This is a genomic window from Rickettsia sp. MAE-05 (genome assembly GCF_057319745.1).
This window is the reverse complement of record NZ_JBLTIO010000001.1, coordinates 345191-399706: the sequence shown is the minus strand read 5'-3', so window position 1 is coordinate 399706 and position 54516 is coordinate 345191. Positions and strand designations below refer to the sequence as shown.

Genomic DNA, 54516 nt, shown 5'->3' with positions numbered 1-54516 from the left:
AGGAGATATGTCGGGAGACGTATTCGGTAACGGTATGTTAAGATCAGATTCTATTAAGTTAGTTGCTGCCTTTAATCATAAACATATATTTATTGATCCAACTCCTGATCCTTTATCAAGTTTTAATGAGCGTTTGCGTTTATTTAATTTAAAGGGTTCTAATTGGTCCGATTATGATTCTAAGCTTATTTCTAAAGGAGGAAAAGTATTTGAACGTAGTAGTAAATTAATAAAATTATCACCGGAAATTAAAAAATTACTTGATATAAATGATAATGAATTATCACCGGAAGAATTAATTAAAGCTATTTTAAAAGCAGATGTTGATTTATTGTGGAATGGCGGAATAGGCACTTATATCAAAGCTAAAACGGAAAATAATTTAGAAATCGGTGATAAAACAAATGATAACCTTAGATGTAACGGTGAAGAAATTAGAGCAAAAGTTATAGCAGAAGGTGGTAATGTCGGTGTATCACAGAGAGGTAGAGTTGAATATGCTAAAAAAGGCGGACGCATAAATGCCGACTTTATTGATAATTCAGCAGGAGTTGATTGTTCCGATCATGAGGTAAATATCAAGATTGCTTTAAGCAGTGCGGTAATCTCAGGAAAAATTACTTTAGAAGAACGTAATAAACTTCTAAATGATATGACAAAGCAAGTTGAAGAATTAGTATTGCTTGATAATTATAAGCAAACCGAAGCAATAACAATTATGCAACTATCTCCTACTTTAACCGTTAATATACTTAGTCAATTTATAGATATTTTAGAAGAAGAAAAAGTATTAGAACGGGAAAATGAATTCTTGCCTAGTGCGGAAGAATTGAATAGAAGAGCTATCAGCGGTGAAGTACTAACTCGTCCTGAGCTTTGCGTGTTGCTATCATATAGTAAAAGATCAGCTTACCACGAGCTACTTAATTCTACTTTTTCGCATGATAAATATTTTGATGAATATCTTATAGATTATTTTCCTGAAATGATGCAAAAAAAGTTTCGTAATGAAATTTTATCTCATCCTCTTAAACATGAGATTATTAAAACTGTTACCATAAATAAAATAATTAATCAACTTGGAGGACCGCTTATTAGTATTGTAAAGCGTGAGATTGGGGCCCCTCTTTGTGATATAATAAGGTCATATACCATTATTTGTGAAATTTTTGATCTTGATGATATATGGGAAACGATAAGTAAGCTACCTACTAATATTGATTACAATGTAAAAATCGATATGTTTACCGAAATAACGAAATTAATGCGTCGGGGTATTTCGTGGTTTATTAAAAATTTAAAGCATCCTATTAATATTAGTGAAACTATAGAAGAGTTTAGAGTTCCTGCACAAAACTTAAGAAAAACGGTAGGTACTTTATTAGTCGGAGAAACTAAAATAAGATTTGAAGAAAAATTAAATTATTATACAACTAGCGGGGTAGAGGAATCATTTGCTGCTACTATCGCTACATTTGACAATTTAATTTCAGTATTTGATATTATATATGTAACAAAACAGACTTCAGGAAATAATAAAGAGGTAGCAAAAGCTTATTTTGCTATAAGCGATATGTTTAGTCTTGATTGGTTACGTAAAGCTTGTGATAAGCAATTGAACGATTCATTTTGGCGACGCCTAGGTATTCAATCGCTAAAAGATGATTTATATGACAAACAACGTAGATTATTAATAAAAATAATTAATAAATCTAAAACAACTATTGATTTAGATTTATGGATTGATAATAATAATAATTTAGTTAGAAATTTTCTTGATTTTATTAAAGAAATTAAATCTCAAGAAACTATAGACTTAAATATAATTATTTTAGCAAATAAGAAATTTGAAATATTCTTACAAAAACTTGAGTAAATTATGTCGTCAATGCTTAAGCAAATTAGGTTAGATTCGGGTAAAACTTTAAATCAGGTATCTAGTGATTTAAAAATTAGAAAAAAATATTTAGTAGCTTTAGAAGAGGGTGATTTTGATATTTTACCGGGAGAAGTATACGTAAAAGGTTACTTAAAATTATACTTGGATTATCTTAATGTAAAAGATCGAAATGCAGAGCAGATAGAAGCTACTAAACAGAACGAAACCGAAAACTTATTAAGTAATAAAAGAGCTACGGCATTGATAAATTATAAACGTAAAAAACAATTAGTACTTATATCTATTATAATGTTATCGATTATTATTGTAAGTCATCCATTCATAATTAATGCTTAGAAGAAAATGGATAATGAAATATTAAAGAGATTAATGGAAGAAGTTGAGCATAAACTTGACGAGTTATTGCAAGCACAAACGAATAATCAAAATGAAGTTAAAAAATTACAAAACGAAAATAAAGAATTAAAAGATAATTATATAAAAATGCTAGATCAAATTAACATTTATATTAATGAACTTGAAGAAATAAAAAAACAGCAAAAATAATTATGTCAATTGTTACGGTAACATTAAATAACAAGAGCTTTCAATTATATTGTAATAATGGAGATGAGGAAGAATTACTATCTTTAGCGAATAAATTGAATGATAAAATAGCGGAAATTAAACTTGGTAGTCCCACAGCCTCTTTTGAGCTATTATTAGTTATGGCATCTCTTAATGCTCAAGCTGAAATAGCTAATCTAACAGAAAAACTTAATAAAAACGGCTTTCAAAAAAATCATCCCGACGAAGAAAAATTCGCAGAAACCTTAACTACTATAGCAGGTTACCTAGAAAACCTTGCACGTAAAATGGGAAAGTGATATATTAGCTCTTGGCTGCTTGGTTCGTGAGCTTAATATTAACCTAGGACTACCACTAACTTTTAGGACATCGTCCCTGTCTAATACTAATTCAGTTTAGATATATGAAGTCCACCTTTATATAAAGGTCTTTGAAGGATTTTAAGTAACGACCAAAGCGGTCATGTATACTCGTTTAATTTAAAAAATTGGCTACGTTGTCTTTTGCTGATAATCCTCACGTACTAGTATGTACGCTGCGGTTATCAGCTTCAAGACGCCTTGCTCTTTTCCAAATTAAACTTCGTCTACCTACTTTTCGTTTACTCACAGTATACCTTTAAAATGAAACAAACAAAATCAAGCAATAAAGTTCTTGGTGCTTTTTTAGGCACTATCATTGAATATTACGACTATAGTTTATATGGTTTTTCAGCGGCAATTATCGCCGATAAATTCTTTTCAGCCGGTACTGATCCGTTAACAAAGCTTGTAAATGTTTTTGCCGTTTATGCGGCGGCATATTTATCAAAACCTATGGGTGCTTATATTTTTGGACGTATAGGGGATATATACGGTCGAAAAAAAGCCTTAAGTTTTACGATTATCGGTATTGTAATACCTACCTTAATAATAGGTTTATTGCCTGATTATTCTTCGATAGGAGTTTGGAGTACGATAATTTTAGTTTTATGTCGCTTTATGCAAGGTATTTTTATTGGAGGGGAATATGACGGTGCAGCGATTTATGTTATTGAACATTTAGGAGCAAAATACCGATTTACTGCCTCGGCAATAACTAGATGTACAGGAGTAATGGGTTTATTATGCGGGATTGGTGCAACTAATTTCTTCAATTCTCATATTTTTCCGGAGTGGGGTTGGCGTATTCCGTTTTTACTAAGTTTACCATTTGCATTAATAACTCTTTATTATCGCCGGAAATTTGATGAAACACCGGAATTTAAAGAAGCACATAATAGACAAGGTTCTATTGAAAAGCTTAGCTCTATAATTAAAAAGCAATGGAAAAATATTGCACGGTTAATATTTTTAGCCGGAGGTTTTGGAGCAACATATCAAATTGCGATCATCTTTATGAAGCAATATTTACCGATTGTATTACCTTCAGTCGGTATTATTATGAGTTCTTTTTCAGTCTTAATAGTAATATGTTTTGCTGTTTGCATGCCGATTGCCGGCTTTATTGCCGACCGCTTAGGAGTTAATTCGGTATTAAAAATCGCATTTATATGTACCATTACAGCAAGTGTATTTTTTGTGATAGCAGTAAAATATCAAATGGCTAATTTAGGGCTTGCAGCTAGTTTAATGCTCGCTGCATCGGTTGCTCCTTTTAATGCTCTTGCTCATAGTATAGTTATTAAGTCTTTTGTAGTTAAAGAACGCTATCGTGTTATAAGTTTAGGACATAATATCGGCTCAATGTTAATGTCCGGTACTGCTAATTATATTTGTGCAAAGGTAATAAAATCATTTGATTTCAATCTATTCCCGATTTTATATCTTTGTATGTTTGCCATACTTGCTTATTCTATGACGATGTTGTTTAGTAAAAATAATGAAGAGTAATATAAAATGAAAGACAATATAATTGATGAGATGCATAAGATTTTTACCAAAAATCAAATTGATAAAAATATTTCTATAGTAGATGATTTTATTGCCGGAAGACGTCAGGAATATTTAATTGAAGAAGAAAGAAAATACATACCTGATATAATTACTACCGATGTTTTATAGATTCTAAACCATTTTCATCAAATAGGAAAAATTCACCTATTTCAGGGATAATAAACTTATTTTCATCAATATTATGTTTTTTTCCGATCTCTTTAAAAAGTGTATCGTTATAACCCGAATCACCTATAAAACAAATATCTCCCATCTTAGTTTTAATGATAAAAGTTCCCCATAATGCTTTATTTTTATCAAATATTCCTCTAGCCGACCAATGTTGGGCTGGTTCTAGATAAATATTTTGTTCTTTATATGATTCTCCCCATCCCAAGGTAATAATTTCTGCATCGCTAATATGTTTTTTGATTATTACGTCATTCATTAGCGGTGTAATAATCTTGGGCTTATCTCGTACCCATAAATCTTTAATTGTTCTTATATCTAAATGGTCATAATGATTATGACTTACTACTATAATATCAATTTTAGGTAAATCGGTAAAATTAATGCCGGGTTTTACTACTCTCTTTGGTCCTGCAAAAGTAAAAGGACTAACCCGCTCCGACCATACCGGATCAGTTAAGATATTTAAACCGTCTATTTGAATTAAAAAGGTTACATGTCCTACATAAGTTACCCTTATATTCTCATTATCAGTTATTTTTTGTGGTGGAATATCAGTGGAAGTAAGAGGAAGCAGCGTTGGTCATTTTGGTCGTTTTGAAGTTATTTTCCATTTTAGAATATCAAGTAAGGTTTTAGGTTTTATATTAGGATCAATATTGAAAAACATATTTTTATTTAGATAGATCTTCCTTTCGGTTTATTAGAGTTTTTAACTTGTTCAGCAAAAGATTTTGTTTCTTTAGTTGTCGGTTTATGTATAAATCCTCTAGTTTTTTCTCCTATCAGCATGGCTTCTTGAAGTATGTCTTTTGGTAGTTTAGCTATAGATGCGGATATTTCCGGAGTTTGTTTTATTTCTACCGTTATCTTTTTTTCTTTATTTATATCTCTGCCTATTACTTCATCTAGCGGAACATTTTTATAATCGGCAAGAGCAACAATTGCTCCCATATCAGGCATTTTTGTACGACCATCTAGGAAATTTTTCCACGCTGTTTCATGGGTACCTGTTTTTTCACTTAACTTATACGGGGTTATATTGTCTGTTTCTAATATATTCAGTACAAATTTTTTAAAATTATTTCTAATTTCTTCTGGACCATCTGTATTTGTCTCTGATATATCGTTAATCCGATTAAATCTTTCTTTTGACCTTATATCTTCGCTCATTATTTTTTCCTGTAAAATTTACTCCTAAAAATTGAGAGTTAAAATAATTTTTTAAATGATAAGAATTTATGATTTTTAAGAGGCTATCTACGAAATTATTTTAATTGATAATTAAAGAGATTTTATAGCAAAAAAGAATTTAACTAGCTTTAAAATAACTTTATAGATAGCCTATTAGACTTATTTATTAATATATAACTAATAAATAGTAAATAGAAGATAATTATAATGAAAATAATAAATTTAAGCTATTTAATTAAGTATTTAGGTCTTATATATGAAATTTAAATTAATCTATTTTAACTTTTTTTGTCACAAATTATAAAATTTTCTGAAATAGAAGCCATGCCTTTTCAAAATCTTATAATTTTAATATAAAATAACTTAAGATATAAATTAAATTTCAGATGCAAAATCTAAGATATTTTAAAAAGATTATATAAATTAAAAATTGTTTTTTCTGCATCTTGATCATTTATTAATAAGGTAATTTTAACTTCTGATAATTGTATCATGTTAACATTTATATTATCTTTCGTTAACTTTGATAATATCATTTCAAGTACTTTACAATCATTTTTAATCCCATAACCAATAAGAGAGATTGTAGCAATTTCGGCATCAAAAGTAAAATTTTGTATCTGCTTATCATTTTTTAAATTAGTAAGTAAAGCTTGTAAATTATTTTTATCAGTTAAATTTGTAATAAAACTATATTCTTCATTATTTTTTATCTCTTGCATAAATTCAATATGATTATTATTTTGTGTAATCATATTTGCAACTTGCAAAAAACTTAAAAAAATGCTCTTTACAGATATTTTTAATAAATTTTTATTAGAAGTAATGCTGTTAATAATTCCATTCTCCATATTTTTATCCTTTGAAGTAATTAACGTACCTTCTGTATTCGGTGAAAATGTTGAAAGAACACGCATATCTATGTTATACCGCATTACTAGCTCTACGGCTCTAGGGTGTAGTACTTTTGCTCCGCTTGATGCTAGTTCTAACATTTCTAAAAAATCTATTTCTTTTATATTCTTAGCATTTGGAATAATTCTTGGATCAGCAGTAAATATTCCCTCTACATCGGTATAAATATCACATCTATCGGCTTTCATAGCTGCAGCGATTAAGGCGGCAGTAGTATCGGATCCTCCTCTGCCCAAAGTGGTTAACCTATTGGATTTGTTAGTTCCTTGAAAACCGGCTATTATAGGGACGGTATTTAACTGTAAATATTTTTCTAGTAAATCTGTAGTAATTGATTCTACTAAAGCTTTACTATGATTATTATCGGTGAGAATCGGTAATTGCCAAGCTAGAAATGATTGTGCCTTTATGTCTTCTTCTTGAAGAGCGAGTGCTAGTAATGAAGCAGTGACTATTTCGCCGCTAGAAAGTGCTACATCATATTCTGCAAATTGAGAAATGTTGTTAAGGCTTGATACTTCATTACACAATGTGACAAGTTGATTAGTAACACCTGCCATAGCCGAAACTACTACAATTACTTGGTTATTTTTAGCTATTTCGGCTTTTATGATAGGAACGATTTTTTTTATTCTATCAATATTTGCAACGGAAGTACCACCAAACTTTTGAATTATTAAGGCCATAACTAAAGGAAGCCTAATATAATATTATATAATTAATTTTCTGCTTGTTGTCTCGCTTGGCATTACGTTGATACCTGAACCGTCATTGCGAGGAAATTGTATAGCAATTGACGAAGCAATCCAGTCAAAAACTCTGATTTATAGAATTTTTTTAATTATTTTCTGGATTGCCGCACAGTCTACGACTGCTCGCAATGACAAAATCTATACTTATTGAGCAATGCCTACAAAAAAATACTTAAGCACTTGCAATTTCTTTAACATTAACGATTTTATGATTTCGCTTAGTTAAAAATTCTACTCTACCTTCTATCAAAGCGAATATTGTATGATCTTTGCCAAGCCCTACATTCGTTCCAGGATGAATTTTTGTGCCGCGTTGTCTGACTATAATATTACCGGGTATTACATATTGTCCATCGGCCTTTTTAACTCCCAGCCTTCGACCGGCCGAGTCTCTTCCGTTCCTAGAACTACCACCGGCTTTTTTGGTTGCCATTTTATAATTCCTTTTAAGTTATTATTATTGTTTGGTAATATCTAATATTTTTAATTCCGTCAGTTCTTGACGATGACCGGCTTTACGACGATAATTTTTTCTACGCTTTTTCTTAAAGACTATAATTTTATTATCTTTAAGTTGGTTAGTAATTTCAGCCGTAACGACAGCCCCTTTAACTATTGGAGTACCAATAAAAGAAGGCTTTGAGTATTCGCCAATCATTAAAATTTGATCAAACTGAATTTTAGAGCCAAGTTCTCCATCAATTTTTTCGACTTTAATAATACTATTTCTGTCTACTTTATATTGTTTTCCACCTGCTTTTATAACTGCGAACATGAAAACTATCTCTTTAAAAATTTATAAATATTTGTCGTATCATATTATTATATTAGAAATTAGTCAATAGACTTGTTGCAAAATTAACTTCTAGAGGTAATTTGTGCGTCAATCCGGTACTCGCATCCTCACGTACGCTTTTGTACGCTGCGGTGCTGCGTTCCGTGTTTCCTTCAAATTCCTCTCTATAAGTTTAATTTTGCAACAAGTCTAAGATAATCTTATGTTACATCTATTAACACAAATATAATTGCGTATTGAGTTACCGCAGCAAATATTGCGGCTAGCAAATCATCAAGCATAACGCCGATACTGCCCTTAATATTTTTGTCAAACCAATTAATAGGCCAGGGTTTTACTATATCAAAAAATCGGAATAGACAAAAAGGTAATATGAAAAGTAATATAATATTTATTGTTAGCGGACTAAAATATTTAATTAAATGCGATTCGTTAGCAAATAAAGCAGAAAAAAATACTAAAACGATAGTTAGCATTTGCCCTACTACTTCATCAATTACCACTTCTTTGGGGTCTTCTGAATTTGTATAATTTAAATATATTTTAGTAAAATAAGTGCCGAGTATTAAGAGTATCAAACATAGGCTAAAACTTATAATAAATATACTGATAAGTTGAGCTTCACCGAGAGTAAGACTTGAGAAAGGAATGATTATTTTGTTATTAACAATAAAATATATTAAGAAGTAAGTTAGAGGGAAAGCGGCAATTGATCCAAAAGTGCCTGGACAGTATTTTATTTTCCCGATATAAAAAAAAGTAGCAAAAAATTCTGAAAATTGTTTTTTAGTAAACATTTCTTTAATTATTTTATCCTAGATTAGAGCTATAATATCTTATATAATAAAATTTTAACTTATACAGCAAAAATATCATGGGAATGAGCTTTAGCCATTTATTAATAGTTTTATTAATTATTTTTGTATTATTCGGTGCCGGTAAATTACCTCAAGTTATGTCCGATTTAGCCAAAGGTCTTAAAGCTTTTAAAGACGGCATGAAAGACGACGGTAGTGATAATGATAAAAATAAATAATTGATTCGAGGTAACTCTCCTGCGGATACCCGAGTCGTCATTGCGAGCGACTGTAGGGAGCGTGGCAATCTCAGGACATTTGACGAGATTGCCGCGTCGCTTCGCTCCTCGCAATGACGATTCCGCCACACAACAATGCCCTAATTCCCTGAAACAGTAGAATATACACCATTCTCTTTCCTGATAATGTCATACCGTCTCTGTGCTACTCCATCGATGAAATGAATATTACCGGATAAACCTATATAAGGTTGTCTACTGTTCATTCTATTTAAAAACCTTTCAGATGCAAATTCATTGCCTATATAGTTTGCAGTCATACGTCCTAAATCATAAGAAAGAAGATGCATGAAGCCCATATGGTTAACACCTAAGTCTTTTGCTCTATCCGGAACGTTGCTATTGAGTAAATTTAAAGAACCGGTAAAGCTAATATCGATATTTTCAGGGTAATCGATATCAATACGATTATCACCGATTAAAATAGCTTTTTTATCTAAATTATATTTACGAATGCTATCGGCAAGTATGTTTAAATTTTTTGGATCATCTGATAGATAAATAACCGGTTTTGTTGTATCGTTACGCTCATTTATAATATCGGTATTGTCCGAAATATTTCTTGCGGCTTTTGCTATAGATTCAGGATTATCCTCATAGAATTCGGTGCGTGATAATGTTGCGTTTTTCTGAATTAATATATTTTGCATTACTTGGCTAATAGTTTGGGAATGCTTCCCTTTAGGTAACAATGCCATAAAATCTTTATGGTCGTTACTTGCGTAATAATTGATGATGCGTATCAGTTGTTTTAAAGGTGCATGACCGAATACAAATAATTTATCTTCTGCAAGAGCCGGGTTATTTGACATAGTTATAATAATAATATCATTAGCTTTTGCTTTTTCGGCTATTAGAGAGGTAAAGTTAGAATATAGAGGACCTAAAATAATCTTAGTTTTACGTGCTACTATTTTATCCATAGCGGCTAAAACGTTTTTTTCATCTGAACCGTCGTAAGAAGTAACATGTATGTAAGATTTAATCCCGTCGTTAAGTCCCATTTTAATTAAATCTTTATATTGTTTCCCGACAATACTATCAGGACCCTGATTTGGCATTAAAATTGCAATCTCAATTTCTTTTTGTTCTTTTTTAGGAAAACTTATAGGTTCTTCTTTAGGAGTTTGACAGGACGTTAAATATATCAAGCAAAAAAATGATAGAACGATTCGTAGTTTATGTTTTATACTAGCCATAATATTACTTAAAATTTAAAAATTATGATTTTGAAGTCAGGATTATATATTGTTTCAACACCGATCGGTAATTTTGAAGATATAACGCTTCGTGCTATATCGACTTTAAAAAATTCGGATATTATCTTATGCGAGGATACTAGAATATCACAAAAATTGCTAGCAAAACATGACATTCATACAAAATTACAAATTTATAATGATCATAGTGACGAGAAAGATAGAGAAAATATTATAAGTTTAATAAAATCTGGCAATATAATAAGCTTAATTTCCGATGCAGGAACTCCTTTAATTTCCGATCCTGGCTATAAGTTAGTTAGAGATTTACGCAATCTTAATTGTCATATAGACGTAGTACCAGGGGTATCTGCACCGATTACTGCTCTAACTTTATCGGCTCTTCCTACTGATCGATTTTTATTTCACGGGTTTTTACCTAAAACTATAGAAAGTAAGAAAAAGATTTTTTCTGAGCTAGTAAATCTTAAGGCTACATTGATTTTTTTTGAAACCGCTCCTCGTTTGATAAACACCTTATCGATAGCTAAGGAAATATTAGGAAATCGAGAAATATGTGTAGCTCGTGAGTTAACTAAACTGTATCAGGAAATAAAAACAGGGGATATAGATGAAATAATAAAGTTCTATCAAAATAATATTTTAAAAGGTGAGATAGTATTGTTGATTTCAGGAAATATACAAGAACAAAACCAACAAAAAAATTTAGAAAAATTTATAGAACTTTGCTTAAGTAAAAACTTAAGTAGCAAAACCGCTACCGAACTTGCTTATGATAAATTCAAGGATGTTTATAGTAAGAAAGAAATATATAGATTAGTGAATAATCAAAAAACTTAATAGGCTTCTTCTGAAACTCTACTTCTAGGGTTAATTTGTACGTCGATCCGGTACTCGAATCCTCACGTATGTTTATATACGCTGCGGTTCGAGGTGAAGTGTCTCCTTCAAATTCCTCCCTAAACCCTCGTTTCCGAAGAAGCCTAATATAAATTTACAGTAGAATATTTACCGGAATATGGTAAAATAAAGAAAAAATAACATTCAATAATATAATATGTATAAAGTTAATCCGAGAGTCGATTTAGCCTTTAAAAAAATCTTTGGAGTAGAAGAGAATAAGGATTTGTTGATCTCGCTTATTAATTCGATAGTAAGCAAAGAAGATCAGGTTGCAGAAGTAACTCTGCTTAATCCATATAACCCGAAGAATTTTTGGACAGATAAGCTGTCTATCCTTGATATTAAAGCCAAGAGTGAAAGCGGTAAAATATTTAATATTGAAATACAAGTGACGGATGAAGCTGATTACGACAAAAGAGCTTTGTATTATTGGGCAAAGATGTATACGCAGCAGCTAAGAGAAGGGGCCGGCTACTCAGAATTAAGCAAAGCAATAGGTATAAATATACTTAATTTTATAAGTATTACGAATACTGATAATTATCATAATGCCTTTCAGTTAACCGAAAAAAATAGCGGTTTAATATATTTTAAAGATACAGAGTTACATACTATAGAGCTTAATAAATTTGCTAAGAACCCTAAAGAAGAGTTATCGGATGTCGTTAAAAAAGTTAAAAACGCTTTAGATATATGGCTAGCATTTTTAACACGTAATGATTTATTAAATAAAGATAATTTACCAAAAGAGCTAGATAATAAGGAGCTAAAAAAAGCATTAACAATACTTGAAGTAATAAATTTAAGTGATGCCGAAAGAGAAGAATATGAGAATCGTAGAGAATGGCTTAGAATCGAAATGAGTGCTTTTAAAAGGGCTGAAGAAAGAGGTATAGAAAAAAGAAATATTGAAATAGCAAAAAACTTGTTACTTAAAAATATAGATATAAATATAATAGCAGATTCTACAGGGCTAACTACAGAGAAAATAGAGAAGCTAAAAGTAGAAATCGATAAGGCAGGAAAGTAAAAAGTCGTCTGTGATATAGCAGACGACCTATTATAAAAACAGTAATTTAGTTAGTTGAACTGTGAGGACAGCCGCAACCTTTTTTAGGTTTATTGTTTTCTGCTGAATTTTCAAGTTTTTTACCTGCCGCTTGCATATCTTGACCCGCACCTTGCATTGTATTACAAGCACTTGTTAAGAAAGCTATAGCTACTAATATAGAAGTTATAAGTGCTGAACGCATAAATTTACCTTTATAAAATTGAGCCTAGATATTAGAAAGTAAGCAAGAAATTGTCAACTTGAAAATGTATTAATATAATACTCACAATACTCTTTAATAGGGCAGATGTCGCAATCGGGTTTTCTAGCTTTGCAAATATATCTACCGTGCAGAATTAGCCAGTGATGGGCGTGAGTTAACCATTTCTCATTAATAATTTGCAGTAGCTCTTTTTCTACTATTTCAGGAGTACTGCCTTTAGCAAGTCCAATCCTTTTGGCTACTCTAAAGACATGTGTATCAACCGCCATTGTCGGCATACCAAATAAGCAGTTTAGTACAACATTAGCAGTTTTTCTGCCGACACCGGGCAGTTTAATTAATTCCTTAAAATCATTCGGCACTGAAGCTTGATAATTACTTATCAATATTTTACATAATGCGATAATATTTTTTGCTTTGCTGTTAAATAGTCCGATAGATTTTATATATTTTTTAAGCCCGTCTTCGCCGAGTTCTAAAATTTTTTCCGGTGTATCATAAGTTTCAAATAAAGATTCAGTCGCTAAATTTACCGATATATCGGTGGCTTGAGCAGATAATATTACCGCTACTAATAAGGTAAAATCATTCTTATATATTAATTCGGTTTTCGGATTTGGATTATTCTTGCTAAAAATCTCAAAAATTTTATTAACTATTTGTGCTTGCATGATGTATTATGAAGAGTATATTTTAGAGAATAATATTTATATCAGGTTTTGAATGACGGAAAATAAAAATTTTGAATTTATAGAAAATGAAATAAAAAATAATAAAGTAGTGCTGTTCATGAAAGGTACTAAGGAAGCTCCAATGTGCGGTTTTTCTGCTAAAGTAGTAGCTATTTTGAATAAATTAGGTGTAGAGTTTCGTGATATTAATGTATTTGTTAATCCGGAATTTCGTGAAGATTTAAAAAAATTTAGCGATTGGCCAACATTCCCACAATTATACATTAAAGGGGAATTAGTCGGCGGTTGTGATATTGCAACGGAGTTGTATCAAAGCGGGGAGCTTGAGAAGATGTTAAAGAGTTGAGATGTCACTATATGTCATTCCCGCAAAAGCGGGAATCCAGCATAAAGCGAGATAAATCGAGCTTTTCAAATAAAGCTTTTAAGTACTGGATTCCTGCCTACGCAGGAATGACATAAATGAGCCATCCGCTCGTTCGCAATGACGAAAAAATAACAATTTTATAAAAAACCATGAACAAATATTTAGAATATCCTGAAGTAGAAAGTAAAGAGCAGCCGCCGAAGAAGCTAGTAGTATTACTGCACGGTCTTGGGTCAGACGGTCACGATTTAATAGGATTAGTCCCTTATATCAAAAATGATTTGCCCGATTGTCATTTTATTTCACCGCACGGCATTGAGGCTTACGATATGATGCCTTACGGTAGACAATGGTTTAGTTTGCAAGATCGCAGTCCACATATCATAGCAAAGCTAATTGCGAATAATATTTCTAAGATTGAAGACATAATAAAGCAAAAGCAGGAAGAGCTAAATCTTACCAATAAAGATACGATTATTATCGGTTTTTCTCAAGGTACAATGATTGGGTTATATTTAACATTAATTCAAAAAGAACCGTTTTTTTGTACTATAGGTTTTTCGGGTGCATTAATTCCACCTATGGAAGTTAATAATAAACTCACCCCTATATGCTTGATTCATGGGGAATTAGATGAGGTGGTTGGTGTTAGTGAGATGTATAATGCTTCAAATTACTTATCTAAGCTGCATATAGAACATAGTGGGCATAAATTAACTTCTCTTGCTCATTCAATAGACGGACGGGGGCTTGAGATTGCGATTAGTTTTATAAATAGCGTTGTTGCATGAATTGGCTTCCCGTCATTGCGAGGAAAAACTGTAAGTTTTGACGAAGCAATCTCAGGAATTTGTTATTATTTCATGAGATTGCCGCGTCGCTCCGCTCCTCGCAATGACGATTAGATATCCACACAACAAAACCAAAACCATATGAGGATGAATGAATATTTTTAATAATCACTTACACGAAACGGATAAAGAAATTGATGAAATAATCAAGCATGAAAAGCTGCGTCAAAGTAGTGTAATCGAGCTTATTGCATCGGAGAATTTTGTAAGTCCTGCAGTGCTTGAAGCTCAAGGATCAATTCTGACTAATAAATATGCTGAAGGATATTCCGGCAAACGTTTTTATAACGGCTGCGAGGAAGTCGATAAAGCTGAGAATTTAGCTATAGAGCGAGTAAAAAAATTATTTAATTGCAAATACGCAAATGTTCAACCTCATTCAGGCTCACAAGCAAACCAAGCCGTGTATCTTGCTTTATTACAGCCGGGCGATACAATTCTTGGTATGTCCTTAGATAGCGGTGGGCATCTAACGCATGGTGCAGCCCCGAATATGTCCGGTAAATGGTTTAACGCTGTTTCATATAGTGTAGATAAAGAAACTTATTTAATTGATTATGATGAGATTGAGCACTTAGCAGTTTTACATAAACCAAAATTACTTATAGCCGGTTTTTCTGCTTATCCTCGTAATATTGATTTTGCAAGATTTAGAGAAATAGCGGATAAAGTAGGAGCTTACTTTATGGCAGATATTGCTCATATTGCAGGACTTGTTGCCACAGGCGAGCATCAAAGCCCTATTCCTTATGCTCATGTTGTTACCTCTACCACTCACAAAACGCTCCGAGGACCGCGAGGCGGTTTAATTTTATCTAACGACGAAGAGATAGGCAAAAAGATAAATTCTGCATTATTTCCAGGACTACAAGGTGGTCCGTTAATGCATATAATCGCCGCAAAAGCAGTAGCTTTTTTAGAAAATTTGCAGCCTGAATATAAAAGCTATATTAAGCAGGTAATAAGTAATGCTAAAGCTTTAGCAAGTAGCTTGCAAGAAAGAGGATATGATATATTAACAGGCGGTACCGATAATCATATTGTTTTAGTGGATTTGCGTAAAGACGGGATTACCGGAAAGCTCGCTGCTAATTCTTTGGATAGAGCAGGGATTACATGTAATAAGAATGCTATCCCGTTTGATGAAACTTCACCTTTCATCACTTCAGGTATTCGCCTTGGTACTCCCGCATGCACTACTAGAGGCTTTAAAGAAAAGGATTTTATATTAGTCGGTCATATGGTAGCAGATATTTTAGACGGCTTAAAAAATAATGAAGATAATAGTAAAGCTGAACAAAAAGTATTAAATGAAGTAACAAAACTAATTAAATTATTTCCGTTTTATACTCGGTGAATTTCAAAAATTGGCGTTGTCGTTCTACAAGAGCTTCGATACTCACGTATTATTATACGCACACCTCGCCTTGTGAACTCCTAGCTCTTTTTGAAATTGACCTTCGTATATCAACTATTCATTTCACAGGAGTATATGAATAATTTAAATAAAAGACCTGAGTGGATAAAAGTAAAAGCTCCTAATTCTGCGGAATATTATAGTACAAAAGATTTAATAAAGAATCTGAGATTAAATACTGTGTGCGAGGAAGCTGCTTGTCCTAATATCGGTGAGTGTTGGTCGAAAAAACATGCAACCGTGATGATTTTAGGTTCGGTTTGTACTAGAGCCTGTAGGTTTTGTAACGTCAAAACGGGTAGACCGGATTTACTTGACCCGCATGAGCCGCAAAGGCTTGCTGAGGCGGTACAAAAGCTAAATCTTAAGCATGTAGTAATTACTTCCGTCGATCGTGATGATCTTGATGATGGAGGAGCTACGCATTTTGCGGAGTGTATTAGCGAAATTAGAAAATCATCGCCAAATACTACTATTGAGATTCTAACTCCTGATTTTTTAAGAAAAGAAGGAGCAGCTGAAATAATAGCTAATTCAAAGCCTGACGTCTTTAACCATAATGTTGAAACAGTACCATCTTTATACAAAACGGTTAGACCAGGGGCTAGATATTATAATTCTTTAAGCTTACTTCATAATATTAAAAAATTATCTCCTGAAATTTTTACAAAATCCGGTATGATGGTAGGTCTTGGAGAAGAAATAAGTGAAGTAGTGCAGGTTATGGATGATTTAAGAGAGGCAAAGGTTGATTTCCTTACCATAGGACAGTATCTGCAACCTACTAAAAATCATGCTGAGGTCGCAAAATATGTTACTCCTGAAGAGTTTAAATATCTAGAGCGAGTAGCAAGAACAAAGGGATTCTTGATGGTTTCGGCAAGTCCGCTAACCCGTTCTTCATACCATGCCGATGAAGATTTTCAAAAATTAAAAGAGAATTACCAACAGCGTCATACAGTGGCTTAACGGGTGTTGTTGTATGGATACTAGAGCCGTCATTGCGAGGAAAGGCGAAGCCTTGACGTGGCAATCTCATAAAGCAAGTATAGCATATTTCAGAAAGCTTTATACAAGTGAATTTTGCATGACTCGCCTGTGTTCACGTGTTTTTATACGCTGTGCAGGCTCGCATTTAAATTCCTCTTGTCTGAACCTTTCTGAAATATACTGTAGTACAAGAGTCCTGAGATTGCTACCTCCTTTTAGTTGCTTAACTCATGACAATATTAACCTTTTCTAGATAATGCCTCTAAAGTAAATAATCCTAATATTGATTAATTTTTATATATATGATACTATACGTGTGATATACGTGTATGAGGATGGTTTTATGCAGAAGAAATTAACAATTACTATAGATGAAGAGGTTTATTATAGGCTTTATTCTGTAATAGGTGAACGTAAAATTAGTAAGTTTATTGAACAACTTGTAAAACCTTATGTAATTAATGAGGAATTGGGAGCTGCTTACAAAGCTATGGCTAAAGATACAAAAGCTGAAAAACAAGCCAATGAATGGGTAGAAGGATTAATAGAAAGCGATTTTTATGAAAAGAGGTGAAGTATGGTGGGTAGATTTTAATCCCTCGTTAGGCGGTGAAGTAACTAAAGTAAGACCGGCAATAATCGTTAGCAACAATTACTCAAATGCTTCATTAAATCGTGTGCAAGTAATACCTTTAACTAGTAATATTGATAAATGCTATCCTTGTGAAGCTTATATAATGATAGGTGGTAAAAAAGGTAAAGCCATGACTGATCAAATAATGACAGTAAGCAAATTAAGATTAAAATCTAAAATTAACGTTATCTCTAGTGAAGATATGCAGCTTTTAGAATATGCTCTTAAGTTACAGTTAAGTCTATAACGATTCTTTCAATACTTAGTACAATGATAAACGTAGAAATCATAAAAAATTACGACAAATGGCGTGAGCATAAGCAGATAAATAAGAGTTTAATCAAAAAAATAACTCAAAATGTTTTATTGCGGTTTGATAATTTTAGTAAAATAAAACAATTTGAATTATCAATTTTACTAACAAATACTGCAGAAATATTGACCTTAAACAAACAATTTCGTAATATAGAAAAAGCTACTAACGTTCTTTCTTTTCCAAGCAACGAATTAAATTGGCAGGATTTATATTCTAAACTTGAATTTTTAGACGACTCTGATTACCTACATTTAGGTGATATAGCATTTTGTTATGAGGTAATATATAATGAATCGTGCGAGCAGCAAAAAAATTTTGAGAATCATTTTATTCATCTTTTAATACATAGTATTTTACACTTAATTGGGTTTGATCATCAAAATGACACAGAAGCAAATATTATGGAAAATCTAGAAATTGAAATATTATCATATTTCGGTATTTCTTCCCCTTATTAACTAAATAAAAAAATTTATGTTAAAATCTTCAAAAAAAGAAGATTCTAGTAAAAAAAATCAAAATAATAAGTTAATTTTTACTGTACGAAAATTATTCTCTCCGATAAAAAATTTTTTTAGAAAAACAAAAACGCCTGATAATTTTTTTGGTGTCATAAAACGCCTTAAAATTAATAGCCAAAAAATGACTTTAGACGAGCGTAATATTTTAGCTAATTTATTGGAGCTAGAAGATAAAACTATTGAAGATATAATGGTACCGCGTTCCGATATTGCGGCAATAAAATTAACTACGAATCTAGAAGAATTAAGTGAGTCTGTTAAGTTAGAAGTTCCACATACACGAACTCTTATATATGACGGTACTTTAGACAATGTAGTAGGGTTCATTCATATTAAGGATTTATTTAAAGCATTGGCTACAAAGCAAAACGGTCGTTTAAAAAAGCTTATACGTAAGCATATAATTGCAGCTCCTTCTATGAAATTATTAGATTTACTAGCAAAAATGCGTCGTGAGAGAACGCATATTGCAATAGTTGTTGATGAGTATGGCGGTACTGACGGTTTAGTTACTATTGAAGATCTTATAGAAGAAATAGTAGGACGAATTGATGATGAGCATGATCAGCAATTAGATAGTGATAATTTCAAGGTTATTAATAACTCAACAATTATTTCAAATGCACGTGTTGAAGTAGAAGTGCTTGAAGAAATAATAGGAGAAAAGCTAAAAAATGATGATGATGAGTTTGATACGATAGGAGGACTCGTATTGACTAGAGTCGGTAGTGTTCCGGCTATCGATACTAGAATAGATATTTCAGAAAATATTGAAATTGAAGTTACGGACGCAACACCTCGTTCTTTAAAACAAGTCAAAATTAGACTAAAAAACGGCTTGAATAGTAAATGAATACGAATTTAGAGTCGGTTTGTCCTCTAAATTCGTTAAAAATATTTTGTTATTATATTTCAGTATTATATTCTACTTCTCCAATTAATCCTTCTTCTTGGGTATTTGTTTCCATATAATAATTATAACAGGCTTCTCCTACTTTAATTGCAGCTAATGTTCCCATTATGCCGGCAGCACATGCCATAGCAATTTTTAAAGGTGGATCAATTATTACTACATAAATTCCAACAGCACACGCTCCTACTACTGCAAGCTTACCGTACCAAGGGTTTGTATTATCGTTTACTATTTCATTGATTAGTTCTTTAAGCATAAATATAAATCTATTAATTAATATTAAATTTTAGAAGCATAATATATAACTAAGTATTAATTAATTGTCAATAATAATTACCACGAAACATGGTAAAATGTAATTTTATAACATTATTTTTATTTGACTTAGCAGAGAAATTTGAGTTAAATATCGAAGCTCTATACATAAAAAGTTATCGTTATGAATGAATTACATATTAAACTACAAAATTACAGTAGCACATATCCTGAAGAAATTGTTACAAAAACAAAAATGCTTGAATTTTTAAATGAATATGACAACCCTTTTAGCCTAGATTTACAAATAGGGCATTTCACTGCTTCAGCTTTTTGGTCATGCCTCCATATTGCAGTTACGCCTATTAAAAAGCTATACGTTCAATAAGAGTACCAATAACCTTATCATGAATATCCAATGACTTGGAAAAGCAGATTGTCTTACGTGCAAGCCTCTTGCATCTCGTTCTAAGGTTCAAGTTACTTCGTTCTATCCGTTGAGTGTATTTTTTACTGATAATATGCTTTTTAGGGTCTAATAACCTAGCATAACTCCCCCATCCATCTGTATAGTAAAAAGTCACCTTGAAATTCTCTAGTTTTTTCAGTAATGATTCTAATGTGCTATCACATCTTGTACCAAACGTATAAGCAACTACTTTTAACGAAATCTTATCCAAGGCATACCAAAGCCATCGTTGTCTGGATTTATTCTGTACATAAGACCATTGTTCATCTATCTCAGGAGCAATAATTACTTTTGTTGTACTGATAGAATGATTTATTGTTTTTAATACTAGATTTTTTTAAAACACGGATAACTGTATTGATACCCGCTTTTAATACTCTTACTGTATCTCTAACTCCAGAGCCGTTGATTGACATTTCTACTATTTGCTCCTTAACTCCAGGCTTAGATGCATTATTAATATACTCCAATTGAAAATATCGATTACACCGCTTGCATTGATATCTCTGTTGTTTTGAAATTGAATATCCTGACTTTATTACTTCTTCTGTGTTGTTACAATATCTACACTTAACATCTATTTTTGCCATAACTCCTTAACTATAATTCTCTCTTATTACTGTTTGAGGATTATAGACTATTTACTCTAAACTGCAATACGGAGGCACGACCAGCTTTTTTACTTAATAATGATAAAACGAAATTTTTATTGATGCACCATAGAAAGCTTGATAAATGGCTTCAACCAGGCGGTCATTGTGATGGAGATAGTAATATATTAAATGTAGCGGTTAAAGAAGCTATAGAAGAATCCGGAATTAATGAGATTAAAACGATAAATAAGGAAATTTTTGATATAGACACCCATTATATTCCGCAAACTCATAAGGAGCCTGCTCATTATCACTATGATGTACGATTTTTACTAAAAACAGTAAATAATGATAATTTTATAAAAAATAACGAATCGAATGAACTTAAATGGTTTAACTTTTCTGATTATTCAAAATTAGAAATTGAGCTAGAACGTTCCGTTACTAGAATGATAGAAAAGTTTATAAAACTGAGGTTCTGTACACTTTTAATAGAATAATCATAATTATAGCTCTTTTTAGCTGCAAATTATAAGATTTTTTTGAAATATGAATAACTATTCCGACAAAAATCTTATTAATTTTCGCTTAAAAATATCTTATAATTATAATCATTAATCAAAAGTGCACAGAACCTAACCATCCTGCTTGTTAAATATAAATTACTTCTCTATAATGGCATTTTTTAAATAAAATATAAATCAAATGCCATTATCTAGAATTTTTTCATTCCGTAGTAAGAATAAGGAAACTAACACTCCAAAAAACCTCAAAATTACGCATCCAAAGCCAATTAATGAGAGTGAATATGCAAACTCTCTAGCCGGTGAAGTTGTTACTATTAAACTTAATGAACAGTCTCATAATTTTATAAAGAGTGAAAAAGTTGTTCTAACCTCATTTAAACCGCCTTCTTCTCAAAGTAAAGACGAATTTGATCCTATCTTAAAAGATGTTGAAAATATTTTAAAGGATTTTGAGGTTTTCTTAGATAATATAGATACTAAAGCTTTAGGAGAGATTGATTCATAGTAAAATCGATAGTTTTATGCTGTAAGATTTCTAGCTGAAAAGGGCATTGTTGTACGGATATTAGGGACGTCATTGCGAGGAGATGCGTAGCATCGACGTGGCAATCTCATAAGGTAAGTAGTATAAGGTTCATGAGATTGCCACGCAGCCTACGGCTGCTCGCAATGACGATTTAATATCCACTACGCCTACGCGGGAATGACATTGAGAACCACACAACAATATCATTATGCTATTTTTTGATATTCAAAATATATTTTCCTTACTGCATAAATCCACGCTAAGCATACAAAAGTAAATACCACCATTAGAATCGGTGAGATTGAGGTAAAAGTAGCAGTCGGAACTAAGGTAAAGATAATAGATTGTACAAGACCGCTAGAAGATTTGCCGACTTTCGCACTTATTACGTCAACTGCTGCTTTGCCTTTGGTTTTAAGTTCATCATCAAGCGGTATATATAACATTTCTCTAGAAGTATCCCATATAGAATATTTAGTACCTTTAGCTAAAATATTTTGAATACCGCCGATCGAAACGGCAAGAGCAAGCGGTGACATTAAAATTGCTCCATCAAATAATGATAAAATTTGTTGATCAAATACGATCAGTACAAAGAACAAAATGCCGGTCACCATTATTATAACCGGTGAAATAACTGCTGCTACAAACCAGTTGTGCATACGCATAACGTTATTACCGATGATGGTCATAACCATTATTGCAACGCCCGTCCACAGTATATACAGACTGTTAAATTCAGCATAGGTATTTACAGTCGGATATAATTCCTTAATTTTTGCTTTCCATACGGCTTCGACTAAGTTAATAGCAAATCCGAAAGCTGCAGAACAAATTAAAAGTAGCCATAAATATTTTGATTTCGCAATATATTTAAAGCTTTTAATCAGTCCCATACGTTCTGAAGTTGATCTACCGCTTTTTGCTTTAGCATAAAATAACGGGTTAGTGAAAACGTTCTTGCTAATAAATCTAACTAGCACGCAACAAACAATAGCAACAATTGCTACAATTGTCGTGGATACTTGAACTAAAGTGATTTTACTATCCGAAATACTCATAAACTTCTTAATAATAGTATCTTCCGATGATAGATTCATCATTAAAAAGCCGACTAATATTAAAGAAGAGTTGCCAAATAGCGAAAAGAGAGTATAAAATCTTTTTGCTTCTTCGGTAGTAGTAAGTTCATTAGCAAACTGCCAAAATAATAATACGTAAAAAATATTAGGCCAAAGCTCGGCAAGGCTATAATATACTATATAACCCCAGTTACCTACCAATGAGATATACCACTTAAAATGAGGATAGCGTCCCATCCAGTCAGCTAACTTATCGGGATGTACGTGAAAAACATGGATATTAGGATAGATTACAAAAGCAAATAAAACAAAAAAGCTGATGAAAAATGCACTTAAATAATAAAAGATTTTTTCAAAAGTAAGGTGATTAATCATTTTAGCGTAAATAATCACGAATAAAGCTGCAGCAGGTGTAACACAATAAACTTTAGCAAAACCTGCTATCTCTGCACTGATTTCAGAGATTAGAATACTATCTTTTAAGATTCGTAAAATATTTTGATTAAATAAGATACAAAACATTAAGGCACTCATCGGAATAAACTTTCCGAGTTCGTAATTATGCACAGGCCAAAATGCTGCTCTGAATTTGCTTTTAAACGATCGTGATGAGGTACTTAGCATTATAAATCCCTAAGGACAAAAAAAAAACTTAAGCACTTCAAGATTTTATGAAAAGATATTTCCTCTAAAATTTTAGAGATGATATACTGTTTGTTACACTCTGAAGGTGCTGAAACTTATATAATGTATTTAGTCTTTTGTCAAGGATTATTACCATAAAATAATATATTTACAATGCAAAGTAACGATAAATATCAAGAATATTTTGATCTCTATAATAATTATATAAGGACGCATAATTTAGGTAATAAATATTTAGAATCAGGCAAAATAGTAAGGCAAACAGAGCATTATAGGATATTGTATTACTCGGTGTCATCCTGTGGCTTGTCCACGGGATCCAGTAATAAAAAATACAAAAAGCTCGATTTATCTCGCTTTATGTTGGATCCCGTGGACAAGCCACGGGATGACAATACCTTCCTAATCACCCCTTCCATCTTCAACTCACCGGAAATATTTTTTCTAGCTCGTGATAAAAGCTTTATCGAAAATTTAAGAAACTACGGGGAAGTTTATTTAATAGATTGGCTAGAAATTGAGGAACCTAAATATTTACTAGATGACTATGTGCATAAAATAATTGAAGTAATAGATAGTTTGAAAATTAAGGACATTAATTTAATAGGTCATTGTATCGGTGGTAACCTTGCGATAGCTACAAAAATAATAGTGCCTAAAAAAGTTAAAACCCTAACTTTACTTACTTGTCCTTGGGATTTTTCTCATTTTTTCTATATAAGAATGTTGCATCGATATTTAAAACTAGATAGTGGAATAGAAAATTTACCGATAATTCCTAAAATTCATATTCAAATTTTATTTTTTCTGTTATTTCCTGACTATTTTAATGCTAAATTAAAAAAATTTTTCTCTATAACTTGCGATAAGGAGCAGGAATTAGCATTTAGAATAGAAAATTGGCTTATGTCGGGTAATAATATATCTAAAGGGGTTTATAATCAAATTATGCAAAATATATTAGATGAAAATATGTTTATAAATCTTAAATGGAAAATCGATAATTTTATTATTGATCCGAGTTTAATTGATTGTCCTGTATATATAGTAGCAGCTGAAGATGATCAAATAGTGCCTAAATCTTCCATTTTACCTTTGCAAAAATTATTAAAAAATTCTAAGCTTATAGAAGTAAAAGGCGGACATATTAGCTATTTGATAAATGATAAATTAGGTGAGTTGCTTAAGGAGTATTAATACAAATCTTTATTGGTGACATAAGAAATAAGTTTTTTATCAAAAGTTAATACGGAAGTATCATGTTTTTTAGCATTAGCAAGTAGTAAGCAATCTACTATATGTATATTTAGTTCTTGATAATATTTTAAGGCAAGAAGAATAGTTTCTTTATTATAACAATTTATACCCTTATAGCTTAGTAATTCAGTTAATATATCACAAATTTTATTTTTAGGAGCTTTGTAAAAAGAGGTAAGTACAAATATTACTTCTGTAAAAACAGCTTGCTCTATTATAACAGTTATTTCGCCTGTTTTTGCTTTATCAAATATTTCTTTAGTCTTTACTAACATATCATGGTTATCGGCTAATAAATACCGTACAATAAAATTAGTATCACAAATATGTTTCATTTTAGGACTCTAGATTTTATAGTATTTTCCTGCCAAGCTTGTTCTCTAATCTCTTGAAAAGAAAGAGTTGTGTTTTTCTTATAATCGGAAAGAGAACCACTAAGATCCCGTAAGGGTGAAAGCAATATTTGATTATTGTCGTTAATTTCCAAAGAAATCACATTTGTTTTTAAAATGTTACGAATTTTTTTTGGTAATATAATTTGACCTTTGGGCGAAATATTTAAAGTATCTATATACATAATTAAAAGTTTACATTTTTAAATTATATGGTAAATATATTATATTACTACTTTCAATATAAGTAAATAAATTATTTCAGGAGTACACATTATGACAAAACCGGTTTATATAACTCATGCGAAAAGAACGGCTTTCGGTTCGTTTATGGGTAGCCTTAGTACGACGCCTGCACCAATGCTTGCTGCTAATTTAATAAAGGATATACTGCAAAATAGCAAAATCGATCCTGCTTTGGTAAATGAGGTAATAGTTGGACAAGTAATAACAGGCGGTAGCGGGCAGAATCCGGCACGGCAAACTCTGATTCATGCGGGGATACCGAAAGAAGTGCCTGGCTATACGATTAATAAAGTATGCGGCTCAGGTCTTAAAAGCGTAGCACTTGCAGCAAATTCGATTATGACTGGTGATAATGAAATAGTTATAGCAGGTGGGCAGGAGAATATGTCGCTCGGTATGCACGGTAGTTATATCAGAGCAGGAGCTAAATTCGGTGATATTAAAATGGTTGATCTAATGCAGTATGACGGACTAACTGATGTATTTTCAGGAGTATTTATGGGAATTACTGCCGAAAATATCTCAAAACAGTTTAATATTAGCAGACAAGAGCAGGACGAATTCGCCTTAAGCTCTCATAAAAAAGCAGCTAAAGCACAGCTAGCAGGAATTTTTAAAGATGAAATCTTACCTATTGAAGTAACGATTAAAAAAACTACTAGTTTGTTTGAACATGATGAAACGGTAAGACCTGATACCAGCCTTGAAATCTTAAGTAAATTACGTCCTGCTTTTGATAAAAACGGTGTAGTTACTGCCGGTAATGCTTCCTCAATTAATGACGGTGCGGCATGTCTTATGGTAGTTTCCGAAGAAGCTTTGAAAAAGCATAATTTGATGCCGCTAGCTCGGATTGTTTCTTATGCTTCAGCCGGTGTTGATCCAAGTATTATGGGTACTGCCCCCGTTCCTGCCTCCCAAAAGGCTTTAAGTAAAGCAGGTTGGAGCGTTAAGGATTTGGAAGTTATCGAGGTTAATGAGGCGTTTGCTGCTCAAAGTATTTATGTAAACCGTGAAATGAAATGGGATATGGATAAGGTTAACATAAATGGCGGTGCAATAGCAATCGGGCATCCGATCGGAGCAAGCGGCGGACGAGTTCTTATAACTCTGATACACAGCTTGCGAAGAGCTAAAGCTAAAAAAGGCTTAGTCACTTTATGTATCGGTGGCGGTATGGGTATGGCTATGTGTGTTGAATCGGTTTAAATGTGCATTTGATTATGAGACTGTTAACAGTCTCATACCTATTTTCGTGATTTGCTATTGAAAGTAACTACAGTTTATTATAATATATATCTGATTTAATATCACTACAACCTAATAATGCATCATTACAGTGCGTTATTGTACTTATAAACTCATGGAATGCAGAAGAGTTAGAGAATGTTTCTGGTTCGTAACTCTCCCAATAATTTTCTGCTTCTTCTATATTATGGTCGTGCCTCCGTATTGCAGTTTAGAGTAAATAGTCTATAATCCTCAAACAGTAATAAGAGAGAATTATAGTTAAGGAGTTATGGCAAAAATAGATGTTAAGTGTAGATATTGTAACAACACAGAAGAAGTAATAAAGTCAGGATATTCAATTTCAAAACAACAGAGATATCAATGCAAGCGGTGTAATCGATATTTTCAATTGGAGTATATTAATAATGCATCTAAGCCTGGAGTTAAGGAGCAAATAGTAGAAATGTCAATCAACGGCTCTGGAGTTAGAGATACAGTAAGAGTATTAAAAGCGGGTATCAATACAGTTATCCGTGTTTTAAAAAATCTAGTATTAAAAACAATAAATCATTCTATCAGTACAACAGAAGTAATTATTGCTCCTGAGATAGATGAACAATGGTCTTATGTACAGAATAAATCCAGACAACGATGGCTTTGGTATGCCTTGGATAAGATTTCGTTAAAAGTAGTTGCTTATACGTTTGGTACAAGATGTGATAGCACATTAGAATCATTACTGAAAAAACTAGAGAATTTCAAGGTGACTTTTTACTATACAGATGGATGGGGGAGTTATGCTAGGTTATTAGACCCTAAAAAGCATATTATCAGTAAAGCATGACCGTTTTATGTTTCGAGGTAATCATATAAGAATTTTTGGAGCAGGATACTGGCGTAAAGGTAAGAGAATTTATGAGCAAGAGAATAAAATACACTGATGGGGAAATAGGGGAAGTAAAAATAGTAAAAGATTTCTTACCACATCCTAGAGAACTGTTGTTAAAAGATGATTCTGTAAAAGTAACCATTTCTTTAAGTAAAGAGAGCGTAGAATTCTTTAAATCAGAAGCAGCAACTGCACATGTTCCTTATCAAAAAATGATTAGGATGTTACTAGATAAATATACTAAGCATTATAAAGAAAATAAAAGAGCATAGAGCTGGCGGAGAGAGAGGGATTCGAACCCTCGATACGGTATGACCCGTATAACGGTTTAGCAAACCGCCGCCTTCGGCCACTCGGCCATCTCTCCGGTTATGGCTTTACTTTATATCATCTAATAAGCAAAATTTCTAGAGTTATTTTATAATTTTTCTAACTAAATATAATCACTTTCTAGCGTTATAGAATCGCCCATAATCAAAGCTTTCTTATCATAACTAGGTGGTAGTCATTTAAAGTTCGTACACCAATAAGGAGGTAAGCTATCCCAACTACGGAAATGTTTGATATATTTATAGAAATGTTTAGCCTCTATTTCTATAGTTTCAATAGTTGTGTCATCGTTACAAATATTAAAAAGTTGCTCGGTTATATAATAAATAGATTTGGTATCGTTTTTATATCTACCTATTAGGTGCTCTATAATTTCGACTCGTTTTTGTAGGCTAAGATTATAAGAGCTTGCTGTTATAAACCTTACCAAAACATCTTTATCATCACAAATATTAAAAAGTTGTACGGCTGTGGGATAAATAGATTTAGCATCCTCTTTATATTTATCTATTAAGTACTCCACAATTTTGCTTTGTTTGCTTAAACTCAAGTGACAATAGTCCGAAATTAATAATTTTATAAACTCCTCATTATCACTGCAAATACTAAATAATATTTCTGAATGTTCTTCGCTAAGATTATTCAAATAATTTTTGATATTTAACCAAAAACCTATTCCAAGTTATTGCTTCGATATTTATAAAGTTCTTATAGTTTTTTGGTTGGCATTCAGGATTATATTTTTGTAGCGGTACTATAAAGTTGAGATTATCTAAATTTTGACGAAAATTTTGTAGTTCTTCAAAATAGGCAGCAATAAAAATGATTGTACACTGAGTAATAGCAGAATCTACAAAATAAAATTGGTGAATAAATTTTATAATCTTTGATAGTTCTGCTACTAGATCGGTATCTAGTTTTCTAATATCATTTACTATATCATCTATATATGTTAACTCTTCATTCGTGTGTGCTTCATATTTAATATTTAAATCTTCAAATGTAATAATTTTACCTTTCGCTATTTTATCTGTTATTGTATAGTTTTTAATTATAGGTTCTTCATAATTAGCACTAATATAAATTGCTGGATTATATATATCTTTGAAATTATTTTGCAGCATATTTTTTACTGCTTTTACCGTATTTTGATTTAGGTAATCAAGCTCTAGCATGTGAATATTGGTAAGTAGTAAACTTGCATTATCTTTTTTATCAAAAGGAACAACATACCATGGATACTCACCTTCTTTAATGTATCCTTTAATAAGAGCAATTTTTATCATTAGTATCTGTTAAAGCTAACTTTTCAAGTTCCGTTATTACCTTATTTAAATAGCTCCGCCAATCGCTAGTTAATAATTCTAGCAATTGCTTAAAAAAACTAAAACTAATTTTCATATAATAATATTATTAAGTTAATTTAAAAACTTTATAAATCAGAAGTTATTAGAGGTGTTATTTGCTAAATTTATCTAAAAAATTCTGTAGTTCTTCTAAATTACTTATATTACTTAACTTATATGGATAATTAATTTTTCGGAGCATATTTGTTAATACGCTTCCGGCACCTATTTCTACTATATGGGTTACGTCTAGCTGATTAAATAGCTTTAAAGTTTCACGCCATCTAACTCGTCCGCATATTTGAAGAATTAAATTTTGTTTGATTTCTGTAGGATCTAGAGTAGGTTTTGCGGTATAATTTTGAATTACCGGTATCAAAGGCTTATTAATTACAGCTTTATCAAGAGCTACTCGCATTTTTTCTTCTGCCGGCTTCATTAAGCTACAATGAAATGGAGCACTGACTTTCAGTTTTATCGCTTTATAGCCCAAATCTTTAATTATACTAATAGCATGATCTATAGCTGTGGTCTTGCCGCTAATAACTATTTGTCCTTCGATATTATCATTAGCAATTTGGCATAAATTTATTTTGTTGATATCTTCTAATATTTCTTCAAGTTTTTGAAGTGGAATATTGATACAAGCTGCCATGCTTCCCTCACCTTCGGGACATGCTTCTTGCATAGATGTACTACGTATATGCAGTAGTTTTGCTGCTGTCTCAAGACTAATACTTTCAGTGCTACATAAAGCACTATATTCACCTAGCGAATGACCTGCAGCATAATCGCAAAGACTATCCAAACTTTTACCGGTTTCAGCTTTGATAATATTTATTATTGCCATAGATACTGCCATTAATGCCGGCTGTGCGTTGGTAGTTAGGGTTAGTTCCTCGGAAGTGCCGTTAAAAATTATGTCGGTAAGTTTTCGATTTAGTGCTTCATCAACGATTTGAAAAGTTTCTTTGGCGGGTTTAAAATTATCATAAAAATCTTTTCCCATGCCGATCAATTGCGACCCTTGACCGGGGAAGATAAAAGCTGTTTTCATATTTGGTATTATCGATTGAGTTTATTAATAGATTTTATTAAAATTTTCTAAAATAGTCAAATTATTTTTAAGCATTTTAAAACTGTTTTTCAATTGCTACGCTACATATAATTTTTACAAAAGTATTAATTTTTCTTAGCTCTATAACTTGATTACTTCTAACTAGTACTATAAATTAAACTAAGAAAATATAAACAAGGAAATTAGTTATGAAGTTAAAAGAATATTTTAAAAAGTTAGAAAGTACAGCTTTTGGTCCATGGCTTGCTGCATTTAAAAGATTATTTACAGAAAAGGAATTAGAAGAGGAAATAGCGAATATAAAACTAAACGAATCTGAAAAACAAGAGGTTAATAAAAAAGATTGGTCATGCCTCCATATTGCAGTTACGCCTATTAAAAAGCTATACGTTCAATAAGAGTACCAATAACCTTATCATGAATATCCAATGACTTGGAAAAGCAGATTGTCTTACGTGCAAGCCTCTTGCATCTCGTTCTAAGGTTCAAGTTACTTCGTTCTATCCGTTGAGTGTATTTTTTACTGATAATATGCTTTTTAGGGTCTAATAACCTAGCATAACTCCCCCATCCATCTGTATAGTAAAAAGTCACCTTGAAATTCTCTAGTTTTTTCAGTAATGATTCTAATGTGCTATCACATCTTGTACCAAACGTATAAGCAACTACTTTTAACGAAATCTTATCCAAGGCATACCAAAGCCATCGTTGTCTGGATTTATTCTGTACATAAGACCATTGTTCATCTATCTCAGGAGCAATAATTACTTCTGTTGTACTGATAGAATGATTTATTGTTTTTAATACTAGATTTTTTTAAAACACGGATAACTGTATTGATACCCGCTTTTAATACTCTTACTGTATCTCTAACTCCAGAGCCGTTGATTGACATTTCTACTATTTGCTCCTTAACTCCAGGCTTAGATGCATTATTAATATACTCCAATTGAAAATATCGATTACACCGCTTGCATTGATATCTCTGTTGTTTTGAAATTGAATATCCTGACTTTATTACTTCTTCTGTGTTGTTACAATATCTACACTTAACATCTATTTTTGCCATAACTCCTTAACTATAATTCTCTCTTATTACTGTTTGAGGATTATAGACTATTTACTCTAAACTGCAATACGGAGGCACGACCAGCAGCTGTTAATTAAAAGTTTGCTTGACTATTTCATACCAACAATTTTCAGGAGCGGCTGCTTTATTGCTAAAACCGCATATAATTAGCCGGTCTTTAGCTCTTGTCATTGCAACATAGAGTAGTCTTATATATTCCTGTAAGTCTTTTAATTTTTCAGCTTCTTTCAGATCTTGTAAAAATGCGGGTGTGTCCGCAGCATTAGCAGAAAAAAACATTTCCCCTTTATCGTCCCAAATAAATTTATTGCTACTTACCGGCAAAGTAGTAGAATCGCATAATATAACGATAGGAGCTTCAAGCCCTTTAGAGCCGTGGACGGTCATTACTCTTATTTTGTCTGAATGCTCTATATCACGTTTGATGTAGATATCGTTATTCTCAAACCAAGCAATGAATCCTTGCAGTGAATTATCTATATCATTTGTATAGTTTTTGCTTAATGTTAATAGTTCATTTATCATATCATCATCGTAAATCTCTTGTAAATTTAGATTATTCACCACTAAATCAAAGAAATTCTCAACAGTAGATATTTTATAAATTTCAATTAGGGAATTTAACTTAGCGTATATTTCTTCACAAGCAGATAGATTATCCCATAAACTATTATCGGTTTTATTTACAAGAAGTTCGTATAATTGTTTTTCGTTCATGCCGATAATCGGCGATTTTAGTAAGCCGGCAAGGTTTAAATCATCATCAGATAATAACACAAATTTAGCTACCGAGATTAAATCCATTATCGTTAGATTTTCCTTAAGGTTAATTCTATCGCTTATCTCAACTTTAAGCTTAGCTTTGCTAAGTTCTTTTATCAGATTATTACTAAACTCGTCTCTCTTTCTTACTAATATCATGAAATCTTTTTCAGATATTCTGCTTGCGGTAGAAGGCAAAATTTCTTTGCTTTCTATTTGTTCTTGTATAAAATTTATGATTTTTTCTATGAGTAAATCAGCGGCGGATTTAGAATTTTTATAATCTTCAGGCAATGCCCAAAAAAGCTCTTCTTGTTTTTCACTCGTTACTAAAGGCCAAATTGTCACTAGACCTTGATGTGTACGAAATGAGGATATTAAAGGATTATCCGAAAGGAATAAACTAGGGTAATTGGATTTTATATTTTTCAAAACATTATGAGTAAATTGTAAAATCTCTGCACATGATCTATATGAGCATTCAAGCGTGATATTTTTGAACTTCTTATTAGCATTTGTAAGATTTGTTTTTAGTTGCTCATTTACTAAGCTAAAATTATGAAGATCCGCTCCTTGAAAGCTAAAAATCGATTGTTTATCGTCACCAACGATAAAGGTACTATTATTTGGCTTATTTGCCGCGTTAAACTCTGTTATTAAAGTAGTGATAATATTCCACTGCTGGGGACTTGTGTCTTGTGCTTCATCGACCAAAATATGATTTATTTCACTTTCTAGCTTATGTAGCAACCATTCATGTGTAGTTTTATTATTCAGTAATTTCTCAGTGTAGTAAATTAAATCGTCATAATCGAGTAAATTATTTTCTTGCTTGTAGGAATCGTATTTTTTTAAAATAATATAAGCAAGTTTAGTAAGTAAATTCGTATGATATTCTAGCTCCTCTATGCGACGCAGCTCATCTAATCGGTAAATTTCAGAAGTGATTTTTTCTAGCTCTAACAATAATTTAGGATATTTTCTTATTAATTCTTTCGATAAAAAGCTTTTACGTTTTTTTCCGTCTTTGGTAAAAAAGATTTCTTTCGGTTCTATTTCCAAATCATATTCTGCAAATAAGTTTTTCACCTTATCGTAAATATTATTTAATTCCCCTAACGCTAATCTTTTATTATATATTTCTTTAGGAATTTGCTTATTTATAAATAACTTCTTGAATTTAATTTTCTGCTCGATTATTTCAGTAAAAATATCTTGCAATGTTATTTCATGAAAGCGGTTAAGTAAAATTTTAATTAAGTCATTATGCTCATCACTTAAGTAGATTTCATTTCTGATATTTAGGAAGATATCCTGTAATTTAGTTTCTTCAAGAATCTTAAATTCCGGTGTGATACCTGCTTCTAAAGGAAAAGTTTTAAGGATTTTTTGACAAAACGCATGAATTGTATAGATATTTAAAGGCTCAGTACTATTTAGTATTTTATCATATAAAGTTTTTGAATTTTCTATTTCTTGCGGTAGCGGCTTATTGCCGCTCATTAAGAAGAGTTCATTGTCTAATTTTTCTGCATCGCAAAGAGAAAGATGTTTAAGTTTACTATTAATTCTTGCTTGCATCTCTATAGAAGCAGCATTAGTAAAAGTAAGGCATAAAATATTTACAGGTTCTACGCCTGTTATTAACAAACGTAAAAACCGATCGGTTAGGATTTTGGTTTTACCTGTACCTGCTGATGCGGATACCCAAACGGAATAATTAGGATCGGATGCTTGTTGTTGTAGATTGCTCATTTTTTCTTTTTTCTATGCGTCCCTAATCGTCATTGCGAGCAGCCGTAGGCTGTGTGGCAATCTCGTTAAATATCCTGAGATTGCTTCGTTAATTACTTACGTAATTTCCTCGCAATGACGGAAAACTGATCCCTATACAGAAATGACATTACGCCTATAAATAATATAAATCACTATTAAAGATACAGCAAGACCAAACCAAGTTAGGGCATATTCTAAATGGTCATTTCTGATTGCTGCTAAATGATTTATTGAAAGAGGTAATAAAATATCTAGATTGCTAATATCTTTTCCTTCCGCAATAATATAAAAATTCTCTAGATTTAATTCTAAGGTTTGAGATGCTTCTTTTAAATCTAAAGTTAGCCACACATTATTTTTTATATCGTTAGCAGGTAAGTAGCTACGAGTTTTTTCAGACGGCATAGTAACACCGATAATCTCATGTTGTTGGTCGTTTGTAGCTTGAGTGATAATATTTTTATTGCGATTACTAAACCAGCCTCGTGCTACTAAAATAACTTTATCTTCTATGGTTTTAAAAGGAGTAACTAAATAATAGCCGTCTTTTTCACTCGACATTGACCTTCTACCGTATAAATATATGTCTTTATTAGGTAAAAATTGACCGGTGATTTTTACTTTGTGATAAGGTAAATCATCTTGAATTTCTGCTAAATTAATTGCCGGCGAAGTTAGATTAGCTTGCATTGAAGCTAAAAATAATTTCTTTTCCTTTAAACGACTAAGCTGCCAAAAGCCTAGAGATACGAGTATTATAAAGGTGATAAGTACAACAAGGTTTATTTTCATAGGTAAGTTTTAGGAATGTTGATAATCGTCATGAGCTAAGCGACTACAAAGAGCCTGGCAATCTCATGAAACAATATAAAATTTCTGAGATTGCCGCGTCGCCTACGGCTCCTCACAATGACGTTTTACTAAGCAGTTTTTAAAATACTACTAAGAAACTTTTTATGTTTTTGTAGCTCTTCTTTTGTAGGCTTAACAACAATACCGGCTTCTTTTTTTGGGGCATCTACACGATTAACCGTTAAGTTATTTATCCCGACAGATTTATCAACCATTTTAAAAGCGGATTGTCTACCACCCGTTAGTTCCACATATACTTCTGCAAGTAATGCCGCATCTTTCAAAGCCCCGTGAAGCTGCCTACCTGAATTATCAACTTTAAATCTTTTACATAATGCGTCAAGATTATATTTTGAGCCTGGAAACATACTTCTAGCCATAACTAGAGTGTCTATAGCATTGGACAGTTCTAAAAGTTTGATTTCCGCTCTTTTTAATAATGATAATTCATGATTTAAAAACTTAATGTCGAAAGGAGCATTATGAATAATAAGTTTGCTATCTGAGATAAATTCTAAAAAATCATCGGCTATTGTATGAAACAAAGGTTTGTCCTTTAAAAACTCACCGGAAATACCGTGAATTCTATAAGCATCAAACGGCATATCTCGCTCAGGATTAATATAAAAATGAAAATTCCTGCCTGTTAATACCTTATTCACCATCTCAATTGCACCGATTTCGACGATTCGGTGACCTTGTCGTGGGTCAAGTCCCGTAGTTTCGGTATCTAAAATTATTTCTCTTAAACTCGACATTCCCAATCCTTTATTATTCTTTTAAAATCGTCATTGCGAGCAGGTATTGTTGCGTAGCTCGAGCAAAACGTTCAATGTCATTCCTGCGAAAGCAAGAATCCAGGGTAAAGCACGTTAGGTGTCACCTCGTGGCTTGACCACGGGGTCCAGAAAAAAACTAACAAAGACTGGATACCGCGATCAAGTCGCACAACTGTCCGAAGTTCGAGGAAGCCTAGAAAACAAAGGAATTCTTGAACTTGGATGGGTCGTGCTGGTATAAAAGTATAATATCATAAGTAATAGCTCTTCGTAGTTGTTCAACAAATCTTTTTCTAGCTAACTTGAAACTATCAATATTATTTAGCTTTTTAAAAGTTAGAATAAGTAAAGCCGCTATTAATATTATATAAAACACTACCTTAATACCATTTATATCTCTAGAAAGAAAATGCTTAGCATTTAGGTGTTGTTTGATAAACTTAAAAAATACTTCTATATCCCATCTCATCTTATAAATATCTGTTATCTCAACAGCACTTAGTTCTGTTAGATTCGTTAAAAATACAAACTCTTTCCCATTAATCCGGTGTTTTGTTTTAATTAATCGAAATTCTTCTTTAATCCAATGTATATCTCTGCTTCGTAGATTTACTATATAATCTCCTAATATATCCAAATCTCTATCTGCTTCTAAACCTGCTTCCGCCTCTTGCTCATTAGACTTTATTATCTTGTAATTAACCTTATCATTTAAACGGGTAACAAACTTTATCCCTGCTTGCTTAAACTCTTGAAATGTTTTACGTGCGCTTATCCCTCTATCAAATACAACTATATCTTCCTTTGATAAACTTGCCTCTTCTATAGCGGCTTTAAGGGCTACATCCTCACTATTATCACTAGCTTTATCACCAAAACGTACGCTAGACGGTAGAGAGTCAAATCCTACACTAAATTTTATCTGATGCTTACTTCCTGTTGAGGTCTTAAAACCGCATTTTAACAATTTACTCGACAGCGTTACCAAAGTAGAATCAAATAATTCTATATTCTTTCCCTCATTTGATACTATATCTTTCCCTATACTCTTTCTTAAACTACTAAATATACTTTCATAATACCTATAATCAATCGCTTTAAGTCTATCTGATATTCCGCTCTTGCTTGCTCGTACTATGTTCCCTCTATGGTATACTGTAAATTGATGTTCTTCAAAACTCTCTTCTATCACTCTTAAACTTATCTTATCTTCTTCGCATATATTATATAGTAATATCTGAAACAATGACTTCCCTGTAAGCTTATGGTTTACCTTATCTATCTTATATTCTGCTCCAACTGACTCAAATAAACTGTCCGGTATTTTTGATAACAATTCTGAATATCTTACTACCATATATAACTCCTACTAAAAATAGAAATTATTTTATCACTACTCTACTTATTTTTCAACTTCGGACAGTTGTGATCAAGTCGCGGTATGACAAAGAACTAGATTCCCGCCTACGCGGGAATGACATAAGTACCATACAACAAGCTTACAATTTCCTCGCAATGACGAGAATTAGCTTCTCTATTTGTTTTTCCAAGTCTAACATATCAACGCCGCTATTTATAGCAAAATCTGCTTTTGCTATTTTGCTCTCTTGTGATAGTTGAATTTCTTTGATTTTATTATAAATCTCTATATCAAATGAAGTTCTCGTTATTGCTCTTTGCATTCTTATTTCTTCAGAGCAGTATATTGTTACGACAAAATCAAAATATTTATCAAATTTAGCTTCATAAAGCAACGGTATTTCGGCAAAGCCAAATTTGAAATTAGCATTTTCTTTTTTAAATAAAATGAGTTTATCTATCAGTAATGGGTAAATAAAATTTTGTAATTTTTCTCTAGCTAGGTCGTTATTGTAGATTAAATTGCTGATTTTTCCGATATTGAAAGATTCAAGTTCAGGGAGTAATTTTAAGATTTGAGTTTGCACGCTTAAATCTTGATATAATTCTTTTATACATCTATCGGCACAAAAAGTTTTATATCCTTTTTCTGCTAAATAATCCAAAATAAAAGTTTTCCCCGATGCGTAGCTACCGGTAATACCTATTGCTAACATTTTGTTATAAAAATTTTATGTTCATTAGCGAGTTTTATAGTTAATTCTTCTTCGACTATAATTACGTTATTTTTCTGAATCGCTACTCCTTTGTAATTATATTTAGCAAGATTCTTTATAGTATCAGGACCGATTGTTGGCATATCTAGGCGAGTATCTTGACCTAATTTTGGTATTTTTACTAATACTCCTCCATAAGGTTTTTTACGCAAATCTGCACATCTCGCTATTAAATTATCCGTTCCTTCAGCAGCCTCTATACCAAGTATGTAACCATTTTCAACTATAACCGATTGTGCAATATCGAATGAACTTAAATGATTCAACAATTTTACTCCAAGCTCAATATCATTTTTATCTAAATTCGTAAGGGTGGTATCAGTTATAATATTGGAGTTACCTTGTTGATTTTTATATATTTCGTTACTTGAAATTACTTTAAAACCGTAGCTTTCAAAAAAATCCGCTACTATTTTTAGCAAATTATCATCTCCTCGAATTTTTTGCCCAACTATTTTGAAAAGCAATAAACCACCTATTTTATCTACAGATAAATTTTTAAAATTCGGTCTATTAACTCCGCCTATAAAAATAATATTTTGTACCTCATTATCCTTAAAATATCTTATAGCTTCACCAACCATACCGATTTTTAAAATCTTATATTCAAAATCTTTAATTTGATCTATATCAGCTTCGTCTTTAATCGCCGTTATATAACACTTGCCGCCTTGCTTTGTATAGTTACTTGCTATTAAGTAAGGTAATGAACCTCTGCCTGCGATAATTCCAAGATTTGGTAGCATAATTAAGTTTTTAATTTAGAATTCTAAAAATTTATTATAAGTCCATTTTTAATATAAATCTAGAATTCTTATTTGACCTTTACATTTTAATCAAATTAAGGCATAATATTTGGTGCTAATATAGCTATAGTAATAAACGTAATTTAGAATAGAGGTTGCGGACTCGGGGGCAGTACCCGACGCCTCCACCAATACTCGATCAACTTCAAAAATTGGCTACGTCGTTCTACAAGTACTGCGGTACTCACGTATTAAGTATACGCTCCGTTCCTCGTCTTGTGAACTCCTTGCTCTTTTTGAAGTTGATCTTCGTATATTTACAATAATATACGAATAATGCTTGTATTTTAAAAATTGAATTTTATTTTGAAAGGTGAGCAAACGGAGCGTACACTTAGTACGTGAGTATGCGAATCCTTGATAAAATGAAAGAGCAATTTTAAAAAGATAAGCATTATTTTATGGGGGCGAAATAGGATCGACGTACCTAATAAAAAGATTGCTTTTACTCGGGATGATTCCGCCGATGGCTTTTGTCATATGGGTCAAAACAAAGAAACGCAAACGATAATAATCGTTATGTAGGTGCTCCAGATTTAGCTGCAGCTTAAGCCTACGCGGCTGGGGGTTCGCCGGGCAACAGAAAAACCCCACACGATTCTTTTCTTTGAAAAGTAGTATTTCATACTCCTTTCCAAAGAAGTTTAAAATAATGAGTAATAAAGATGAAAAGCGGTTTCCATCTTTATTACAAAATTTAATTTATATTATTGACCTTTTGAATTTATTCAGAGTAATATTGTTTATTTTTCCTCATATGAATATAGAATATAAAAAATTTGTGAATGAATATATGCTAGAATTTGTAAAAAAAATTCTAACTAAGATTCAGCATGAAAATTTATATTGGGATCAGTTAATATACATATCGTACAGAACCGATAACCCTGCGGTAATTTTACCTTCAAAAGTTAAACAGGCATATCCAAAACAGATAACAATAGTACTTCAATATCAGTTTGAAAATTTAATAGTAAATGATACCGGTTTTTCCTTAACGGTAAGTTTTGACGGTGTTAAAGAAATAATTTACGTACCTTTTGATGCACTTATTAGCTTTGTTGATTCCAATAATAATTACAGCCTAACTTTTAATCAGTCGTTAAATATACAAGAAAATCACCAACATGAAGAGGAAATAAGTAGTAATAAAAGTTATAAAACTTCATTATCTCCAAATCCAAATGTTATAATGTTAGATAAGTTTCGTAACTCTTCTAAACCTAGTTAATGCCCATATATGGATTCAAAAGTAGTTATATATACTGATGGTGCATGTGCAGGTAATCCTGGTCCTGGAGGATGGGGAGCTTTGCTTCAATTTAATGATACTAGCAAAGAAATATTTGGGTATGAGTTGGATACGACTAATAATCGTATGGAAATTACGGCAGCACTTGAAGCATTAAGGATTTTAAAAAAATCTTGTAATGTTGAGATTTATACCGATAGTAAATATTTGCAACAGGGAATTACCGCTTGGATTCATAATTGGATAAAAAATAATTGGTGTAAAAGCAACAATGAACCCGTTAAAAATGCCGATTTATGGCAAAAATTATACGCAGAATTGAGTAAACATACTATTATTTGGAAATGGGTAAAAGGTCATGCAAATAATAGCGGTAATATTGCTGCCGATAAACTTGCAGTGCAAGGAAGAGAAACTGCTATAGAAATTTTAAAATGTCATGGATAGATAAGTTTTTTATTACTTTTTTTCATAAAAAAGTAGGAGAAGATGAGTTTTTGAATCAATATTATGAAAGCCGTAATATTGATTATTTAGGGCGTCCAAGGAGGTTTGTTATTTATAAGAATGTAAATGAACCTACAAAAATTCCGCCGAGTTGGCACGCTTGGTTACATCATTTAGTAAATGAGATACCGAAAAATATTCAGCTTTTCCCGTGGCAAAAGAATAATAAAATAGTTAAAAAGCCGCCTAAAACATCAAATCTTAAATATAGTAGATGGCAACCGTAATTAATTAATAAAATATAAAAAAGCAATGAAACAAAATATTATTGAAACAATTATCGGCTTTGTAGTATTAATTATTGCTTTGCTATTTTTGATTTTTGCCTACAAGACAGGTAGTTCTATAACTAGCTCAAAAGGTTATCAGGTAACTGCTAATTTTCAGAGTGCAGAGGGTATAGCAGTTGGAAGCGACGTAATGATCTCAGGTATAAAAATAGGTAGTGTAAAGAAAATTACTTTAGATCCTAATAGCTTTTATGCAAGTGTATATCTAAATATTAATGATGATGTTAAAATACCTAAAGATTCTAAAGCCCAAGTAGTCACCAGCGGGTTACTTGGAGGTAAATATATTTCAATTGTACCTGGTAATGATGATGAAAATTTAGCGGCTAATGAAGAGATAAGATATACTCAATCAGCAATTAATATTGAATCATTAATTAATAAAATTGTTTCTTCATTCGGTAGTAAGTAGAAGTAATACGAAATAAAAAATCATTAAATTTAGCCGAATCTAAACTAGATTCGGTTTTTTTATTATTTAAGCTATTGTAAAGTGTTTACAAGAGGAGTATCTTATAATTGTAAGCAAAGTAATTTGCTTAACAAAATTTAAACTAATAAAGGAGTAAAATATGAAAGAATCAAATTCAAACTCTGCTAAAGAAGATGTCGAAGGTATCAAAAAAGATATTGAAAGCTTAGTTTCAAGATTACGTAATTTAAAAGGTAAATCCGGAGATATTCTAGATGAGCAGTTAGGTAATTTATCATCCGTTATGGAACATTATAAAGATAAGGGAATAGATAAAGGTAAAGCTAATGTAGCGGATTTATGTGAGTCGACACGTGACCACCCTTTGCGGAATCTCGCCTACGCTTTTGGTGCAGGCGTGTTGCTAGCTATTCTTATGAAATAGGTAATTCAATGTTAAAATCTCTAATATATGAATTATTAAAAAGTAGCATTAAGCAAGAAGAGAAATCTTATGGCAAACCATTTGTCTATTTTTTTAATATTCTAGGTTTAGTTTTAATAATTATTGCTAATTATTGTTATTGTTCGGATAGTATGGAATTTTATTTTCTTATGCAAAGCGGAATAATTTCTATTATATCTTCTATAGTTATTGAAGCTGTTAGATGTTATTTAAAATACAAAAATAGATATCGTACTCTAGATTCTTTAAGGTCCAAAAGTAGAGAGTTAGTAGAGAGCATAAGTACGCCGTTTACTGACTTAGTCTCAACTAAGACCTTAATAAGATATTTACCTACGATAATTCGCTATGTTCCAAGTACCATACTGACATTTTTAGTATGTACTTATATTAAAAGAAAATTCTTAAAAAATGTTACATATCCACTTTTAGGTAAGTAGTAATTTATTTCTCGGTTTAGGTATTCTAAACCGAGCTTTAAATAATTCTGTCTTAACTTAACAAATACAGTTTCAATTTTTGTAAGATTCGCTGTGACTATGTCATTCCTGCGAAAGCAGGAATCCAAACAAAAAGTATAAATACAGCAAATTTTTGAAATTAAAAGCTTAGGTTATCTTGCTTTATGCTGGTTCCTGCTTCCGCAGGAATGACACCTAGCAGTTTTCTTGAGCCATGAAACAACACTGGTCAAACGAACTAGGTGACAATGAACAGTCACGATTCGTTTATAGCTTCATTAAGCTCACTCTTAAATTAGTTATTCTTCTTTCTTAAATTTTTGGGAAATCTACATTATCTTAGCCAAGTGTATGAAGGTGTTTAAGCTTTCTTCGTCGTCTTTGGTCATTATATAAGGTACTTTAACATGGTCATGCCTCCATATTGCAGTTACGCCTATTAAAAAGCTATACGTTCAATAAGAGTACCAATAACCTTATCATGAATATCCAATGACTTGGAAAAGCAGATTGTCTTACGTGCAAGCCTCTTGCATCTCGTTCTAAGGTTCAAGTTACTTCGTTCTATCCGTTGAGTGTATTTTTTACTGATAATATGCTTTTTAGGGTCTAATAACCTAGCATAACTCCCCCATCCATCTGTATAGTAAAAAGTCACCTTGAAATTCTCTAGTTTTTTCAGTAATGATTCTAATGTGCTATCACATCTTGTACCAAACGTATAAGCAACTACTTTTAACGAAATCTTATCCAAGGCATACCAAAGCCATCGTTGTCTGGATTTATTCTGTACATAAGACCATTGTTCATCTATCTCAGGAGCAATAATTACTTCTGTTGTACTGATAGAATGATTTATTGTTTTTAATACTAGATTTTTTTAAAACACGGATAACTGTATTGATACCCACTTTTAATACTCTTACTGTATCTCTAACTCCAGAGCCGTTGATTGACATTTCTACTATTTGCTCCTTAACTCCAGGCTTAGATGCATTATTAATATACTCCAATTGAAAATATCGATTACACCGCTTGCATTGATATCTCTGTTGTTTTGAAATTGAATATCCTGACTTTATTACTTCTTCTGTGTTGTTACAATATCTACACTTAACATCTATTTTTGCCATAACTCCTTAACTATAATTCTCTCTTATTACTGTTTGAGGATTATAGACTATTTACTCTAAACTGCAATACGGAGGCACGACCTGCTTTTTAATAGGCGTAACTGCAATATGGAGGCATGACCTTACTATACAGATGGATGGGGGAGTTATGCTAGGTTATTAGACCCTAAAAAGCATATTATCAGTAAAAAATACACTCAACGGATAGAACGAAGTAACTTGAACCTTAGAACGAGATGCAAGAGGCTTGCACGTAAGACAATCTGCTTTTCCAAGTCATTGGATATTCATGATAAGGTTATTGGTACTCTTATTGAACGTATAGCTTTTTAATAGGCGTAACTGCAATATGGAGGCATGACCATTTTTTAAGTATTGCGACCTTTAATCTTAATTTTTATATTCCAGGATAAATTATAGTATGCTAAGATATTGCTTTTAAAAATAAGTGATTATCAGTGTCAAAATTCTCATTTAACATTCATCATCAGAATAAAAAAGCTAGAAGCGGCATTATCACAACCGCACACGGTGAGATTCGTACTCCGGCCTTTATGCCGGTCGGGACTAGAGCAACCGTTAAGGCAATGCTGCCTGAATCAGTAGCTGAAACGGGAGCAGATATATTACTCGGCAATACTTACCACTTAATGCTGCAGCCAAGTGCTGAACGTATAGCACGCTTTGGCGGTTTGCATAAATTCATGAATTGGGATAAGCCTATACTCACCGATTCCGGCGGTTTTCAGGTAATGTCGTTATCGAAGTTACGCAAGATAACTGAAGAGGGAGTAAGTTTCAGCTCTCATATTAACGGTGATAAATATATGTTAACGCCTGAGCGTTCTACCGAAATACAACATTTACTCGGTAGTACTATCACTATGGCTTTTGATGAATGTACGCCTTACCCTGCAACCTTTGAAGAAGCTAAAACTTCTATGCAGCTTACGACTAGATGGGCAAATAGATCACGTAATGCCTTTGTTAAAAGAGATGGCTATGCACAATTCGGTATTATTCAAGGTAGTGTTTACGAAGAATTACGTGAGGAGTCAGCTAAAGATTTAGTAGAACTCGATTTTGAGGGTTATGCTATAGGCGGGCTTGCGGTAGGTGAGGGGCAGGAGCTTATGTTTAAAGTACTTGATTATGCTCCTGATTTTCTGCCGCAAAATAAGCCGTGCTATTTAATGGGAGTCGGTAAGCCTGCTGATATTATCGGTGCAGTTAACAGGGGTATAGATATGTTTGACTGCGTAATCCCGACACGTTCAGGTCGTAACGGTCAGGCTTTTACTAAATACGGCACGGTAAATATCCGCAATAGTAAATACGCCGATGATAATGAGCCACTAGAGCATGATTGCCTATGTCCTGCTTGTAAAAACTATAGTAAAGCTTATCTGCATCATTTAGTTAGAATCGGTGAAATACTTGGCTCAATGTTAATGACTTGGCATAATCTAACATATTTTCAAAACCTCATGAGCCGCATTAGAGAATATATTAAACTAGGTAAAGATTTTGATTTTGATTCTTAAATTGACTAATTATAAAATATGTCTTATTATATGTACATGTACTTAAATATGTCATATTATGGAAGCAATATCTTACACCAAAGCAAGAAATAATTTTGCAGATATTATGGAAAAAGTTTGTGTAGACCATACTTCAGTGATTGTAACTAGGCAAAAACAAAAACCGGTGGTTATTATGTCTCTTGAAGATTATAATGCTATGGAGGAAACTTTATATTTATTAAAAAGCCCTAAAAATGCTGAAAGACTAAAACGAGCAATTAACGATTTTGAAGCAAATAAAAATTTTAAAACAGTCTCTTTATAATGGAAATATCATTTCATGTTGATGCATGGGCAGATTATTTGTACTTTCAAAAAAACGATACAAAAATTCTAGAAAAAATAAATGAGTTAATTAAGGATATTACACGTTCTCCCTTTACAGGAATTGGTAAACCTGAAGGCTTAAAGTATAATTTATCAGGCTATTGGTCTCGCCGAATTAATCACGAACATAGACTAATATATACTGTTAAAGGTAAAACCGTTTATATATTACAATGTAGATATCATTATTAAATCCGAATTTTAAATAAAAGTATGAACTACTAATGCAAAATATTGATTTAATATCTGAAGAAGAAGCAAAAAAATTACTAGAAGAACTAGCTGATAAAATAGCAGCGTATAATCATGCTTATTATATAGAAGATAATCCTTTAGTTTCAGATGCCGAGTATGATCAGCTATTTAATACCAATCTCAAGCTTGAACAAAAATTTCCTCATTTAATTTTAGAAAATAGTCCTAGCAAGAAAGTAGGGGCTAAAATAACAAATAAATTTGCTAAAATTACGCATCAAGTACCAATGTTATCTCTTAGCAATAGCTTTGATGAGCAGGATGTGAAAGATTTTGTAGAGCGTATTAAAAATTTCTTACGTCTTGATGAGTTTTCTCCTATCTTTTGTGAGCCTAAAATAGACGGTTTGTCTTTTTCTGCTATTTATAAAAACGGGTTGCTTACAACGGGAGCTACAAGAGGTGACGGATATGTCGGTGAAGATATAACGGCAAATATTAAAACAATCAAAAATTTTCCTCATAAAATAGATAATGCTCTGGAGTTTTTAGAAGTACGAGGGGAGATTTATATTGAAAAACAAGATTTCTTAAACCTGAATAAAGAACAAGAAGAGCAGGGTAGAGATAAATTTGCTAACCCCCGTAATGCTGCTGCCGGTTCGCTTCGTCAGCTTGATGCTTCTATTACCGCTCAAAGGCCGCTCAAATATTTTGTCTATTCAGGTGGAGTAACTGAGCAGAATCTTGCTTCTTCTCAAAATGAGTTACTTACAAAGTTAAAAGAATTCGGTTTTAGCGTTAATGAAATATCTAAGCTTGCTAGTTCTGAAGAAGAAATATTTACCTTTTACGAGTATCTCAAAACAAATAGAGAAAATTTACCTTATGAAATTGACGGGGTAGTATATAAGCTAAATGATTTTGCACTGCAAAATAGAATGGGGTTTATTGCTAGATCTCCAAGATTTGCTACTGCACATAAATTTCCGGCTATAATAGGACAAACAAAGCTGCTTTCTATTACAGTGCAGGTAGGTAGAACCGGTACATTAACGCCGGTAGCGGAGCTTGAGTCTATAGAAATAGGCGGGGTAGTTGTTAGCAGAGCAACATTACATAATTTCCAAGAAATCATGCGAAAAGATGTACGTATCGGCGATTATGTGTTCTTGCAGCGTGCCGGTGACGTCATCCCTAAAATCATGGGAGTTGATACTCGGAAGCGTCCTAATGATACCATGCCGTTTGATACTCCTTTATTTTGCCCTTCATGCAATTCTAAGTTGCATTATGTGCCTGAAGATATTATTATACGCTGTGATAACGGTCTTAACTGTCCTGCTCAGAATTATGAGCGTATCCGTCATTTTGTATCGAAAAACGCTATGGATATTGAAGGGCTTGGACGTAAGCAAGTTGAGTTTTTAATAGATAAGGGATTAATTAGCAATCCACTCGATATATTCTTTTTAAAAGAAAAAAATGATTCTAGCTTAGTAAAACTTGAAAATATGGATGGGTGGGGCAAAAAATCAGTAGAGAATCTTTTTAAAAATATCGAGAAATCAAAGAACGTTAGTTTGCCAAGATTCATATACGCTCTAGGTATAAGGCATATCGGTGAACAAAACGCTAAATTGCTTGCTAGAGAATTTAGCAGCTATGGTAATTTTATAGCTCAAATGGAATTGCTTAGTAAAAATGATCCTGATATTTATCAGAAATTAAATGATTTAGAGGGTATCGGCGATAAGATTCTAGTAGATATTATTGATTTTTTTGATATTAAAGAAAATACCCAGCTTATCAAAAAACTTGGTGAAGTATTAAATATTGAAGATTATAAAGAGACTAGAGAACAAAGTAGTTTAACAGGTAAGATAGTGGTGTTTACCGGTAGCTTACCGACGATATCTAGAGCGGAAGCTAAAGCAACGGCTGAGAAGCTTGGAGCTAAAGTTGCAGCTAGCGTATCGTCTAACACGGATTTAGTAATAGCAGGCCTTGATGCAGGCAGTAAGCTTAAAAAAGCTAAAGAGCTTAATATTAAAATTATTGATGAAGAAGAATGGCTTACGCTTATAAAAAATGCTTAGGAAAAGCAGCTGTTGCATTTTTTGCAACAACTGCCGCGATCTAAAGGAATAAGAACTAATGAACAAAGAAATAGAAAATCAGATAGTAATTTATCAAGATGACAACGGGGAAGTTAATGTTGATGTACAATTATATAATGAAACAGTTTGGTTAACTCAAAATCAATTAGCTAAGCTTTTTGACAGAGATAGAACAGTTATTACAAAACATTTAAAAAATATATTTAAAGAGCAAGAATTAGAAGAAAACGCAACTGTTGCATTTTTTGCAACAGTTCAAATAGAAGGAGAAAAGAGCGTAGAAAGACAAATAGAATACTACAATTTAGATGCTATAATATCAGTAGGATATAGGGTAAATTCTAAGAGAGGGATCGCTTTTAGAAAATGGGCTACAAACTTACTTAAAGAATATCTCATTAAAGGCTATAGTATTAATCAAGATAAAATCACACAAAAGAAATTAAATAATCTGTAACAAACAGTAGAACTATTAACTAATACTTTGATAAATCAAAACTTAGTAAATAGTACAGGACAAGAATTAATTAATCTTATCAAGAATTACTCTAAAACATGGAAGATATTAGTTAAATATGATGAAGACAAATTAAATCCACCAACAAAATTACAGTTAGAAACTAATGGATTATTAAGCTACCAAGAATCTTTAGAAGCAATTAAAAAATTAAAGCAAGAATTAGGAAAGCAAGAAGATGCAGAAATAAGTAATTTATTTGGAGCTGAAAGAGACAATAGTTTTAAGGGAATCTTAGGTAATATTGATCAAACTTTTGACGGTAAATCTTTATATAACTCGGCAGAAGAAAAAGCGGCTCATTTGTTATATTTTCTAATAAAAGATCATCCATTTAGTGACGGTAATAAAAGAGTAGGTTGTTTACTTTTTTTACTTTATCTTACCAAAGCAAAAATTGGATTAAAAAATATTGGAGTAAGTGCTATGACATCACTAGCATTGCTTATTGCAGAAAGCGATCCTATACAGAAAGAATTAATGATTAACTTAATTATGAATTTAATAAATGATTAGTTTTATGGTTAATAAAGCTCAATTAGTACAAGCGGTAATTAAAAATTATTTACGTGAATTAAAAGAAGATAGAGAAGATGCAGAAATTGCTTTAGCAAGAAGCAATAATAAAAGTGATAAATTACTTACTTCAGAAGAAGCAGTAGAATTATTAAAAAAGAAATATGGTTTATAATTTTGAACTATCGTCATATTTATCATGCAGGCAATTTTGCCGATATAGTCAAGCATTTAGTGCTAATTAGCGTTTTAGAACAGCTGAAGAGAAAAGATAAACCTTTTGCGGTTTTAGATGCTTTTGCGGGTCTTGGTCTTTACGATTTAAATTCGGAGGCGGCTTCTAAAACTCTAGAAAGCGATACGGGTATTAATAAATTACTGCAAGCTACCAATCCTATCCCTATACTCTTACAAACTTTCTTAAATATAGTAAATCTAGCAGGAGAAAATCACTACCCGGGTTCGCCTTTTATAATTAAGCAATTATTAAGACCAAATGATCGCTTAATTGCCTGCGAACTTCATCCAAGCGATTATTTGAGCCTAAAACAACTATTACCGACTAATGCTCACAACATAGATGCTTATAATGCTATTAAAGCTTTTCTGCCCTTTAAAGAGAATAGAGGATTAATTTTTCTTGATCCGCCTTTTGAGGTCAGAAATGAGTTTCAAAAACTACTCGAAGCACTTAAAAAAATTAAGCTACGAGTTCTTAATAATCCCGTCTTAATTTGGTATCCTATAAAAGATTTACCTTTAGTCCGTGATTTTTACCACAACTACAAGAATATCGGATTTAAAGAAACTATAATTATTGAATATGAGCTTTTAAATAGTGATAAAAATATGGTAAAGTGTGGGTTAATGTTAATTAATCCTCCAAATATAAAAGGGGGTATGGAGAAATTAACAGAATATTTAAGCGATATTTTAAACTTGAAATTTACGTATATTTATTTTTAATGTCTTTCCAAAAATATATCTTTTTACTGTTTATAGTTTTTCTTGTTCAAGGTTGCAGCAGTATTAAAGAATCTAGCGATACTACATTACTTTCTACTACTTCATCTCAATTAAAGCAAAAATATAAAATTAGTCATGCGGATTTAGTAGTACAGTATGATTTAACAAATAAAAATAGCAAGTGTATATATGCAAAAAACTTAGGTCTAATAATTAATAACCCTAAGCAAAATAAGATTTTTTTACAAAAATTCCATAATAAAAATCCGGCAGAATTTAATAAAGCAGCTGAAATAAAAATATCTGATATAAAGGCAGTTGTAACAAAGCTAAATTCAAAATATAAGTTTCTCTCTAAACCGGAAGCTAGTTATTTTGCAAAAAAACAAACTCATAGGAATAACATCTCGGAATTAACCAAGCTTGATAAAATAATTAGTACAATACCGCTTATGATGCCGGAATATGAGCCGAAAATTACTAGCCATTACGGAACTAGGAAAAGTCCTCATAAAAAGAAAAGAAAAAAGAAATGTTTCCATAGCGGTATTGATTTACAAGCTAAAAAAGCAGCACAGGTATTTGCGGCAGCAAGTGGAATTGTTATAAAAGCAGCAAGAGCACCTGACTACGGGAATTTTGTTGAGATTAAACATGGACGTAAATTGGTTACGAAATATGCTCATTTAAAAGAAATGTCAGTTAAGGAAGGAAGTAAAATTAAGCGAGGTCAATTTATCGGTATACAAGGAAAAACCGGTAATGCTACGGGTGAGCATTTGCATTTTGAAATTCTATTAGATAACAAAGCAATCAATCCGTTTGACTTTATTTTTAATTGTCGTAAATGTTGATTGTTCTGTCATTGCGAGGAAATTACGAAGTAATTGACGAAGCAATCTAGTAAAAAATGCTATAAAATTTATTGCTGGATTGCCGCACTCCCTATGGTCGCTCGCAATGACGATTTTCGAGCCATACAACAAAACCACTATTAACATGATATACATTAACTATGATCAAACTTTTATATCCTGAATTTTGGCAGAGGCGAGATATTATAGCTTATTTACTTTTGCCCGTGAGTCTGATATATCAATTTTTGGGCTATTTACGAGCTAGTCTAGCACGTCCTATTATGTTGCCTGCTAAAGTTATTTGTGTCGGTAATTGTAGCGTAGGAGGTACAGGTAAGACACAAATAGTAATGTATCTAGCCAAATTACTGAGAGCTAAAAATGTAAGTTTTGTAATAGTAACTAAGGCTTATGGTAGTAACCTTAAAAGTGCAACTACCATACATCAAGGACATACAGCATTAGAGGTAGGAGATGAAGGAGTAATACTTGCAAAGTATGGAACAGTTATTGCTACTAAAAATATTAAAGAGATTTTACCATTAATTAACGAGCTTAAACCTGATATAATAATAATGGATGATTTCCTACAAAATCCTTATTTTCATAAAGATTTTACTATAGTTTCAGTAGATAGCCAAAGGCTTTTCGGCAATGGTTTTCTAATTCCTGCCGGTCCTTTAAGACAATATCCAAATAAAGCCCTTGATGCAGCTGATTTAATTTTTTTAGTCAGTAGTACCAATGATAAAATACCGAATATTTTAACTCCTTATATTGATAAGCTAATAAATGCTCAAATAGTTCCCTCAACCAATATAGATAAAACTAAAAACTACTTTGCTTTTAGCGGCATCGGTAATCCTGAGCGTTTCTTTTCAACTTTAGAAAATTATGGGCTTAATATAGTAGGACATAAAATTTTTCCTGATCATTATAATTATTTACAAGCAGATTTAGAAAATTTATATTCATTAGCTAAAGAGCATAATGCTACCTTAATTACTACACGAAAAGATTATGTTAAGTTCAGTGAATTTAGCTATAATGATATTACTTGTTTAGATGTAGAACTATCTATAAACAATCCTGATTTATTAAATGAAAAAATTTTTAAAAAAGTTCAGATATTTAATTGAGTATTTTATCGTTGTTATATTCCTAAAAGTAATAGGAATATTCGGTGTAGATAAAGCAGCAGATATTTGTAGTTTTATAGCAAGAAAAGTCGGTATATTATTCGCCGTTAATAAAATTGCTAGACGAAATATTAAAGCAGTATTCGGCGATATGTGTGATGCCCAAAAAATCATAGATCAAACTTGGGATAATTTCGGCAGATTTATAGGCGAGAGTGCTTATGTTAATAAAATGAGTGAAACCGAGTTAGAAAATAGAGCCGAGATAATAGGTATTGAGAATATTAAAAAGCTAGGAGAGCAACCTTTTTTATTATTTAGCGGTCACTTTGCCAATTGGGATATCGGTCTTAATCTTCTGCATAAATCTTATCCGAAATTTGCCGTAATTTATCGTAAAGCAAATAACCCGTATGTTAATAAGCTAATTAATGAAAGTCGGGCTAGTGATAAATTGAGGCTTATACCTAAAGGTCCTGACGGTAGCAGAGCTTTAGTTAGGGCTATCAAGGAGAGTGAATCTATTGTTATGCTTGTTGATCAAAAAATGAACGATGGAATTGAAGTGCCTTTTTTAGGACATCCTGCTATGACTGCAAACGCCATAGCTAAAATTGCTTTGCAGTATAAATATCCAATTATACCTTGCCAAATCATTAGAACTAAAGGCAGTTATTTTAAAGTAATAGTTCACCCGCAATTGAGTTTTAAGCAAACCGGCGATAATAAAGCCGATTGCTATAATATTATGCTTAATATTAATCAAATGTTAGGAGAATGGGTTAAAGAAAACCCCTCTCAATGGTTCTGGTTTCACAACAGATGGAAGAAATAATGTATACTCGTTTAATTTGAAAAATTGGCGTCGTTGTTTTATATTTTTTGACCGCAGCGTACATACTAGTACGTGAGGATCAAAAAATATAAAACAACGACGCCAATTTTTCAAATTAAACTTCGTCTACTATTCTTCATTTACTCAGAGTAGAGCCTTTAATTTTTCAAGTACTTCTTGGGCGTGATTTTTAGCATTTACCGAACGCCAAATATGCTTAACTATTCCTTCCTTATCAAGTAAAAACGTAGCTCTATCAATGCCCATGTATTTTTTACCGAACATTGATTTTTCTATCCATACCCCTAATTGTTCACACAAATTTGAATTTGCATCAGAGGCCAAATCAAATCCCAAACTATATTTTTCTTTAAATTTATCGTGAGAGTCAAGCTTATCTTTAGATACTCCAATAATTACCGTATTAAGTTTATCGAATTCCGGTTTTAGCTTATTAAAATCTTGTGCTTCAATAGTACATCCAGGCGTATCGTCTTTCGGATAAAAATATAATACTATGAATTTTCCTTTTAAATCCGATAGTTTAATTATTTTATCGTTACCTATGTGCAGCGAAAAATCAGGAGCTTTTTTTCCTAGTTCTAATGTCATAACATCCTCAAATTTATTTTGTACAATAACTATATATTAAATAGGTATTTTTTAAAATTGCTTTTTAAGATTATATTATTTATGATTCTGAATATATAATATTTAAGTTTAATTTTTATTAACTATTAGACCTCTTCGGAAACGAGGATTTAGAGAGGAATTTGAAGGAGACACGGAACGCAGAACCGCAGCGTACACACTAGTACGTGAGGATTCGAGTACCGGATCGACGTACAAATTACTCCTAGAAGTAGAGTTTCCGAAGAGGTCTATTTCAAAAAGAGGTGTTATGAGAACTATAGGTGAAGCACTTGAAGAATTACATAAAAACCTTAAGAATTCTGCTGAAATTATTACCGTCGACTTTAATAAAAAATGTCATGAAGTAGCGGATAAATTATCCATCAAAATTAATGATTTAGAGAAATATGCTAAGGATAGTAAAGACCATTCTTTAGAAACTATAAAAGAGCAATATAAAAATTTAACGAAAGAGTTACAGGATTATCAGAAAATTAAAGATGATAAAGTGGAAGAATATAGAAAAACTTTTGTAAAAAAACTTGATGATTTAAGTAAGAAAATTGAACAATATAATAATAAACATAAATAATCGGAGAATATAATGAAAAGAATATTAATAACACTAGGGGCTACTGCTACATTATTATTAACACCTAGCATTTTTGCAGATTCGCCTACCAAGGATGAAACAAAAGCAAATGAAGTGCAAACTGAAGAAGTAGCTACAAGCAGTACAAAAACAATTACCGAAAATTTACAGGAATTAAAAGACAATTTAACAAACTTAGCCCAAACAGGGGCTGATAAATTTAATCAGACCTTAAGCAATACTTATGATCAGATAGCACAAAGTGTTGCAGAGATAAAAAAGAATGTGAAAGATCAGAAAGATAAAAAAGGTGAAGAACTGCAAAAATCTATAGATGATGTAAAAGCAAAAATGGAAGATTATAAAAAAGCAGGAAGCAAGAAGCAAGAAGAAGTGCGTCAGAACCTAGTAGATAAATTAGAAGAGCTAAATAAAAATATTAACGAATATAATAACGATAAAGAAAAAGCAAATTCGTAGTTGTTTAACGTCATTGCGAGGAGAGGCGAAGCCTCGACGCGGCAATCTCATGAAGTAGGATAAACTCCTGAGATTGCTTCGTCGAAACTTATAGTTTCTCCTCGCAATGACGTTGCAGACAATATACCATCAAAAAATCGGTATTATTTATGACTATTACCAAAGAAAAAATTTCAGCTATGTTAAGCTCCAAATTGGGTTTTTCAAATAATTTATGCGAAGAAATAGTTAATACGGTTTTTTCTAATATTTTAGAAATAGCAAAAGAGCAAAAATTGACTTTAAAGAATTTCGGTAGCTTTGAGGTTAAACAAAAAAATCCACGTCCTGGAATAAATTTTCATACTAAATCACCAGTAATTATAGAATCAAAAAAGAATTTACGCTTTGTCCCTTCTTCCAAATTAAAAGCCCTAGTTAACGAACATGACAAACAATAGATCAATAGGTCTAACAAAAAAATATTATTCTGCTAGTGAAGTAACTAAGCATTTAAATATTGCTTTACATCAATTAAGATATCTAGAGACAAAAATCCCTGATTTATCTAATTATAAAATAAATAATAGAAAATATTATACTGTTAATGATATTGATCTACTTCAAAAATCTTTAAAGAAAGATATTACATCTCCGTCTACCGATAAAGTTCATATATTACTTACCAACTTCCATAATTTATCTCTTCAAATAAAAAAAATTCTTGCCGATTCCTCTATGACTTGCGTATAGTACTTGTCATATTAC

71 protein-coding genes, 1 tRNA gene, 2 other RNA genes and 5 pseudogenes (1 of these 79 running past the window's edge) are annotated in these 54516 nt (G+C 31.9%); 49 read left to right on the top strand and 30 right to left on the bottom strand.

The genetic code is table 11. The annotated features are described in order from the left end of the window. The 7 genes from ACNFN7_RS02425 to ACNFN7_RS02395 all read left to right on the top strand — a co-directional run. A protein-coding gene (locus tag ACNFN7_RS02425) for an NAD-glutamate dehydrogenase (RefSeq protein ID WP_485440875.1) crosses the window boundary here: on the top strand, window positions 1-1876 show its end. 2876 nt of this gene lie to the left of the window's left edge; only the last 1876 of its 4752 coding nucleotides appear in the window; its start codon lies off the left edge, out of view; it ends in the stop codon at window positions 1874-1876. Between the two features lie 3 nt (window positions 1877-1879). Then, window positions 1880-2236, top strand: coding sequence for a helix-turn-helix domain-containing protein (locus ACNFN7_RS02420; RefSeq protein ID WP_485440679.1), 357 nt, complete (start codon window positions 1880-1882; stop codon window positions 2234-2236). Window positions 2237-2242: 6 nt separating this feature from the next. Next, entirely contained in the window at window positions 2243-2446 is a 204-nt protein-coding gene (locus ACNFN7_RS02415) for an RP576a family tick cell line-upregulated protein (RefSeq protein ID WP_202069241.1), read from the top strand. A gap of 2 nt (window positions 2447-2448) precedes the next feature. Continuing rightward, window positions 2449-2766: a cell division protein ZapA gene (locus ACNFN7_RS02410; RefSeq protein ID WP_011271512.1), complete on the top strand. Its 318-nt coding sequence runs from the start codon at window positions 2449-2451 to the stop codon at window positions 2764-2766. A 9-nt stretch (window positions 2767-2775) separates the two neighbouring features. Further along, window positions 2776-2934: non-coding RNA, 6S RNA (gene ssrS / locus ACNFN7_RS02405), on the top strand. 156 nt (window positions 2935-3090) lie between these two features. After that, window positions 3091-4338 (top strand): MFS transporter, encoded by a 1248-nt coding sequence (locus ACNFN7_RS02400; protein ID WP_485440678.1) that lies wholly within the window; start codon window positions 3091-3093, stop codon window positions 4336-4338. Between the two features lie 6 nt (window positions 4339-4344). After that, the gene (locus ACNFN7_RS02395) at window positions 4345-4509 is read left to right on the top strand and encodes a hypothetical protein (protein WP_485440677.1); all 165 of its coding nucleotides are present in this window, start codon (window positions 4345-4347) and stop codon (window positions 4507-4509) included. Here ACNFN7_RS02395 and ACNFN7_RS02390 read toward each other — a convergent pair. The 7 genes and pseudogenes from ACNFN7_RS02390 to ACNFN7_RS02360 form a co-directional block, all read right to left on the bottom strand. Beyond that, entirely contained in the window at window positions 4493-5032 is a 540-nt protein-coding gene (locus tag ACNFN7_RS02390; RefSeq protein WP_485440874.1) for an MBL fold metallo-hydrolase, read from the bottom strand. The genes ACNFN7_RS02395 and ACNFN7_RS02390 overlap by 17 nt on opposite strands. Window positions 5033-5247: 215 nt before the next feature. Then, complete coding sequence (locus ACNFN7_RS02385) at window positions 5248-5742, bottom strand: helix-turn-helix domain-containing protein (protein ID WP_485440676.1); 495 nt, start codon at window positions 5740-5742, stop codon at window positions 5248-5250. A 416-nt stretch (window positions 5743-6158) separates the two neighbouring features. After that, window positions 6159-7364: an aspartate kinase gene (locus ACNFN7_RS02380; RefSeq protein ID WP_485440675.1), complete on the bottom strand. Its 1206-nt coding sequence runs from the start codon at window positions 7362-7364 to the stop codon at window positions 6159-6161. A gap of 238 nt (window positions 7365-7602) precedes the next feature. Then, window positions 7603-7863, bottom strand: a complete 261-nt coding sequence (gene rpmA, locus ACNFN7_RS02375) for a 50S ribosomal protein L27 (protein ID WP_011271503.1) — start codon at window positions 7861-7863, stop codon at window positions 7603-7605. 24 nt (window positions 7864-7887) lie between these two features. Next, window positions 7888-8205 (bottom strand): 50S ribosomal protein L21, encoded by a 318-nt coding sequence (gene rplU / locus ACNFN7_RS02370; protein WP_004997480.1) that lies wholly within the window; start codon window positions 8203-8205, stop codon window positions 7888-7890. A gap of 52 nt (window positions 8206-8257) precedes the next feature. Further along, a pseudogene (locus ACNFN7_RS02365) lies at window positions 8258-8425 on the bottom strand (palindromic element RPE1 domain-containing protein). A gap of 1 nt (window position 8426) precedes the next feature. Further along, window positions 8427-9023: a phosphatidylglycerophosphatase A family protein gene (locus ACNFN7_RS02360; RefSeq protein ID WP_485440674.1), complete on the bottom strand. Its 597-nt coding sequence runs from the start codon at window positions 9021-9023 to the stop codon at window positions 8427-8429. A 77-nt stretch (window positions 9024-9100) separates the two neighbouring features. Between ACNFN7_RS02360 and tatA the strand changes: the two genes are divergently transcribed. Then, a complete protein-coding gene (gene tatA / locus ACNFN7_RS02355; RefSeq protein ID WP_004997483.1) occupies window positions 9101-9262 on the top strand; it encodes a twin-arginine translocase TatA in 162 nt (53 codons plus the stop codon). A gap of 140 nt (window positions 9263-9402) precedes the next feature. Here the strand turns inward: tatA and ACNFN7_RS02350 are convergent, their stop codons facing one another. Then, window positions 9403-10521, bottom strand: a complete 1119-nt coding sequence (locus ACNFN7_RS02350; protein ID WP_485440673.1) for a penicillin-binding protein activator — start codon at window positions 10519-10521, stop codon at window positions 9403-9405. Between the two features lie 24 nt (window positions 10522-10545). On the opposite strand from ACNFN7_RS02350, the gene rsmI reads away from it, so the two are divergent. Together rsmI and ACNFN7_RS02340 are read left to right on the top strand one after the other, a co-directional pair. Then, window positions 10546-11382 carry a 16S rRNA (cytidine(1402)-2'-O)-methyltransferase gene (gene rsmI / locus ACNFN7_RS02345; RefSeq protein WP_485440672.1) on the top strand — a complete coding sequence of 279 codons (837 nt, stop codon included), beginning with the start codon at window positions 10546-10548 and terminating at the stop codon, window positions 11380-11382. Window positions 11383-11599: 217 nt separating this feature from the next. Beyond that, window positions 11600-12475, top strand: coding sequence for an Rpn family recombination-promoting nuclease/putative transposase (locus tag ACNFN7_RS02340; protein WP_485440671.1), 876 nt, complete (start codon window positions 11600-11602; stop codon window positions 12473-12475). A 46-nt stretch (window positions 12476-12521) separates the two neighbouring features. Here the strand turns inward: ACNFN7_RS02340 and ACNFN7_RS02335 are convergent, their stop codons facing one another. Together ACNFN7_RS02335 and nth are read right to left on the bottom strand one after the other, a co-directional pair. After that, window positions 12522-12698, bottom strand: a complete 177-nt coding sequence (locus ACNFN7_RS02335) for an entericidin A/B family lipoprotein (RefSeq protein WP_485440670.1) — start codon at window positions 12696-12698, stop codon at window positions 12522-12524. Between the two features lie 53 nt (window positions 12699-12751). After that, the gene (nth, locus tag ACNFN7_RS02330) at window positions 12752-13390 is read right to left on the bottom strand and encodes an endonuclease III (protein WP_485440669.1); all 639 of its coding nucleotides are present in this window, start codon (window positions 13388-13390) and stop codon (window positions 12752-12754) included. A 52-nt stretch (window positions 13391-13442) separates the two neighbouring features. Between nth and grxD the strand changes: the two genes are divergently transcribed. The 4 genes from grxD to lipA all read left to right on the top strand — a co-directional run bounded on the left by grxD (window position 13443) and on the right by lipA (window position 17015). After that, window positions 13443-13757 carry a Grx4 family monothiol glutaredoxin gene (gene grxD / locus ACNFN7_RS02325; protein ID WP_485440668.1) on the top strand — a complete coding sequence of 105 codons (315 nt, stop codon included), beginning with the start codon at window positions 13443-13445 and terminating at the stop codon, window positions 13755-13757. Between the two features lie 170 nt (window positions 13758-13927). After that, window positions 13928-14569 (top strand): alpha/beta hydrolase family protein, encoded by a 642-nt coding sequence (locus ACNFN7_RS02320; protein WP_485440667.1) that lies wholly within the window; start codon window positions 13928-13930, stop codon window positions 14567-14569. Between the two features lie 151 nt (window positions 14570-14720). Continuing rightward, on the top strand, window positions 14721-15986 hold the full coding sequence (gene glyA / locus ACNFN7_RS02315) for a serine hydroxymethyltransferase (protein ID WP_485440666.1): 1266 nt from the start codon (window positions 14721-14723) through the stop codon (window positions 15984-15986). A 135-nt stretch (window positions 15987-16121) separates the two neighbouring features. After that, entirely contained in the window at window positions 16122-17015 is an 894-nt protein-coding gene (gene lipA / locus ACNFN7_RS02310; RefSeq protein WP_485440665.1) for a lipoyl synthase, read from the top strand. A 102-nt stretch (window positions 17016-17117) separates the two neighbouring features. Here lipA and ACNFN7_RS02305 read toward each other — a convergent pair. Beyond that, a pseudogene (locus tag ACNFN7_RS02305) lies at window positions 17118-17213 on the bottom strand (palindromic element RPE3 domain-containing protein); the annotation flags it as partial. A 166-nt stretch (window positions 17214-17379) separates the two neighbouring features. Between ACNFN7_RS02305 and ACNFN7_RS02300 the strand changes: the two are divergent. From ACNFN7_RS02300 to tlyC, 4 genes are read left to right on the top strand one after another with little or no spacing between them, the layout of a single operon-like run. Then, complete coding sequence (locus ACNFN7_RS02300; protein WP_485440664.1) at window positions 17380-17610, top strand: hypothetical protein; 231 nt, start codon at window positions 17380-17382, stop codon at window positions 17608-17610. Next, window positions 17597-17917 (top strand): type II toxin-antitoxin system PemK/MazF family toxin, encoded by a 321-nt coding sequence (locus ACNFN7_RS02295; RefSeq protein ID WP_485440663.1) that lies wholly within the window; start codon window positions 17597-17599, stop codon window positions 17915-17917. Before ACNFN7_RS02300 ends, ACNFN7_RS02295 begins: the two co-directional genes overlap by 14 nt. Before the next feature lie 23 nt (window positions 17918-17940). Then, window positions 17941-18444, top strand: coding sequence for an rRNA maturation RNase YbeY (gene ybeY / locus ACNFN7_RS02290; protein WP_485440662.1), 504 nt, complete (start codon window positions 17941-17943; stop codon window positions 18442-18444). Window positions 18445-18460: 16 nt separating this feature from the next. After that, window positions 18461-19360 carry a hemolysin C gene (tlyC, locus tag ACNFN7_RS02285; protein ID WP_485440661.1) on the top strand — a complete coding sequence of 300 codons (900 nt, stop codon included), beginning with the start codon at window positions 18461-18463 and terminating at the stop codon, window positions 19358-19360. Window positions 19361-19412: 52 nt separating this feature from the next. Here the strand turns inward: tlyC and ACNFN7_RS02280 are convergent, their stop codons facing one another. Further along, a complete protein-coding gene (locus ACNFN7_RS02280) occupies window positions 19413-19676 on the bottom strand; it encodes a hypothetical protein (protein WP_485440660.1) in 264 nt (87 codons plus the stop codon). Between the two features lie 183 nt (window positions 19677-19859). On the opposite strand from ACNFN7_RS02280, the gene ACNFN7_RS02275 reads away from it, so the two are divergent. Next, window positions 19860-20063, top strand: a complete 204-nt coding sequence (locus ACNFN7_RS02275; protein WP_485440659.1) for a hypothetical protein — start codon at window positions 19860-19862, stop codon at window positions 20061-20063. Here the strand turns inward: ACNFN7_RS02275 and ACNFN7_RS02270 are convergent. After that, window positions 20041-20734, bottom strand: a protein-coding gene (locus tag ACNFN7_RS02270; RefSeq protein WP_485440658.1) for an IS1 family transposase whose coding sequence is annotated in 2 segments (ribosomal slippage) — window positions 20041-20449 and window positions 20448-20734 — 696 coding nt in all. Because the reading frame shifts where the segments join, the coding sequence is not laid out codon by codon here. The genes ACNFN7_RS02275 and ACNFN7_RS02270 overlap by 23 nt on opposite strands. Before the next feature lie 29 nt (window positions 20735-20763). On the opposite strand from ACNFN7_RS02270, the gene ACNFN7_RS02265 reads away from it, so the two are divergent. Together ACNFN7_RS02265 and ACNFN7_RS02260 are read left to right on the top strand one after the other, a co-directional pair. After that, entirely contained in the window at window positions 20764-21237 is a 474-nt protein-coding gene (locus ACNFN7_RS02265) for an NUDIX hydrolase (RefSeq protein WP_485440873.1), read from the top strand. Between the two features lie 205 nt (window positions 21238-21442). After that, a complete protein-coding gene (locus tag ACNFN7_RS02260) occupies window positions 21443-21769 on the top strand; it encodes a hypothetical protein (RefSeq protein ID WP_485440657.1) in 327 nt (108 codons plus the stop codon). 227 nt (window positions 21770-21996) lie between these two features. On the opposite strand, the gene tlc5 is transcribed toward ACNFN7_RS02260, so the two are convergent. Beyond that, window positions 21997-23496 carry a GTP/GDP exchange transporter Tlc5 gene (gene tlc5, locus ACNFN7_RS02255; protein WP_485440656.1) on the bottom strand — a complete coding sequence of 500 codons (1500 nt, stop codon included), beginning with the start codon at window positions 23494-23496 and terminating at the stop codon, window positions 21997-21999. A gap of 174 nt (window positions 23497-23670) precedes the next feature. Here tlc5 and ACNFN7_RS02250 point away from each other — a divergent pair, with 174 nt between their 5' ends. Then, window positions 23671-24714, top strand: coding sequence for an alpha/beta fold hydrolase (locus ACNFN7_RS02250; protein WP_485440655.1), 1044 nt, complete (start codon window positions 23671-23673; stop codon window positions 24712-24714). Here ACNFN7_RS02250 and ACNFN7_RS02245 read toward each other — a convergent pair. Both ACNFN7_RS02245 and ACNFN7_RS02240 read right to left on the bottom strand, forming a co-directional pair. After that, entirely contained in the window at window positions 24711-25109 is a 399-nt protein-coding gene (locus ACNFN7_RS02245) for a type II toxin-antitoxin system VapC family toxin (RefSeq protein WP_485440654.1), read from the bottom strand. The genes ACNFN7_RS02250 and ACNFN7_RS02245 overlap by 4 nt on opposite strands. Further along, window positions 25106-25351 carry an AbrB/MazE/SpoVT family DNA-binding domain-containing protein gene (locus tag ACNFN7_RS02240; RefSeq protein WP_485440653.1) on the bottom strand — a complete coding sequence of 82 codons (246 nt, stop codon included), beginning with the start codon at window positions 25349-25351 and terminating at the stop codon, window positions 25106-25108. The genes ACNFN7_RS02245 and ACNFN7_RS02240 overlap by 4 nt, the downstream gene beginning before the upstream one ends. A 91-nt stretch (window positions 25352-25442) precedes the next feature. On the opposite strand from ACNFN7_RS02240, the gene ACNFN7_RS02235 reads away from it, so the two are divergent. The 3 genes from ACNFN7_RS02235 to ACNFN7_RS02225 all read left to right on the top strand — a co-directional run bounded on the left by ACNFN7_RS02235 (window position 25443) and on the right by ACNFN7_RS02225 (window position 27803). Beyond that, window positions 25443-26621: an acetyl-CoA C-acetyltransferase gene (locus tag ACNFN7_RS02235; RefSeq protein ID WP_485440652.1), complete on the top strand. Its 1179-nt coding sequence runs from the start codon at window positions 25443-25445 to the stop codon at window positions 26619-26621. 310 nt (window positions 26622-26931) lie between these two features. Next, a complete protein-coding gene (locus ACNFN7_RS02230) occupies window positions 26932-27486 on the top strand; it encodes an IS1 family transposase (protein ID WP_485440651.1) in 555 nt (184 codons plus the stop codon). A gap of 71 nt (window positions 27487-27557) precedes the next feature. Continuing rightward, window positions 27558-27803 (top strand): CopG family transcriptional regulator, encoded by a 246-nt coding sequence (locus ACNFN7_RS02225; RefSeq protein ID WP_045812941.1) that lies wholly within the window; start codon window positions 27558-27560, stop codon window positions 27801-27803. 3 nt (window positions 27804-27806) lie between these two features. Here ACNFN7_RS02225 and ACNFN7_RS02220 read toward each other — a convergent pair. From ACNFN7_RS02220 to fabD, 5 genes are all read right to left on the bottom strand, one after another. Beyond that, window positions 27807-27898, bottom strand: a tRNA-Ser gene (locus tag ACNFN7_RS02220). 138 nt (window positions 27899-28036) lie between these two features. Next, window positions 28037-28507 carry a hypothetical protein gene (locus ACNFN7_RS02215; RefSeq protein ID WP_485440650.1) on the bottom strand — a complete coding sequence of 157 codons (471 nt, stop codon included), beginning with the start codon at window positions 28505-28507 and terminating at the stop codon, window positions 28037-28039. Beyond that, window positions 28500-29147: a hypothetical protein gene (locus ACNFN7_RS02210; RefSeq protein WP_485440649.1), complete on the bottom strand. Its 648-nt coding sequence runs from the start codon at window positions 29145-29147 to the stop codon at window positions 28500-28502. Before ACNFN7_RS02210 ends, ACNFN7_RS02215 begins: the two co-directional genes overlap by 8 nt. Beyond that, window positions 29125-29262, bottom strand: coding sequence for a hypothetical protein (locus tag ACNFN7_RS02205; RefSeq protein ID WP_485440648.1), 138 nt, complete (start codon window positions 29260-29262; stop codon window positions 29125-29127). Before ACNFN7_RS02205 ends, ACNFN7_RS02210 begins: the two co-directional genes overlap by 23 nt. Window positions 29263-29319: 57 nt before the next feature. Further along, the gene (gene fabD / locus ACNFN7_RS02200; protein ID WP_485440647.1) at window positions 29320-30264 is read right to left on the bottom strand and encodes an ACP S-malonyltransferase; all 945 of its coding nucleotides are present in this window, start codon (window positions 30262-30264) and stop codon (window positions 29320-29322) included. Between the two features lie 209 nt (window positions 30265-30473). Between fabD and ACNFN7_RS02195 the strand changes: the two genes are divergently transcribed. After that, on the top strand, window positions 30474-30683 hold the full coding sequence (locus ACNFN7_RS02195) for a hypothetical protein (RefSeq protein ID WP_485440891.1): 210 nt from the start codon (window positions 30474-30476) through the stop codon (window positions 30681-30683). Here the strand turns inward: ACNFN7_RS02195 and ACNFN7_RS02190 are convergent. The 7 genes and pseudogenes from ACNFN7_RS02190 to ACNFN7_RS02160 form a co-directional block, all read right to left on the bottom strand. After that, a pseudogene (locus ACNFN7_RS02190) lies at window positions 30661-31354 on the bottom strand (IS1 family transposase). The gene ACNFN7_RS02195 and the pseudogene ACNFN7_RS02190 overlap by 23 nt on opposite strands. 90 nt (window positions 31355-31444) lie before the next feature. Next, entirely contained in the window at window positions 31445-33892 is a 2448-nt protein-coding gene (locus tag ACNFN7_RS02185) for a UvrD-helicase domain-containing protein (protein WP_485440646.1), read from the bottom strand. A gap of 132 nt (window positions 33893-34024) precedes the next feature. Further along, entirely contained in the window at window positions 34025-34705 is a 681-nt protein-coding gene (locus ACNFN7_RS02180; protein WP_485440645.1) for an SURF1 family protein, read from the bottom strand. A 128-nt stretch (window positions 34706-34833) separates the two neighbouring features. Then, on the bottom strand, window positions 34834-35523 hold the full coding sequence (gene dnaQ / locus ACNFN7_RS02175; RefSeq protein ID WP_485440644.1) for a DNA polymerase III subunit epsilon: 690 nt from the start codon (window positions 35521-35523) through the stop codon (window positions 34834-34836). A 214-nt stretch (window positions 35524-35737) separates the two neighbouring features. Beyond that, the gene (locus ACNFN7_RS02170) at window positions 35738-36901 is read right to left on the bottom strand and encodes an IS4 family transposase (protein WP_485440459.1); all 1164 of its coding nucleotides are present in this window, start codon (window positions 36899-36901) and stop codon (window positions 35738-35740) included. A gap of 142 nt (window positions 36902-37043) precedes the next feature. After that, window positions 37044-37619, bottom strand: a complete 576-nt coding sequence (coaE, locus tag ACNFN7_RS02165; RefSeq protein ID WP_485440643.1) for a dephospho-CoA kinase — start codon at window positions 37617-37619, stop codon at window positions 37044-37046. Beyond that, entirely contained in the window at window positions 37613-38425 is an 813-nt protein-coding gene (locus tag ACNFN7_RS02160) for an LpxI family protein (RefSeq protein ID WP_485440642.1), read from the bottom strand. Before ACNFN7_RS02160 ends, coaE begins: the two co-directional genes overlap by 7 nt. A gap of 74 nt (window positions 38426-38499) precedes the next feature. On the opposite strand from ACNFN7_RS02160, the gene ssrA reads away from it, so the two are divergent. The 7 genes from ssrA to ACNFN7_RS02125 all read left to right on the top strand — a co-directional run bounded on the left by ssrA (window position 38500) and on the right by ACNFN7_RS02125 (window position 41852). After that, window positions 38500-39080, top strand: a transfer-messenger RNA (tmRNA) gene (ssrA, locus tag ACNFN7_RS02155). Window positions 39081-39242: 162 nt separating this feature from the next. Further along, the gene (locus ACNFN7_RS02150) at window positions 39243-39716 is read left to right on the top strand and encodes a ClpXP protease specificity-enhancing factor SspB (RefSeq protein WP_485440872.1); all 474 of its coding nucleotides are present in this window, start codon (window positions 39243-39245) and stop codon (window positions 39714-39716) included. 9 nt (window positions 39717-39725) lie between these two features. Beyond that, window positions 39726-40184, top strand: a complete 459-nt coding sequence (gene rnhA / locus ACNFN7_RS02145) for a ribonuclease HI (protein ID WP_485440641.1) — start codon at window positions 39726-39728, stop codon at window positions 40182-40184. Then, window positions 40172-40471, top strand: coding sequence for an NADH-ubiquinone oxidoreductase subunit NDUFA12 family protein (locus ACNFN7_RS02140; RefSeq protein ID WP_011270533.1), 300 nt, complete (start codon window positions 40172-40174; stop codon window positions 40469-40471). Before rnhA ends, ACNFN7_RS02140 begins: the two co-directional genes overlap by 13 nt. 25 nt (window positions 40472-40496) lie before the next feature. Beyond that, entirely contained in the window at window positions 40497-40946 is a 450-nt protein-coding gene (mlaD, locus tag ACNFN7_RS02135; protein WP_023507540.1) for an outer membrane lipid asymmetry maintenance protein MlaD, read from the top strand. A gap of 160 nt (window positions 40947-41106) precedes the next feature. Further along, window positions 41107-41391, top strand: a complete 285-nt coding sequence (locus ACNFN7_RS02130; protein WP_410527710.1) for a hypothetical protein — start codon at window positions 41107-41109, stop codon at window positions 41389-41391. Window positions 41392-41399: 8 nt separating this feature from the next. Then, window positions 41400-41852 carry a hypothetical protein gene (locus ACNFN7_RS02125; RefSeq protein ID WP_485440640.1) on the top strand — a complete coding sequence of 151 codons (453 nt, stop codon included), beginning with the start codon at window positions 41400-41402 and terminating at the stop codon, window positions 41850-41852. A gap of 460 nt (window positions 41853-42312) precedes the next feature. Here ACNFN7_RS02125 and ACNFN7_RS02120 read toward each other — a convergent pair. Continuing rightward, a pseudogene (locus tag ACNFN7_RS02120) lies at window positions 42313-43006 on the bottom strand (IS1 family transposase). 138 nt (window positions 43007-43144) lie between these two features. Here ACNFN7_RS02120 and ACNFN7_RS02115 point away from each other — a divergent pair. The 12 genes and pseudogenes from ACNFN7_RS02115 to ACNFN7_RS02060 form a co-directional block, all read left to right on the top strand. After that, a pseudogene (locus ACNFN7_RS02115) lies at window positions 43145-43339 on the top strand (IS1 family transposase); the annotation flags it as partial. A 125-nt stretch (window positions 43340-43464) separates the two neighbouring features. After that, entirely contained in the window at window positions 43465-44550 is a 1086-nt protein-coding gene (tgt, locus tag ACNFN7_RS02110) for a tRNA guanosine(34) transglycosylase Tgt (protein WP_485440639.1), read from the top strand. A 58-nt stretch (window positions 44551-44608) separates the two neighbouring features. Next, window positions 44609-44857 carry a type II toxin-antitoxin system Phd/YefM family antitoxin gene (locus ACNFN7_RS02105; protein WP_485440638.1) on the top strand — a complete coding sequence of 83 codons (249 nt, stop codon included), beginning with the start codon at window positions 44609-44611 and terminating at the stop codon, window positions 44855-44857. Continuing rightward, entirely contained in the window at window positions 44857-45111 is a 255-nt protein-coding gene (locus tag ACNFN7_RS02100; RefSeq protein ID WP_485440637.1) for a Txe/YoeB family addiction module toxin, read from the top strand. Before ACNFN7_RS02105 ends, ACNFN7_RS02100 begins: the two co-directional genes overlap by 1 nt. Before the next feature lie 32 nt (window positions 45112-45143). Next, on the top strand, window positions 45144-47213 hold the full coding sequence (ligA, locus tag ACNFN7_RS02095; protein WP_485440636.1) for an NAD-dependent DNA ligase LigA: 2070 nt from the start codon (window positions 45144-45146) through the stop codon (window positions 47211-47213). A 58-nt stretch (window positions 47214-47271) separates the two neighbouring features. After that, on the top strand, window positions 47272-47691 hold the full coding sequence (locus ACNFN7_RS02090; RefSeq protein ID WP_485440635.1) for a virulence RhuM family protein: 420 nt from the start codon (window positions 47272-47274) through the stop codon (window positions 47689-47691). A 27-nt stretch (window positions 47692-47718) separates the two neighbouring features. Beyond that, entirely contained in the window at window positions 47719-48267 is a 549-nt protein-coding gene (locus ACNFN7_RS02085; RefSeq protein WP_485440634.1) for a Fic family protein, read from the top strand. Then, window positions 48260-48442, top strand: coding sequence for a hypothetical protein (locus ACNFN7_RS02080; RefSeq protein WP_485440633.1), 183 nt, complete (start codon window positions 48260-48262; stop codon window positions 48440-48442). The genes ACNFN7_RS02085 and ACNFN7_RS02080 overlap by 8 nt, the downstream gene beginning before the upstream one ends. Window positions 48443-48444: 2 nt before the next feature. Then, entirely contained in the window at window positions 48445-49233 is a 789-nt protein-coding gene (gene rlmJ / locus ACNFN7_RS02075) for a 23S rRNA (adenine(2030)-N(6))-methyltransferase RlmJ (RefSeq protein WP_485440632.1), read from the top strand. Beyond that, entirely contained in the window at window positions 49233-50087 is an 855-nt protein-coding gene (locus tag ACNFN7_RS02070) for a M23 family metallopeptidase (RefSeq protein ID WP_485440631.1), read from the top strand. The genes rlmJ and ACNFN7_RS02070 overlap by 1 nt, the downstream gene beginning before the upstream one ends. Before the next feature lie 161 nt (window positions 50088-50248). Next, on the top strand, window positions 50249-51229 hold the full coding sequence (gene lpxK, locus ACNFN7_RS02065) for a tetraacyldisaccharide 4'-kinase (protein WP_485440630.1): 981 nt from the start codon (window positions 50249-50251) through the stop codon (window positions 51227-51229). Continuing rightward, window positions 51192-52064, top strand: a complete 873-nt coding sequence (locus ACNFN7_RS02060) for a lipid A biosynthesis lauroyl acyltransferase (protein ID WP_485440629.1) — start codon at window positions 51192-51194, stop codon at window positions 52062-52064. The genes lpxK and ACNFN7_RS02060 overlap by 38 nt, the downstream gene beginning before the upstream one ends. Window positions 52065-52208: 144 nt before the next feature. On the opposite strand, the gene bcp is transcribed toward ACNFN7_RS02060, so the two are convergent. After that, a complete protein-coding gene (gene bcp / locus ACNFN7_RS02055; protein ID WP_485440628.1) occupies window positions 52209-52676 on the bottom strand; it encodes a thioredoxin-dependent thiol peroxidase in 468 nt (155 codons plus the stop codon). A gap of 289 nt (window positions 52677-52965) precedes the next feature. Between bcp and ACNFN7_RS02050 the strand changes: the two genes are divergently transcribed. From ACNFN7_RS02050 to ACNFN7_RS02035, 4 genes are all read left to right on the top strand, one after another. Beyond that, entirely contained in the window at window positions 52966-53289 is a 324-nt protein-coding gene (locus tag ACNFN7_RS02050; protein ID WP_485440627.1) for a hypothetical protein, read from the top strand. A 12-nt stretch (window positions 53290-53301) separates the two neighbouring features. After that, window positions 53302-53769, top strand: a complete 468-nt coding sequence (locus tag ACNFN7_RS02045) for a hypothetical protein (protein WP_485440626.1) — start codon at window positions 53302-53304, stop codon at window positions 53767-53769. 149 nt (window positions 53770-53918) lie between these two features. Then, complete coding sequence (locus tag ACNFN7_RS02040) at window positions 53919-54209, top strand: HU family DNA-binding protein (RefSeq protein ID WP_218459844.1); 291 nt, start codon at window positions 53919-53921, stop codon at window positions 54207-54209. Continuing rightward, window positions 54196-54501, top strand: a complete 306-nt coding sequence (locus tag ACNFN7_RS02035) for a MerR family transcriptional regulator (RefSeq protein WP_485440625.1) — start codon at window positions 54196-54198, stop codon at window positions 54499-54501. The genes ACNFN7_RS02040 and ACNFN7_RS02035 overlap by 14 nt, the downstream gene beginning before the upstream one ends. Window positions 54502-54516: the final 15 nt, after the last annotated feature.

Coding starts and splice junctions, on each gene's coding strand:
- ACNFN7_RS02420 (WP_485440679.1), top strand. CDS start 1,880: ATGTCGTCAATGCTTAAGCAAATTAGGTTAGATTCGGGTAAAACTTTA.
- ACNFN7_RS02415 (WP_202069241.1), top strand. CDS start 2,243: ATGGATAATGAAATATTAAAGAGATTAATGGAAGAAGTTGAGCATAAA.
- ACNFN7_RS02410 (WP_011271512.1), top strand. CDS start 2,449: ATGTCAATTGTTACGGTAACATTAAATAACAAGAGCTTTCAATTATAT.
- ACNFN7_RS02400 (WP_485440678.1), top strand. CDS start 3,091: ATGAAACAAACAAAATCAAGCAATAAAGTTCTTGGTGCTTTTTTAGGC.
- ACNFN7_RS02395 (WP_485440677.1), top strand. CDS start 4,345: ATGAAAGACAATATAATTGATGAGATGCATAAGATTTTTACCAAAAAT.
- ACNFN7_RS02385 (WP_485440676.1), bottom strand. CDS start 5,742: ATGAGCGAAGATATAAGGTCAAAAGAAAGATTTAATCGGATTAACGAT.
- ACNFN7_RS02380 (WP_485440675.1), bottom strand. CDS start 7,364: ATGGCCTTAATAATTCAAAAGTTTGGTGGTACTTCCGTTGCAAATATT.
- rpmA (WP_011271503.1), bottom strand. CDS start 7,863: ATGGCAACCAAAAAAGCCGGTGGTAGTTCTAGGAACGGAAGAGACTCG.
- rplU (WP_004997480.1), bottom strand. CDS start 8,205: ATGTTCGCAGTTATAAAAGCAGGTGGAAAACAATATAAAGTAGACAGA.
- ACNFN7_RS02360 (WP_485440674.1), bottom strand. CDS start 9,023: ATGTTTACTAAAAAACAATTTTCAGAATTTTTTGCTACTTTTTTTTAT.
- tatA (WP_004997483.1), top strand. CDS start 9,101: ATGGGAATGAGCTTTAGCCATTTATTAATAGTTTTATTAATTATTTTT.
- ACNFN7_RS02350 (WP_485440673.1), bottom strand. CDS start 10,521: ATGGCTAGTATAAAACATAAACTACGAATCGTTCTATCATTTTTTTGC.
- rsmI (WP_485440672.1), top strand. CDS start 10,546: ATGATTTTGAAGTCAGGATTATATATTGTTTCAACACCGATCGGTAAT.
- ACNFN7_RS02340 (WP_485440671.1), top strand. CDS start 11,600: ATGTATAAAGTTAATCCGAGAGTCGATTTAGCCTTTAAAAAAATCTTT.
- ACNFN7_RS02335 (WP_485440670.1), bottom strand. CDS start 12,698: ATGCGTTCAGCACTTATAACTTCTATATTAGTAGCTATAGCTTTCTTA.
- nth (WP_485440669.1), bottom strand. CDS start 13,390: ATGCAAGCACAAATAGTTAATAAAATTTTTGAGATTTTTAGCAAGAAT.
- grxD (WP_485440668.1), top strand. CDS start 13,443: ATGACGGAAAATAAAAATTTTGAATTTATAGAAAATGAAATAAAAAAT.
- ACNFN7_RS02320 (WP_485440667.1), top strand. CDS start 13,928: ATGAACAAATATTTAGAATATCCTGAAGTAGAAAGTAAAGAGCAGCCG.
- glyA (WP_485440666.1), top strand. CDS start 14,721: ATGAATATTTTTAATAATCACTTACACGAAACGGATAAAGAAATTGAT.
- lipA (WP_485440665.1), top strand. CDS start 16,122: ATGAATAATTTAAATAAAAGACCTGAGTGGATAAAAGTAAAAGCTCCT.
- ACNFN7_RS02300 (WP_485440664.1), top strand. CDS start 17,380: ATGCAGAAGAAATTAACAATTACTATAGATGAAGAGGTTTATTATAGG.
- ACNFN7_RS02295 (WP_485440663.1), top strand. CDS start 17,597: ATGAAAAGAGGTGAAGTATGGTGGGTAGATTTTAATCCCTCGTTAGGC.
- ybeY (WP_485440662.1), top strand. CDS start 17,941: ATGATAAACGTAGAAATCATAAAAAATTACGACAAATGGCGTGAGCAT.
- tlyC (WP_485440661.1), top strand. CDS start 18,461: ATGTTAAAATCTTCAAAAAAAGAAGATTCTAGTAAAAAAAATCAAAAT.
- ACNFN7_RS02280 (WP_485440660.1), bottom strand. CDS start 19,676: ATGCTTAAAGAACTAATCAATGAAATAGTAAACGATAATACAAACCCT.
- ACNFN7_RS02275 (WP_485440659.1), top strand. CDS start 19,860: ATGAATGAATTACATATTAAACTACAAAATTACAGTAGCACATATCCT.
- ACNFN7_RS02260 (WP_485440657.1), top strand. CDS start 21,443: ATGCCATTATCTAGAATTTTTTCATTCCGTAGTAAGAATAAGGAAACT.
- tlc5 (WP_485440656.1), bottom strand. CDS start 23,496: ATGCTAAGTACCTCATCACGATCGTTTAAAAGCAAATTCAGAGCAGCA.
- ACNFN7_RS02250 (WP_485440655.1), top strand. CDS start 23,671: ATGCAAAGTAACGATAAATATCAAGAATATTTTGATCTCTATAATAAT.
- ACNFN7_RS02245 (WP_485440654.1), bottom strand. CDS start 25,109: ATGAAACATATTTGTGATACTAATTTTATTGTACGGTATTTATTAGCC.
- ACNFN7_RS02240 (WP_485440653.1), bottom strand. CDS start 25,351: ATGTATATAGATACTTTAAATATTTCGCCCAAAGGTCAAATTATATTA.
- ACNFN7_RS02235 (WP_485440652.1), top strand. CDS start 25,443: ATGACAAAACCGGTTTATATAACTCATGCGAAAAGAACGGCTTTCGGT.
- ACNFN7_RS02230 (WP_485440651.1), top strand. CDS start 26,932: ATGGCAAAAATAGATGTTAAGTGTAGATATTGTAACAACACAGAAGAA.
- ACNFN7_RS02225 (WP_045812941.1), top strand. CDS start 27,558: ATGAGCAAGAGAATAAAATACACTGATGGGGAAATAGGGGAAGTAAAA.
- ACNFN7_RS02210 (WP_485440649.1), bottom strand. CDS start 29,147: ATGATAAAAATTGCTCTTATTAAAGGATACATTAAAGAAGGTGAGTAT.
- ACNFN7_RS02205 (WP_485440648.1), bottom strand. CDS start 29,262: ATGAAAATTAGTTTTAGTTTTTTTAAGCAATTGCTAGAATTATTAACT.
- fabD (WP_485440647.1), bottom strand. CDS start 30,264: ATGAAAACAGCTTTTATCTTCCCCGGTCAAGGGTCGCAATTGATCGGC.
- ACNFN7_RS02195 (WP_485440891.1), top strand. CDS start 30,474: ATGAAGTTAAAAGAATATTTTAAAAAGTTAGAAAGTACAGCTTTTGGT.
- ACNFN7_RS02185 (WP_485440646.1), bottom strand. CDS start 33,892: ATGAGCAATCTACAACAACAAGCATCCGATCCTAATTATTCCGTTTGG.
- ACNFN7_RS02180 (WP_485440645.1), bottom strand. CDS start 34,705: ATGAAAATAAACCTTGTTGTACTTATCACCTTTATAATACTCGTATCT.
- dnaQ (WP_485440644.1), bottom strand. CDS start 35,523: ATGTCGAGTTTAAGAGAAATAATTTTAGATACCGAAACTACGGGACTT.
- ACNFN7_RS02170 (WP_485440459.1), bottom strand. CDS start 36,901: ATGGTAGTAAGATATTCAGAATTGTTATCAAAAATACCGGACAGTTTA.
- coaE (WP_485440643.1), bottom strand. CDS start 37,619: ATGTTAGCAATAGGTATTACCGGTAGCTACGCATCGGGGAAAACTTTT.
- ACNFN7_RS02160 (WP_485440642.1), bottom strand. CDS start 38,425: ATGCTACCAAATCTTGGAATTATCGCAGGCAGAGGTTCATTACCTTAC.
- ACNFN7_RS02150 (WP_485440872.1), top strand. CDS start 39,243: ATGAATATAGAATATAAAAAATTTGTGAATGAATATATGCTAGAATTT.
- rnhA (WP_485440641.1), top strand. CDS start 39,726: ATGGATTCAAAAGTAGTTATATATACTGATGGTGCATGTGCAGGTAAT.
- ACNFN7_RS02140 (WP_011270533.1), top strand. CDS start 40,172: ATGTCATGGATAGATAAGTTTTTTATTACTTTTTTTCATAAAAAAGTA.
- mlaD (WP_023507540.1), top strand. CDS start 40,497: ATGAAACAAAATATTATTGAAACAATTATCGGCTTTGTAGTATTAATT.
- ACNFN7_RS02130 (WP_410527710.1), top strand. CDS start 41,107: ATGAAAGAATCAAATTCAAACTCTGCTAAAGAAGATGTCGAAGGTATC.
- ACNFN7_RS02125 (WP_485440640.1), top strand. CDS start 41,400: ATGTTAAAATCTCTAATATATGAATTATTAAAAAGTAGCATTAAGCAA.
- ACNFN7_RS02105 (WP_485440638.1), top strand. CDS start 44,609: ATGGAAGCAATATCTTACACCAAAGCAAGAAATAATTTTGCAGATATT.
- ACNFN7_RS02100 (WP_485440637.1), top strand. CDS start 44,857: ATGGAAATATCATTTCATGTTGATGCATGGGCAGATTATTTGTACTTT.
- ligA (WP_485440636.1), top strand. CDS start 45,144: ATGCAAAATATTGATTTAATATCTGAAGAAGAAGCAAAAAAATTACTA.
- ACNFN7_RS02090 (WP_485440635.1), top strand. CDS start 47,272: ATGAACAAAGAAATAGAAAATCAGATAGTAATTTATCAAGATGACAAC.
- ACNFN7_RS02080 (WP_485440633.1), top strand. CDS start 48,260: ATGATTAGTTTTATGGTTAATAAAGCTCAATTAGTACAAGCGGTAATT.
- ACNFN7_RS02070 (WP_485440631.1), top strand. CDS start 49,233: ATGTCTTTCCAAAAATATATCTTTTTACTGTTTATAGTTTTTCTTGTT.
- lpxK (WP_485440630.1), top strand. CDS start 50,249: ATGATCAAACTTTTATATCCTGAATTTTGGCAGAGGCGAGATATTATA.
- ACNFN7_RS02060 (WP_485440629.1), top strand. CDS start 51,192: ATGAAAAAATTTTTAAAAAAGTTCAGATATTTAATTGAGTATTTTATC.
- bcp (WP_485440628.1), bottom strand. CDS start 52,676: ATGACATTAGAACTAGGAAAAAAAGCTCCTGATTTTTCGCTGCACATA.
- ACNFN7_RS02050 (WP_485440627.1), top strand. CDS start 52,966: ATGAGAACTATAGGTGAAGCACTTGAAGAATTACATAAAAACCTTAAG.
- ACNFN7_RS02045 (WP_485440626.1), top strand. CDS start 53,302: ATGAAAAGAATATTAATAACACTAGGGGCTACTGCTACATTATTATTA.
- ACNFN7_RS02040 (WP_218459844.1), top strand. CDS start 53,919: ATGACTATTACCAAAGAAAAAATTTCAGCTATGTTAAGCTCCAAATTG.
- ACNFN7_RS02035 (WP_485440625.1), top strand. CDS start 54,196: ATGACAAACAATAGATCAATAGGTCTAACAAAAAAATATTATTCTGCT.